Source organism: Methyloversatilis sp. NSM2 (genome assembly GCF_038066675.1).
GTDB classification, from domain to species: Bacteria; Pseudomonadota; Gammaproteobacteria; order Burkholderiales; family Rhodocyclaceae; genus Methyloversatilis; species Methyloversatilis discipulorum_A.
The window spans coordinates 975280-1032950 of record NZ_JBBUKV010000001.1; the positions used below are offsets into that span (position 1 = coordinate 975280).

Annotated in this window: 45 protein-coding genes, 1 tRNA gene and 1 riboswitch (2 of these 47 only partly in view); of the genes, 34 read left to right on the forward strand and 12 right to left on the reverse strand. The window is 64.2% G+C overall.

All coding sequences use genetic code 11. The annotated features are described in order from the left end of the window. The 3 genes in view from cysN to WJU27_RS04400 are tightly spaced (at most 53 nt apart) and all read left to right on the forward strand, a layout consistent with a single transcriptional unit that may run on beyond the window. Positions 1-1448, forward strand: partial view of a sulfate adenylyltransferase subunit CysN gene (cysN, locus tag WJU27_RS04390; RefSeq protein WP_020164830.1) — the 3' portion only. Its footprint begins 283 nt before the window's first position; 1448 of the gene's 1731 nt are visible here — the last part of the coding sequence; its start codon lies off the left edge, out of view; it ends in the stop codon at positions 1446-1448. A 53-nt stretch (positions 1449-1501) separates the two neighbouring features. After that, positions 1502-2149 (forward strand): class I SAM-dependent methyltransferase, encoded by a 648-nt coding sequence (locus WJU27_RS04395; protein WP_341421243.1) that lies wholly within the window; start codon positions 1502-1504, stop codon positions 2147-2149. Continuing rightward, on the forward strand, positions 2146-3825 hold the full coding sequence (locus WJU27_RS04400) for a sulfatase-like hydrolase/transferase (protein ID WP_341421244.1): 1680 nt from the start codon (positions 2146-2148) through the stop codon (positions 3823-3825). The genes WJU27_RS04395 and WJU27_RS04400 overlap by 4 nt, the downstream gene beginning before the upstream one ends. A 4-nt stretch (positions 3826-3829) precedes the next feature. Here the strand turns inward: WJU27_RS04400 and WJU27_RS04405 are convergent, their stop codons facing one another. Next, positions 3830-5170 (reverse strand): ATP-grasp domain-containing protein, encoded by a 1341-nt coding sequence (locus WJU27_RS04405; protein WP_341421245.1) that lies wholly within the window; start codon positions 5168-5170, stop codon positions 3830-3832. 94 nt (positions 5171-5264) lie between these two features. On the opposite strand from WJU27_RS04405, the gene egtD reads away from it, so the two are divergent. Next, positions 5265-6230: an L-histidine N(alpha)-methyltransferase gene (gene egtD, locus WJU27_RS04410; protein ID WP_341421246.1), complete on the forward strand. Its 966-nt coding sequence runs from the start codon at positions 5265-5267 to the stop codon at positions 6228-6230. 11 nt (positions 6231-6241) lie between these two features. On the opposite strand, the gene senA is transcribed toward egtD, so the two are convergent. Then, positions 6242-7465 (reverse strand): selenoneine synthase SenA, encoded by a 1224-nt coding sequence (gene senA / locus WJU27_RS04415; protein ID WP_341421247.1) that lies wholly within the window; start codon positions 7463-7465, stop codon positions 6242-6244. Between the two features lie 13 nt (positions 7466-7478). Here senA and senB point away from each other — a divergent pair, with 13 nt between their 5' ends. From senB to WJU27_RS04440, 5 genes are all read left to right on the forward strand, one after another. Further along, on the forward strand, positions 7479-8468 hold the full coding sequence (senB, locus tag WJU27_RS04420) for a selenoneine biosynthesis selenosugar synthase SenB (RefSeq protein WP_341421248.1): 990 nt from the start codon (positions 7479-7481) through the stop codon (positions 8466-8468). Positions 8469-8494: 26 nt separating this feature from the next. Then, on the forward strand, positions 8495-9577 hold the full coding sequence (selD, locus tag WJU27_RS04425; RefSeq protein WP_341421249.1) for a selenide, water dikinase SelD: 1083 nt from the start codon (positions 8495-8497) through the stop codon (positions 9575-9577). Between the two features lie 40 nt (positions 9578-9617). Beyond that, positions 9618-9702, forward strand: a tRNA-Leu gene (locus WJU27_RS04430). Between the two features lie 467 nt (positions 9703-10169). After that, entirely contained in the window at positions 10170-10397 is a 228-nt protein-coding gene (locus WJU27_RS04435) for a glycine zipper 2TM domain-containing protein (protein WP_019918139.1), read from the forward strand. Between the two features lie 124 nt (positions 10398-10521). Beyond that, positions 10522-11310: a TatD family hydrolase gene (locus WJU27_RS04440; protein WP_341421250.1), complete on the forward strand. Its 789-nt coding sequence runs from the start codon at positions 10522-10524 to the stop codon at positions 11308-11310. Here WJU27_RS04440 and WJU27_RS04445 read toward each other — a convergent pair. Both WJU27_RS04445 and WJU27_RS04450 read right to left on the reverse strand, forming a co-directional pair. Beyond that, positions 11298-13505 (reverse strand): TonB-dependent receptor family protein, encoded by a 2208-nt coding sequence (locus WJU27_RS04445; RefSeq protein WP_341421251.1) that lies wholly within the window; start codon positions 13503-13505, stop codon positions 11298-11300. The genes WJU27_RS04440 and WJU27_RS04445 overlap by 13 nt on opposite strands. A gap of 171 nt (positions 13506-13676) precedes the next feature. Further along, entirely contained in the window at positions 13677-14120 is a 444-nt protein-coding gene (locus tag WJU27_RS04450) for a putative toxin-antitoxin system toxin component, PIN family (protein WP_020164820.1), read from the reverse strand. 92 nt (positions 14121-14212) lie between these two features. Here WJU27_RS04450 and WJU27_RS04455 point away from each other — a divergent pair, with 92 nt between their 5' ends. Then, positions 14213-14692 (forward strand): DUF6647 family protein, encoded by a 480-nt coding sequence (locus WJU27_RS04455; RefSeq protein WP_020164819.1) that lies wholly within the window; start codon positions 14213-14215, stop codon positions 14690-14692. Positions 14693-14839: 147 nt separating this feature from the next. Here WJU27_RS04455 and WJU27_RS04460 read toward each other — a convergent pair whose 3' ends face one another. From WJU27_RS04460 to WJU27_RS04470, 3 genes are all read right to left on the reverse strand, one after another. Beyond that, complete coding sequence (locus WJU27_RS04460; RefSeq protein ID WP_341421252.1) at positions 14840-18004, reverse strand: efflux RND transporter permease subunit; 3165 nt, start codon at positions 18002-18004, stop codon at positions 14840-14842. 233 nt (positions 18005-18237) lie between these two features. After that, entirely contained in the window at positions 18238-19284 is a 1047-nt protein-coding gene (locus tag WJU27_RS04465) for a hypothetical protein (RefSeq protein WP_020164817.1), read from the reverse strand. After that, positions 19281-20669 (reverse strand): TolC family protein, encoded by a 1389-nt coding sequence (locus WJU27_RS04470; protein ID WP_341421253.1) that lies wholly within the window; start codon positions 20667-20669, stop codon positions 19281-19283. The genes WJU27_RS04465 and WJU27_RS04470 overlap by 4 nt, the downstream gene beginning before the upstream one ends. Positions 20670-20714: 45 nt before the next feature. Between WJU27_RS04470 and WJU27_RS04475 the strand changes: the two genes are divergently transcribed. Both WJU27_RS04475 and WJU27_RS04480 read left to right on the forward strand, forming a co-directional pair. Next, positions 20715-21677, forward strand: a complete 963-nt coding sequence (locus WJU27_RS04475; RefSeq protein ID WP_341421254.1) for a quinoprotein relay system zinc metallohydrolase 2 — start codon at positions 20715-20717, stop codon at positions 21675-21677. 283 nt (positions 21678-21960) lie between these two features. After that, complete coding sequence (locus WJU27_RS04480) at positions 21961-22785, forward strand: quinoprotein dehydrogenase-associated SoxYZ-like carrier (protein WP_341421255.1); 825 nt, start codon at positions 21961-21963, stop codon at positions 22783-22785. A 49-nt stretch (positions 22786-22834) separates the two neighbouring features. Here the strand turns inward: WJU27_RS04480 and WJU27_RS04485 are convergent, their stop codons facing one another. After that, on the reverse strand, positions 22835-23188 hold the full coding sequence (locus WJU27_RS04485) for a hypothetical protein (protein WP_304001191.1): 354 nt from the start codon (positions 23186-23188) through the stop codon (positions 22835-22837). Positions 23189-23296: 108 nt separating this feature from the next. On the opposite strand from WJU27_RS04485, the gene WJU27_RS04490 reads away from it, so the two are divergent. The 3 genes from WJU27_RS04490 (at position 23297) to fdhF (ending at position 28921) form a co-directional block, all read left to right on the forward strand. Further along, on the forward strand, positions 23297-24313 hold the full coding sequence (locus WJU27_RS04490) for an MBL fold metallo-hydrolase (protein WP_341421256.1): 1017 nt from the start codon (positions 23297-23299) through the stop codon (positions 24311-24313). Between the two features lie 98 nt (positions 24314-24411). After that, the gene (locus WJU27_RS04495) at positions 24412-26100 is read left to right on the forward strand and encodes an NAD(P)H-dependent oxidoreductase subunit E (RefSeq protein WP_341421257.1); all 1689 of its coding nucleotides are present in this window, start codon (positions 24412-24414) and stop codon (positions 26098-26100) included. A 16-nt stretch (positions 26101-26116) separates the two neighbouring features. Next, the gene (gene fdhF / locus WJU27_RS04500) at positions 26117-28921 is read left to right on the forward strand and encodes a formate dehydrogenase subunit alpha (protein ID WP_341421258.1); all 2805 of its coding nucleotides are present in this window, start codon (positions 26117-26119) and stop codon (positions 28919-28921) included. 92 nt (positions 28922-29013) lie between these two features. On the opposite strand, the gene WJU27_RS04505 is transcribed toward fdhF, so the two are convergent. Further along, entirely contained in the window at positions 29014-29982 is a 969-nt protein-coding gene (locus WJU27_RS04505; RefSeq protein ID WP_341421259.1) for a transposase, read from the reverse strand. 652 nt (positions 29983-30634) lie between these two features. Next, a riboswitch (cobalamin riboswitch) is annotated at positions 30635-30855 on the forward strand. A gap of 168 nt (positions 30856-31023) precedes the next feature. Between WJU27_RS04505 and WJU27_RS04510 the strand changes: the two genes are divergently transcribed. From WJU27_RS04510 to rfbC, 15 genes are all read left to right on the forward strand, one after another. Beyond that, positions 31024-31842, forward strand: a complete 819-nt coding sequence (locus WJU27_RS04510) for a PEP-CTERM sorting domain-containing protein (RefSeq protein WP_341421260.1) — start codon at positions 31024-31026, stop codon at positions 31840-31842. 26 nt (positions 31843-31868) lie between these two features. Beyond that, positions 31869-32654, forward strand: a complete 786-nt coding sequence (locus WJU27_RS04515; protein WP_341421261.1) for a DUF4465 domain-containing protein — start codon at positions 31869-31871, stop codon at positions 32652-32654. A gap of 76 nt (positions 32655-32730) precedes the next feature. Next, complete coding sequence (locus tag WJU27_RS04520; protein ID WP_341421262.1) at positions 32731-34779, forward strand: TonB-dependent receptor; 2049 nt, start codon at positions 32731-32733, stop codon at positions 34777-34779. Between the two features lie 400 nt (positions 34780-35179). Continuing rightward, entirely contained in the window at positions 35180-36595 is a 1416-nt protein-coding gene (locus WJU27_RS04525; RefSeq protein WP_341421263.1) for an esterase-like activity of phytase family protein, read from the forward strand. 446 nt (positions 36596-37041) lie between these two features. Beyond that, positions 37042-37728: an exosortase-associated protein EpsI, B-type gene (epsI, locus tag WJU27_RS04530; protein WP_341421264.1), complete on the forward strand. Its 687-nt coding sequence runs from the start codon at positions 37042-37044 to the stop codon at positions 37726-37728. 145 nt (positions 37729-37873) lie between these two features. Beyond that, the gene (locus WJU27_RS04535; RefSeq protein WP_341421265.1) at positions 37874-39163 is read left to right on the forward strand and encodes a lipopolysaccharide biosynthesis protein; all 1290 of its coding nucleotides are present in this window, start codon (positions 37874-37876) and stop codon (positions 39161-39163) included. Positions 39164-39185: 22 nt separating this feature from the next. Continuing rightward, positions 39186-40403 (forward strand): polysaccharide pyruvyl transferase family protein, encoded by a 1218-nt coding sequence (locus WJU27_RS04540; RefSeq protein ID WP_341421266.1) that lies wholly within the window; start codon positions 39186-39188, stop codon positions 40401-40403. 14 nt (positions 40404-40417) lie between these two features. Continuing rightward, positions 40418-41899 carry an O-antigen ligase family protein gene (locus tag WJU27_RS04545; RefSeq protein WP_341421267.1) on the forward strand — a complete coding sequence of 494 codons (1482 nt, stop codon included), beginning with the start codon at positions 40418-40420 and terminating at the stop codon, positions 41897-41899. 6 nt (positions 41900-41905) lie between these two features. Further along, positions 41906-42886: a glycosyltransferase family 2 protein gene (locus WJU27_RS04550; protein ID WP_341421268.1), complete on the forward strand. Its 981-nt coding sequence runs from the start codon at positions 41906-41908 to the stop codon at positions 42884-42886. Beyond that, on the forward strand, positions 42883-45666 hold the full coding sequence (locus tag WJU27_RS04555; RefSeq protein WP_341421269.1) for a hypothetical protein: 2784 nt from the start codon (positions 42883-42885) through the stop codon (positions 45664-45666). The genes WJU27_RS04550 and WJU27_RS04555 overlap by 4 nt, the downstream gene beginning before the upstream one ends. A gap of 24 nt (positions 45667-45690) precedes the next feature. Continuing rightward, positions 45691-46803: a glycosyltransferase family 4 protein gene (locus WJU27_RS04560; RefSeq protein WP_341421270.1), complete on the forward strand. Its 1113-nt coding sequence runs from the start codon at positions 45691-45693 to the stop codon at positions 46801-46803. Beyond that, entirely contained in the window at positions 46800-47648 is an 849-nt protein-coding gene (locus WJU27_RS04565; RefSeq protein ID WP_341421271.1) for a glycosyltransferase family 2 protein, read from the forward strand. Before WJU27_RS04560 ends, WJU27_RS04565 begins: the two co-directional genes overlap by 4 nt. 46 nt (positions 47649-47694) lie before the next feature. Beyond that, positions 47695-48768, forward strand: a complete 1074-nt coding sequence (gene rfbB, locus WJU27_RS04570) for a dTDP-glucose 4,6-dehydratase (RefSeq protein WP_341421272.1) — start codon at positions 47695-47697, stop codon at positions 48766-48768. A 32-nt stretch (positions 48769-48800) separates the two neighbouring features. Further along, positions 48801-49682, forward strand: a complete 882-nt coding sequence (rfbA, locus tag WJU27_RS04575) for a glucose-1-phosphate thymidylyltransferase RfbA (protein WP_341421273.1) — start codon at positions 48801-48803, stop codon at positions 49680-49682. After that, the gene (rfbC, locus tag WJU27_RS04580; RefSeq protein WP_341421274.1) at positions 49682-50233 is read left to right on the forward strand and encodes a dTDP-4-dehydrorhamnose 3,5-epimerase; all 552 of its coding nucleotides are present in this window, start codon (positions 49682-49684) and stop codon (positions 50231-50233) included. The genes rfbA and rfbC overlap by 1 nt, the downstream gene beginning before the upstream one ends. Before the next feature lie 293 nt (positions 50234-50526). Here the strand turns inward: rfbC and WJU27_RS04585 are convergent, their stop codons facing one another. Beyond that, the gene (locus tag WJU27_RS04585) at positions 50527-50916 is read right to left on the reverse strand and encodes a DUF779 domain-containing protein (protein ID WP_341421275.1); all 390 of its coding nucleotides are present in this window, start codon (positions 50914-50916) and stop codon (positions 50527-50529) included. Positions 50917-51168: 252 nt separating this feature from the next. Beyond that, the gene (gene adh, locus WJU27_RS04590) at positions 51169-52683 is read right to left on the reverse strand and encodes an aldehyde dehydrogenase (RefSeq protein WP_304001007.1); all 1515 of its coding nucleotides are present in this window, start codon (positions 52681-52683) and stop codon (positions 51169-51171) included. A gap of 141 nt (positions 52684-52824) precedes the next feature. Between adh and WJU27_RS04595 the strand changes: the two genes are divergently transcribed. Then, positions 52825-54012 carry a GAF domain-containing protein gene (locus tag WJU27_RS04595; RefSeq protein ID WP_341421276.1) on the forward strand — a complete coding sequence of 396 codons (1188 nt, stop codon included), beginning with the start codon at positions 52825-52827 and terminating at the stop codon, positions 54010-54012. Between the two features lie 184 nt (positions 54013-54196). Here WJU27_RS04595 and WJU27_RS04600 read toward each other — a convergent pair whose 3' ends face one another. Next, positions 54197-54643 (reverse strand): REP-associated tyrosine transposase, encoded by a 447-nt coding sequence (locus tag WJU27_RS04600; RefSeq protein ID WP_341421277.1) that lies wholly within the window; start codon positions 54641-54643, stop codon positions 54197-54199. 229 nt (positions 54644-54872) lie between these two features. On the opposite strand from WJU27_RS04600, the gene WJU27_RS04605 reads away from it, so the two are divergent. From WJU27_RS04605 to WJU27_RS04615, 3 genes are all read left to right on the forward strand, one after another. After that, on the forward strand, positions 54873-56003 hold the full coding sequence (locus tag WJU27_RS04605) for a M14 family metallopeptidase (RefSeq protein ID WP_296811608.1): 1131 nt from the start codon (positions 54873-54875) through the stop codon (positions 56001-56003). Positions 56004-56076: 73 nt separating this feature from the next. Further along, entirely contained in the window at positions 56077-57399 is a 1323-nt protein-coding gene (locus tag WJU27_RS04610) for a UDP-glucose dehydrogenase family protein (protein ID WP_341421278.1), read from the forward strand. A gap of 10 nt (positions 57400-57409) precedes the next feature. Then, a protein-coding gene (locus WJU27_RS04615; RefSeq protein WP_341421279.1) for an NAD-dependent epimerase crosses the window boundary here: on the forward strand, positions 57410-57671 show its beginning. 746 nt of this gene lie beyond the right edge of the window; only the first 262 of its 1008 coding nucleotides appear in the window; its start codon is at positions 57410-57412; the stop codon falls past the right edge of the window.

The following is a 57671-nucleotide window of genomic DNA, read 5'->3' on the forward strand; positions in this document are numbered from 1 at the left end:
CCTACCGCTTCTTCTCGACCGACCGGCGCAAGTTCATCGTCGCCGACACGCCGGGGCACGAACAGTACACGCGCAACATGGTTACCGGCGCCTCGACCGCCGATCTGGCCATCATCCTGGTCGATGCGCGCCACGGCGTGCAGACGCAGACCCGCCGTCACAGCTTCCTGGTGTCGCTGATCGGCATCAAGCGCGTCGTCGTCGCCATCAACAAGATGGATCTGGTCGGTTACTCGAAGGACGTGTACGAGCGCATCGAGAAGGACTACCGCGAGTTCGCCGCGCAGATCGGCCTCTCCGACATCCTGTGCATCCCGATGTCGGCGCTGAAGGGCGACAACATCATCGAGAAGAGCGCTGCCACGCCGTGGTACACCGGCCCGGCGCTGATGGACCACCTGGAGACCGTGCAGATCGAGGACGATTTGCAGGCGCGCCCGTTCCGTCTGCCGGTGCAGTGGGTCAATCGCCCCAATCTCGACTTCCGCGGTTTCTCCGGCCAGATCGCGTCCGGCATCGTGCGCCCGGGCGACCGCGTGCGCGTGCAGCCGTCCGGCCGCGACACCACGGTCGAACGCATCGTGCTGTCGACGCAGGACCTGAGCGAAGCGGTGGCCGGTCAGTCGGTCACCGTCACCTTCGCCGACGAGATCGACTGCTCGCGCGGCGACGTGATCGTTGCCGCCGACACGCCGGCGCTGATCGGCGACAGCTTCGACGCAACGCTGGTCTGGATGAGCGACGAGGCGATGGCCACCGGCCGCAGCTATCTGATGAAGTGCGCGACGCGCACTGTCGGTGCAACGGTCAATGCGGTCGAGCACCGGGTGAACGTCAATACGCTGGAGCGCTCGCCGGCGACCGCGCTCGGCCTGAACGAGATCGGCCGCGTGTCGCTGCTGACCGACCGTCTGCTCGCTTTCGACGCCTACGAATCGGTGCGTGACACCGGCAGCTTCATCCTGATCGACCGCCTCACCAACAACACGGTCGGCGCCGGTTTGCTGCACGCGGCCCGCAGCCGTCCGCGCGACCTCAGCTGGACCCGTCTGGAAGCCGGCCGCGCCGCGCGTGCGGCACTGAAGCAGCAGTCGCCGCTGCTGCTGTGGGCAGGCGAGGGCATCGCCGCGGACAAGCTTGAACAGAAGCTCATGTCGCTCGGCCGCCACACCATCACGCTGCCGGCTGCCACCGCAGATCTGCCGCGCATCGTCGGCATCCTGCTCGACGCCGGTCTGGTGGTGGTGATCGACGCCGACTCGGCGCAGCCGGACAGTCTGGTCACCGCACTGCCGGCCGGCGAGCACGTCGAACTGAAGATCGACGCCAGCGCCGCTCAGGCCGCGCTTGACGCCAGCGGCCAGCGCCTCGTGCTGGCTGCGGGCGCAGCGGAAGAAGTGGTCGAACAGATCGTCGAAACCCTGCGCCGCGCCGGACGTCTGAGCTGAGCGACAGGCCGGGCGCGCGCCCGGCCCTTCCTCCCACCGACGCCGGAGCCGCGATGAGCGCCCAACCTCCCGCAGACGAGGACGCGGTCCGCGCCGCGTCGATCGAGAAGTACCGCAAGCGCGCCGCCGGCTACGACGCCACCTGCGGACCGACCTGGCCGATCCGCGAACGCGCGGTTGCTTTGCTCGGCCTGCAGCCCGGGCAGTCCGTGCTCGACGTCGGCTGCGGCACCGGGCTCAGCCTGCCGCTGCTGCGGGCTGCAGTCGGCGATGCCGGACGGGTCCATGGCTTCGATCAGAGCCCGGACATGCTGACGCAGGCGCGCCGCCGCGTGGCCGAGGCCGGCTGGAACAACGTCGACCTGTTCGAAACCGCGGCGCAGGGTCTGCGGCTGCCGGGTCGGGTCGATGCGTTGCTGTTCCACTACACCCACGACATCCTGCGCTCGCACACCGCGATCGACGCCCTGCTGGCCTGCGCGCGGCCGGGTGCGGTGGTGGCGATCGCCGGCATCAAGTATTTCCCGCGCTGGCTGGTACCGCTCAACCTCTGGGTCTATCTGAAGAACCACGGCTACAACGGTGCGCCGGGCGAACTGCGCACGCCGTGGGACCGCATCGCGCCGCGTCTGGTCGACTGGTCGATCACGACCACCCAGTACGGCATGGGCTATCTCGCCCGCGGCCGCGTGCCGGAATGACCGACAGACCCGCGCCGGGCCCGAAGCAGGCCATCGTCGCGCTGGCCGCGCTGCTGCTCGGCAACGCGCTGCTCAGCGCCAACAATCTGTGGCCTACGCCCTTCATCGTGCCGGATCACCGGCTGTCGCCGGAATTCGTCGGCCTGTGGCTGGCGCTGATGGCGGCGGTTGCCCGCTGTGGCCGCCTGCCGGCCCGCGCACTTACGGTCTTCACCGCGCTGTTCCTGCTGTTCGCGATCGGCCGCTACGCCGACGTGACCGTGCCCGGTCTGTTCGGTCGGCCGGTCAATCTGTTCTGGGACGGTCAGCAGATTCCGCGCTTCCTCTGGGTGACGGCACAGGGTCTGCCCTGGTGGGTGAGCGTCGGTGCGCTGGCCGGGCTATCGCTGCTCGTCTGGGCACTGTGGCGCGGCGCGCGCGCGCTGGTCGCGCAGATCGCGCACCGGGCGGTTCCGTATGCGCTGCGTCACCGCTGGCCACGCGTCGCGACCGCGCTGGCGACGCTGCTGGTGGCCGCCAATCTGGCCGGTGTCGAGGCGACCTGGCCGCTGGTGTCGCGACCGATCACGCCGACCTACTGGCGGCAGGCCACGCTGCTCGCGACGCTGATGTCGCCGGAGGCGGTGGCGCGCGCGCTGCCGCAGGTGCCGGCGCTGGACGACGCGCTGGCGCAGCCGCCGGGCCGTGCGCTGAGCGCGCTGCGCGGCCGCGACGTCTATCTGATGCCGCTCGAGTCCTACGGCGCCGTGGTCTATGACAATGCCGAGGCGGCGCGCCTGCTGCAGCCGGCGCGCGACCGTCTGGCGCAGGACCTGGCCGCCGGCGGCTGGCAGGTGGTGTCGGCCTTCATGCGCTCGCCCACCTTTGGCGGCGCGTCCGATCTCGCCCAGCTCGGCATGCTGTCCGGCCTCGATCTGAGCGACCCGCGCCGGCACGACCTGCTGGTCACGACCGAGCGACCGACGCTGATCACGCTGTTCCGCCGCAACGGTTACCGCACCTACGGCTTCTATCCGGCGCTGTTCTGGGAGTGGCCGGAGCGCGTGTTCTACGGCTACGACGTGTTCATCGACGGCCGCGACCTGCGCTACCCGGGACCCGAAATGGGCTACTGGAAGATTCCCGACCAGTATTCGGCCGAGCGTTTCGAACAGCTGCACCCGCGCACACCTGGGGAGCCGCCGCGCTTCGTGTTCTTCCCGACCATCACCAGCCATCTGCCGTTCTCGCCAGTGCCGCCCTTCCAGCCCGACATCGACCGCCTGCTCGGCGACACGCCCTTCGATCCGGCCGACGCCGCACGTGCGCTGGCAAGGAAGCCGGACTGGCTGAACATGTTCCCCGACTACATCGGCACCATCGAGTACACCTACCGTTGGCTGGGCGACCACCTGAAACGGGCGACGGCGCGCGACACGCTTTACGTGCTGGCCGGCGACCACCAGCCGGTGGCCGGCGTCAGCGGCGAAGGCGCGTCGTGGGACGTGCCGGTGCACATCGTGTCGCGAGACCCCGAACTGCTTGCGCGCTTCGTCGCCCAGGGCTTCCAGCCGGGGCTGGCGCCACCGCGCACGCCGATCGGCGGCCTGCACGATCTGACGACCATGCTGCTGCGCGCGTCCGGCGATCTGCCGACCGCGCTGCTCGGTCCCGCGTCGCAGCCTTCGGCGCGCTGACCATTTACGCGACGTCGAGCGCGGCCGGCGTCGCCTCCACCGCCTCGTCGCGATAGGGCACGCGCCAGCCGAGCAGGTCGCTGGCCGCTTCCGCCCTTGCGCGCAGTTCGGCCGCGTCGGAGCCGTCCAGATGGACGATGCCGTAGCGGTGACTGCCGGTCCATTTCAGATCGCGTCGCAACGCCCGGCCGTGGCGGCCGAAGGCGAACAGCAGTCCGTCGGGAAAGGCCTCGGCGAAGCGCGCGCGCCGCGCAAGGTCCGGCATCGCCGGCACCTCGTCTTCATCGAAGGTGCGATAGACCAGGCTGGCGGCGACGCGGGCACGCGGCGCCTCGCGACGCAGCAGACGCGGGTCTTCGCCAAGCGCCAGCGCCAGCGACCAGGCGTGCGCGTCGATGCCGTGCACGCGCAGGTAGAGATCGGAGAACTGCGACGCCAGACGCGGATTGCACTCGATGACGGTGAGCCGGTCGCGCGCGTCGTCGTAGAAGAATTCGAGGTTGAAGAAGCCGTGCTCGTAGCCGATGGCGCCGAGAAAGCGGCGTGCGACGTCGAGCGCGCGCACCTGCACCGACGCCGGCAGCCGGCTGGGCAGTTCCCAGCGCATGAAGGCCTGGGTGCCCGGATGCATGATCGCGTCGACCACGCCCAGCGCATGCACGTGTCCGTCGAACACCCAGCCGTCGAGATTGAACTGCGGCGTGGCCGGATCGACAGGTTCCTCCAGCAGCATGCGGTGCGCGCTGCCGGCCTCCGGCAGACGCGCGCGGCAGACGCGGTCGAAAGGTTCGATCAGACGATGGATGATCCAGCGCTCGGCGATGTCGAAGCGGGTGTGCGCCTGCAGCGCCTCGCGGCTGTCGACTTCGCGTGCCAGCACGGAAAAGGCCGCCTTGATCGGCTTTGCATAGACCGGGTAGGCAAAGCCGGCTGGCAGCCGTGCCGGCACGTCGTCGCCGCACACCATGTCCAGCGCGGCGAAGCGCAGGCAGGCCTCTGGTGCGACCGACGCCAGCACGCGCCGCGCGTGCAGCTTGTGCTGTGCGGCCAGGATGGCTGCGGGCGGCGCGCAGGGCAGATCCAGCCGCTCCGCCACCAGCGCCGCCGCCAGCGCGCCGAAGGCCTCATGGTGCGACAGCACCGCCGACCAGCCACGACGGCGTGCGCGCGCCGCGGTGCGCTCGGCGAAGCGTTCGAGGTCGAAACCGATCAGCCGCAGATTGGACGGGAACGAAAACAGATCGAAGCCGGCGTGGTCGAAGGCGTGGCCCGCGCCCGAGCGGGCGAAGCCGATGCGATCCCAGTCGTAGGCGAACAGCAGGCCGGTACGCGGTCTGGAGGGCACGTATCATCCTTGGCGAGTGGCCGGTCGCGCCGGCGGGATCCACTGCGGGCAATCGGCCGCCCGCGCAGTAAACAGAATACGAGGGGAATGGACCATGGTGCGCACGCCGCGTTTCATCCAGCTGCAACCGGTCGACGACGCGCGGCAGATGCCGGCGCTGTGGTCCGGTCTGCAGGCGCCGGTGGCGCGGGTGTCGCCGAAGTATTTCTACGACGCGCTGGGTTCGCGGCTGTTCGAAGCGATCACCGAACTGGACGAGTACTATCCGACGCGTACCGAAGCGGCCATCTTCGATGCCCACTCCGCCGACATGGCGGCACGGCTGCGTGCGCACGTGGGCGCGGCGCACGACCTGATCGACCTCGGCGCCGGCAGCTGTGCCAAGGCGGCAAAGCTGTTTCCGCTGTTCGCGCCGCGCCGCTACGTCGCGGTCGACATTTCGGTCGACTTCCTGAAGCACTCGCTCGAGTGCCTGCAGCGCGCCCATCCGGACATGGACATGCTGGGTGTCGGCCTCGACTTTTCGGCCGCCCTCGCACTGCCGGCGACGCTGTATGAAGGTCCGGCGCTGGTGTTCTACCCCGGCTCCAGCATCGGCAACTTCGCGCCGGACGAGGCGCTGCGCCTGCTGCGCGAAGCGCGCACGGTGGCCCGCGGCGGTGCACTGCTGATCGGCGTCGATCTGGTCAAGGACAAGGCCGTGCTCGACGCCGCCTACGACGACGCGCTCGGCGTCACCGCCGCCTTCAACCTGAATGTGCTGCGCCATCTGAACCGCATCGCCGGCACCGATTTCCGCCTCGCCGACTGGCGCCACGTCGCCTTCTTCGACCCTGAACGTTCGCGTATCGAAATGCATCTGGAGGCGAGACAGTCGCTCACAGTGCATTGGCCGGGTGGCGAGCGCCGTTTCGCCGCCGGCGAGCGCATCCTGACCGAGCACTCATGGAAATGGACGCGCGCGCGCTTTGACGCCTTGCTGCGTGAAGCCGGTTTCGGCGACGTCGCCTGCTGGACCGACGCGCGCGACGGGTTCGCCGTCTTCCTTGCGTGCGCCTGATGAGAGGCCGATCAGTCGAGCGCGCAGCTGCGGAAACCGGCCGGCACGTCGTCGCGGTCGGGCCGGAAGAAGTTGCGGTAGCGCGGGTCGCGCATGCGCGGCTGCGTCATGAAGGAGGCGCCGCGCAGCACGCGGCGGTCGCCGAACCACGGCGCCGAATAGTCGCGGTAGGGGTGGGGCGCGAAGCCGGGGTACGGCAGGAAATCGCTGGCCGTCCATTCCCAGACGGCGCCCCAGCGGAAGCGGTCCGCAGCAGTCAGTGCCGAGCTCAGTGCCGCGTACTCCCATTCCGCTTCGGTCGGCAGCCGGCGACCGGCCCAGCGGCACCACGCTTCGGCTTCGTAGGCGCTCAGATGACAGGCCGCGGTGTCCGCGTCGAGCGCCTGCCAGCGGCCGTAAATGCAGCGCTCCCAGTCGCTGCCGGCGCGTCTCAGGTAGCGCGGCTGCGTGCGCCACTGCGCCGTGCGCCAGCGCCAGCCTTCGCTGCTCCACCAGCGCGGGTCGTCGTAGCCGCCGGCATCGACGAAGGGCAGGTAGTCACGCCAGCTGACCGCAGCGCTGTCTATGTCCAGCGCCGGCACGCTCACCGCGTGCGCGCTCAGTTCGTTGTCGAAGGCGAAGCCGTGTCCGCTGCTGCCGAGCTGATGGCGGGCCGCGGGCAGCGACAGCGTGTCGCGTGCGCCGGCCACGGCCGGCTGCCAGCGCGGGTCGTCCACCACGATGTCGAGTTGCTGCGCCATGTACAGCGCGGCTTCGTGGTGCATGTCCTCGTGCAGCAAGGACAGGCGGAAGAAGTAGAGCGCGTCGTCGCCGTCGTCCGGCACGTCGGCCAGCAGCGAAAGGACAGCGTCCAGCTGCCGGGCAAGATCGTCCAGCGTCGCGTCGGCGTCCGGCAGCGGCAGGGTGGGGCGGCTCGCGTGGGGCACGCGGCTGGAGTCGTAGAGCGCGTCGGCGTTCGCCCGCAGCGGCGGCGTGCGCGCGACGTCGGGGTCGGCACGCACGCCCTTCAGGAAGTGCGGATTACGCAGCGTCCACCACGCCTGGAACCATCCGATGTGGCCCAGCTCCCACAGCGGCGGATTCAGCGTTTCGTGAACCGGGATGCGCAGTGTCGGGCAGGCGCGCCGATAGTCGGCGAAACGGGCCAGCGTGGCGTTGCGGCTGGCGCGCAGCGCTGCCGCGAGAGCCCCGCGGTCTCCGCGTCGGGCGCTTGCCGATTGATCTGAGGCCTCCATCGAACACACGTCCATGTCCCGTCCATCCATCGTCATCGTCACGCCGGCGCTGGCCGACGCCAACAACGGCAACTGGCGTACAGCACGGCGCTGGGCCGCCATGCTGCGGCCGCGTTTTGACGTGCGGCTGGTGTCCGAATGGCAGGGCGGCGACGAGGCATTGATGATCGCACTGCACGCCCGCCGTTCCGCCGCAGCCGCCATCGCGTGGCGGAAGGCACACCCGTCGCGTCCGCTGCTGCTCGCGCTGACCGGCACCGATCTGTACCGCGACATCGACTGCGACGCCTCGGCCCGGCATTCACTGGCCATTGCCGATCGCCTGATCACGCTGAACACGCTTGGCGCACGTGCTCTGCCGCCGGCGCTGCGCGCACGCTGCAGCGTGCTGCTGCAATCGACGCCGGCGCGCGCGCGCCTTGCACCGCCGACGCGCCATCTGCGCGCGCTGATGATAGGCCACCTGCGCGCCGAGAAGGCGCCGGACACCCTGTTCGACGCGGTGCGCCGGCTGCGCACGCGTACCGACATCCGCATCGACCACATCGGTGGGGCGCTGGATCCCGCGCTGGGCGAGCAGGCGCGCACGCTGATGCAGGAATGCCCGCACTATCGTTGGCTGGGTGGGCTGACGCACGGCGACACGCTGCGTCGGCTCGCGCGCGCCAGCGTGCTGGTGCATCCGAGCCGCATGGAGGGCGGCGCGCATACGGTGATCGAGGCTGTGCGCTGCGGCGTGCCGGTGATTGCGTCGCGCATCGACGGCAACGTCGGCCTGCTCGGCGAGGACTACGACGGCTGTTTCGAGGCGGGCGACGCGGCGGCGCTGGCCGCCTGCATCGGCCGCGCGCGCGACGATGCAGGCTGGCTGGCCCGGCTCGAGCGGCAGTGCGCGGCGCGCGCACCGCTGTTCGCGCCCGAACGAGAGCGGGCGGCGCTGGTCGCGCTGGTCGACGGATGTCTGGCATCCTTCGGCCCGCGACACGGCGTCGCGACCGCATGACAACCCCGCAGGAACTGGATCGACAGATGAACGAAGCACAGGCAGCGAACTCCGAACCCCGACTGACTTCCCTCTCGCATGGCGGCGGCTGCGGCTGCAAGATCGCGCCCGGCGTGCTGTCCGACATCCTGAAGCACACGGCGGCGATGCCGGTGCCGCCGGAACTGATGGTGGGCATCGAAACGTCGGACGACGCCGCGGTCTACCGCCTCAACGACGAACAGGCGCTGATCGCGACCACCGATTTCTTCATGCCCATCGTCGACGACCCCTTCGACTTCGGCCGTATCGCCGCCACCAACGCGATCAGCGACGTCTACGCGATGGGTGGCCGGCCCATCCTCGCGCTGGCGCTGGTCGGCATGCCGATCAACGTACTGTCGACCACGACCATAGGCCGCATCCTGGAAGGCGGTGCGTCGGTCTGCCGCGACGCCGGCATCGTCGTCGCCGGTGGCCATACCATCGATTCGGTCGAGGCGATCTACGGTCTGGTAGCGCTCGGCATCGCCCATCCGGACCGCATCCGCCGCAATGCCGACGCGCAGCCGGGCGACGTGCTGGTGCTGGGCAAGCCGCTCGGCGTCGGCGTCATGTCGGCCGCGCTGAAGAAGGGGGCGCTGAAGAAGGGGGCGCTGGACGACGCCGGCTATGCGCGCATGATCGCCAGCACGACCAAGCTGAACACACCGGGGCCGGATCTGGCGGCGCTGGCGGGTGTGCATGCGCTGACCGACGTGACCGGCTTCGGCCTCGCGGGCCACGCGCTCGAGCTGGCGCGTGGCTCCGGCTGCGACGTGGCCATCGAATGGTCGGCGGTGCCACTGCACGCCGGCACGCGCGAACTCGCCGCGCAGGGCTTCGTCACCGGCGCATCGAACCGCAACTGGGCCGGCTACGGCGAGCGCGTCGTGCTCGCCGACGGGTTCGCGGCGGAAGACCGCGCGCTACTCACCGATCCGCAGACCAGCGGTGGCCTGCTCGTGTCCTGCGCGCCGGAGGCGCTCGACGCAGTGATTGCCACCTTCCGCCGTCACGGCTTCGATGCCGCGTCCGTGATCGGCCGCGTCGGTGATCGCAGCGCAGCGCCGGTCGTACGCGCCGGCTGATTCCGGTCGCATCGGTGGCATACTCGCCGCCGTTCCGTCCGCCCGGATGGTGAAACTGGTAAACACAGCGGACTTAAAATCCGCCGCCGCAAGGCTTACGGGTTCAAGTCCCGTTCCGGGCACCAACACAGGAACAACCGACTCAGGTCGTGGATCTGGCGCATTCTCCCTATGGGAGCGGCCTTGGCCGCGACTGGGCTCTTGCGGTTCGCCGGCTTCGATCAAGGCTGCTGTCGGGATCAAGACCCCTCCCACAGAACCCCCGGCCCGAGTTCAGGCCGTGGGTCGCGCGTAGCCCCAGTGGGAGCGGCCTTGGCCGCGACTGGGCCGTTGCGGTTCGCCGGCTTCGATACACGCTGCTGTCGGGGGGGCAGAAGACCCCTCCCACCGCATCGGCCGTGGAACGCCCGTCCTGCCGGCGATCGGCGGTTTGGCTTTCGCTGCGCACAAGGCCCGCCGGACGTCGGATTCCGCCGACAGCCCGCATCGTTGCCGGCCTACCGCGTGACAGCGGACCTCTCCCTAGACTTCAGATCAAGCCGCGAGCGATCGACATCGCGTGCTGACCGATCAATGACTGCGGAGAAACGCGATGAAAACGCCGATCCATACCCTCAAGACCGTATCCATCGTGGCCGTGCTGGCCGCACTGACGACTGGCTGTGCCGGTATGAGCCGCAGCGAGAGCAACGCAATGATAGGTGCCGCGGCCGGTGGCGTTGCCGGTTCGGTGCTGACCGGCGGCAGCACTGTCGGTACGGTGGGTGGCGCCATCGTCGGCGGCGCCATCGGTAACGAGATGGGCAAGAAGAAGCGCTGAACGAGCGGGGCGAACGTGATGCCCGCTCAGGGGCCGGTGGTGCACGGATGCATCACCGGCCCCTGTCGTTTCCTGGCAGGGCAGAGCAGCGCTATGCTGACCTCCCTGTTCTCCGAAACCGATCATGCTGATCGACACTCACTGCCATCTCGACGCCTTCGAATTCGATGCCGACCGCATCGCTATGATCGAGCGCGCACGCCGTGCCGGGGTCGGCTGCATGGTGCTGCCGGCGGTCGACCGCGACGGCTTTGGCCGGGTGAGGGCGCTGTGTGACGGACAGGCGGATCTGCGCTTTGCATTGGGCATCCATCCGCTCTTCGTGCCGGCAGCGCGACCCGACGATGTGGACCGGCTGGCGATGGAACTGGATGCGCACGACGTCGTCGCGGTCGGCGAGATCGGCCTCGATTTCTTCGTCAGCGACATCGATCCCGAACTGCAGGAGTGGTACTTCGTCGCCCAGCTGAAGCTTGCGCGTGAGCGCGGCCTGCCGGTGCTGCTGCACGTGCGCCGCAGTCAGGACCGGATACTCAAGCACCTGCGCGCCGTGTTCGGCCGCAACGGGCCGGGCGGAATCGCCCATGCCTTCAACGGCAGCCGTCAGCAGGCCGACGAATTCATCAAGCTGGGTTTTGCGCTCGGCTTCGGCGGAGCGGTGACCTGGCAGCGCGCATTGAATCTGCGCCGCCTGGTGACGGAACTTCCGCTGGAATCCATCGTGCTCGAAACCGACGCACCGGACATCCCGCCGGAATTCGCCGCCGGTGAACGCAACGAGCCGGCCAATCTCCCGCGCATCGCGCAGGTGATCGCCGGCATCCGGGGCATTGCGACCGACGAACTGATCGCCGCCACCGGGGCCAACGCGCTTCGCGTGCTGCCCCGGCTGGCGAGCGCTTACATCGAGTAGGACGCGGACAGGCCGATCAGCCAGGTGCGCTCGGCGGCCGGAGCGTAGTAGCGGCCGTTGGCGTCGTTGACGTAGATTGAGCCGACATATTCCTTGTCGAACAGGTTGTCGATGCGCGCGAACTGGTTGAACGTCCAGTTGCTGCTCTTCTGCGTGAAGCCGCCACGCAGACTCGCGATACCGTAACCACCTACACGCGCCTGATTCGTGTCATCGGCAAACATCCGACCGCTCGCTCGGTACTCTACGGCACCCAGGAAGCCGCTGGCGGCATGGCGATACGTGAGTTCGCCGTACAGACCCTGGTTAGGCACGCTGGCCAGCTTGTTGCCCTCCGAGACAAGGATGTTCGGCGTAGTGCAGGGCGGAGCACCGCAAGTACGGAAGCTGTCCTCGAACTTTGCATCGAGCAAAGTCAGCGATGCAAACGCTCCTATCGACTGGGTGAGGCGAGAATCGATGGCCAGTTCAATACCCTTGCGACTGGTATCGCCGGCGTTCTGATACGACACGCGTCCGCCACTGTTGGTACCGACGACGATTTCGTCTTCCGTATCGATGTAGAACACCGCGGCGTCAACGCGGGTCCGTTCGTTGAGGAAGGTCTTCACGCCGATCTCGTACTGCATGCTCGTGGACGGTTTCAGCCCGAGATTCAGACCACTTCCGCCATCCGGACGGTACGCCAGTTCCACCAGGGTTGGTGCCTCGAAACTGCGACCTACGTTTGCATAAAGGTTGGTGGTGGAGGTCACCTTCCAAAGGGCCCCAAAAGCGCTCGTCCACGCACCGTGGTGAGTCGAACCGCTGTCATCACCGTTGGCACGTGCCAGTTGCGCCGCGCCTGCCGCTCCTGAGCAATTGCTGGCGCAAATGAATTTGTCATCGGTGCTGAAGTCCACCCGCGTGTAGCGGATACCGCCAGAGAGCGAGAAGTCAGACTGTACTGCCCACTCCCCCTGGAAGAACGCGGCGGTCTGTTCGGCGACATTGCGCTCGTTGCGCTTGAGCGCACCACGGAAGCCGTAGTCACTGCTGGTGGACGCGTTGTCGTTGGCAATCGTGCTGCCGTTGCGATAGCCACGGCGGTCTTCGTTGGCACGCTCGTACTCGGCGCCCGTGGTGAGCGTCACCGTATCCAGACGGCGCGTCCAGCGGACATTGGTTCCCCAGTAGTTGCGATCGAATGTCGACAGGCCGCCCGACGCAGTCGCGTTACTCTGCGTGACCGCATTCAGGGCGAGGTACTGCGCGTTGTTGCGGTTGCCGAGGAAGAACATCGCCCGCAGGCTGTCACGTTGCGTGAGAGCTGTCTCGAGGACGAACCCCCCCTGCGTGTTTTCAAGCGTACGGCGCGCGCCGTAGAAATCGGCCGGTCGCAGACCGTTGGCACCCGACAGCGCAGCCTGACCCTGCTGTCTGCGGTCTGATTTGAGTTGATCCAGCGTCAGTCCCAGCGGGTCGTCGCCTTCCTGACGCAGATAGTTGCCGACCATGGAGAGCGTGGTGGTGTCATTCAGCTGCACGCGTGCCTTGAAGTTGGCCTGCTGCTTTTCCGACTTGCTGTAATCGCGATAGCCGTCGGTCCGGAAATCGGACACGCTCGCGTTGTAATTGAAATTGCCGACCGTGTCGCCGAACTTGAGGCCATAACGAGTGGCGCCGTAGCTGCCCGCCTGGAAGCTGGGCGTGATGGTGAAGTTCTCCGGACCGTCCTCGGTGAAGATCTGTACTACGCCACCCGAATGGTTGCCGTACAGCGCCGAGAAGGGCCCGCGCAGCACTTCGATGCGACTGGCCGAGGCGAGATCGAACAGACCGGTACCACCCTGGCCGTCCGGTGTGCTGGCCGGAATGCCGTCGGCGAACAGCTTGACACCGCGCACGCCGAACTGTGAGCGCGCGCCGAAGCCGCGGATGGTGAGCGACTGTTCCTGCGTGTAGTTCTCTTTCCCTGCCGCGGCAACACCGGGCACGCGGTTGATAACCTCGGACAGGTTCACCGTCGCGCGCTGTTCCTGGATGGTTGTCGCGTCTATCGAATCGATGGCCATCGGCAGGTCGAAGGAATTCTGTTCGACACGGGTGCCGGTGATGACCACGGTCGGGGCGAGAATGGGTTGATCGGCCATTGCAGCCTGACCCATCAGCGCAAGCGCGAGGGCGATCGGGGTGTGACGGAGCACGATTGTCATTGGAGGTCTCTCTCTGGATGTCTGCGGCCGTGCGCAACTGCGCGAGCCTGCTGTCTCGGATGCGCGGCGCGTCTGTGCGCGCCTGATCGAACGGGCGCGAGTATAGGCAGCCGCTGCTTACAAAGCCTCACGAAAAACTTGAACCGGCGCGCCGTACGGCCGACGACTTGCTCAGGAGGCCAGCAAGGCGGCGAGGGCGGGTGGTGCGACCACCTTCAGCGTCGACGGACACAGCCGGTGCCGGCCGAGACGCAGCACGGCGCGGTCGCGCGACACCAGCAGGTCAGCTTTGCTGCGTACCGCGAGGTCGAAGAACTTCTGGTCCTCGCGATCGCGGCAGCGCGGCAGCGAGGTATCGGGTTGCGCCGGCAGCGGATTCAGTTCGACCCGTGCGAGGTAGTCGGCGTACAGTCGGGCAGCGGTCTCGTCGTCGAGACCGAACTTGTCGTAGCGCAGCACGGTACGCAGTTCGCGCAGGCAGGCCTCGTCGCACGACAGCCGCGCGCGACCGTCGGCCAGCGCCTGTGCTACGCAGTCCAGTTCGGCGTTGTGCCACAGCAGCAGGTCGAGTACCGCGTTGGTGTCGAGAACGATGAGCTTCACGATGTCCTTCATGATCGGCGCGCAGTGTAGGGCTTCGGCGTCGCCGCGGCGAACGTTTCCGCCCGGCGCACGGTCTGTTGCGCATCGGCGGAAGGAGGTGCGTCATGGTGTCGCAGGAGTTGCTGGCCTTTCTGGTCGACCTGGCGTCCAAGCTGTCCGGCTATCCGCCCATTCCGGTCGACGCGCTGCCGCCGGTGCAGGTGCTGTCGGAAGCCGAACTGGCGAAGGCAGTCTGTCCTGACGCCGCGGCGGGCTGCACCAATATCGCGGCCACCTTCGAGACCGAGCACTACGTCATCTACGTGCGCGATACGCTGGACCTCGAAAACGCCGCCGACAACTCCTTCCTGCTGCATGAGCTGGTGCATGTGCTGCAGCACAAGGCCCGCGGCGACGCCATCTTCGCCGACTGTCCGACCACGCTGAAAACCGAAACCGAGGCCTATCAGGCACAGAACGCCTACCTGAAGCGCGAGGGGCAGTTCCTGCGCTTCGGCGAGGCGCTTGGTTTCATGAGCTGTGCCGGCGAGCAGAACACCTTCTTCACGCGCGACATCATGATCGATCCGCTGATCGTGAAGTAGCGCCGACGGAACAGGTTTCGATCGAGGCCGCAATCGCGAGCAAGCCCGCTCCCACCGAACCCTTGCTCACGCTCGGGTCACGGCGCTCGCGCAGTCCCCCTGTGGAAGCGGCCTTGGCCGCGACAGGGCCGTGGCGACAGGGGCGGCTTACCGGGACGCTGCCTCACCGTGGTCGTCGTCCTTGGGCTCGAAGCGCCCGTAGTGCAGCAGCAGCGTCGGCAGCACCAGCAGGTTAAGAATGGTCGAGGTGGCCAGACCGCCGACGATGATGGCGGCCATCGGGCCTTCGATCTCGCGGCCCGGCTCGCCCGAGCCGATCACCAGCGGCATCAGGCCGAGGCCGGTCACCAGCGCCGTCATCAGGATGGACGGCAGGCGCTCGGTGGCGCCGAGGATGGCGGTATCGACGTTCCAGCGGTGGCCTTCCTGCTCGACCAGATGCTGGTAGTGCGACGCCAGCATGATGGAGTTGCGCAGCGTGATGCCGAACAGCGTGACGAAGCCGACCACCGAACCAAGCGACAGCCAGCCGCCACCGGCCAGCGCGGCGAGGATGCCGCCGATCAGCGCGAACGGCAGGTTCACGAAGGTGATCATCAGGTTGCGCAGACTGGTGAAGGCCAGCATCAGCAGCACGGCGATGGCGGCGGCGGCGAGCAGCGAGTGGGTGACCAGTTCGCGCCTGGCCTGGGCCTGCGCCTCGGCCGCACCGGTCACCTTGTAGTAGCTGCCGGGATTCAGCTTCACGTCCTCGCGCAGCGCGCGCTGCACGTCGTCGCTGAAGCGGCCCAGATCGTGGCCGGCGGCGAGGTTGGCGGTGATGGTCTGCACGCGCTTGCCACCCGAGTGCAGGATCTTGTAGCGGCCGTTCTCGATCGCGATGTCGGCCACATCGCGCAGTTCGATCAGCCGGTCGTCGGGCGTGCGCAGCGGCAGGCGGCCGATTTCGGTCGGCGAGCGGCGGTGGTCCGGGTCCAATGTCACCACCAGCGGTGTCGCCAGCGTGCCGCGATAGACCTCGCTCACCCGGCGACCGGCAAAGGCAGTCTGCGCCGCCGCCAGCACATCCTCCGGCGACAGGCGCCACACCGCGAGCTTGTCCAGCCGCGGTCGCACGACGATTTCCGGCGTGCCCGGCGGCGCCAGCACCTGCACGTCGGTCGCGCCCTTTACCCGCGACAGCGCAGCGGCGACGGCGCTGGCGTCGGCGTCCAGGCGGTCGAGATTGGTGCCGAACACCTGAACCACCAGCGTCGCCGGGAAGCCGGATTCGGTCTCGCCTATTCGCTCGGTCAGGAAGGTATTCACCGAAAAGGCGAGGCCGGGGAAGCCGACGGTGTTCTGCGCCTCCTCGTCCGAGCGGTCCTCGTCGCCGTCGTCGCCGGTGACGGTGCGCCGGATGTCGGCCAGGATGCGCTCCTGTTCCTTCGCCGGCAGCGGACCGATCTCGATCTCGACCTCGCTGTAGTGCGGGCCGAAGGGGTCGGCGCCGTTCTGTGCGCGGCCCACCCACTGCGCCACCGACTTCACGCCTTCGATCTCGAGAATCTTCTCGGTCACGCGCTGACCCACGCGCAACACCTCGCCCGGCGCGGTGCCCGGGATCGTGGACAGGTGCACGATGTAGTGACCTTCGCGCAGCGGCGGTATGAATTCGCCGCCGAACAGCGGCAGCACGCCGATGCCACCGGCCAGCATGAACATGACGCCGGCGATCAGGCCATGCGGGCGGCGTTCGATGGCGCGCAGCGTGCGCTCGTAGCGCGGGCGCAGCCAGCGGATCAGCGGCGGGTCGTCGTCCGGCAGTTCGCGCCGTCCGAGCATGAGCCAGCTCATCGCCGGCGTGACCGTCAGCGCCACCACCAGCGAAGCGAGGATGGCCAGGATGTAGGCGGTGCCCAACGGCGCAAAGAGCTTGCCCGCCACGCCCGATAGCGTGAGCAGCGGCACGAATACCAGCGCCACGATGAAGGTGGCGTAGACCACCGAACTGCGCACCTCCATCGATGCGTCGAACACCACCTTCCAGGTTGGCACCGGCGAACCGTTGTGACGGTTCTCGCGCAGGCGGCGGTAGATGTTCTCGCAGTCGATGATGGCGTCGTCCACCACTTCGCCGAGCGCGATCGCCAGTCCGCCCAGCACCATGATGTTCAGGCTGGCACCGGTCTCCAGCATCACCAGCACGGCCGCCAGCAGCGACAGCGGAATCGCGACCGCCGAGATGAAGGCGGTGCGCAGGTTGTAGAGAAAGAGGAAGAGCACGACGATGACCAGCGAGGCGCCGATGATCACGTCCGCGCGCACGTTGCCGAGCGCGGTCTGGATGAAGTTGGCGGGCCGGAACAGCGCCGGGTGCAGCACCAGCTGCTCGCGTTCGAGCAGAGGCGCCAGATCGGCCAGCGCCTTTTCCAGTTCCAGCGTGACACCGAGCGTGTCGGCGCCGAGCTGACCCTGCACCATCATGAAAACGCCCGGCGTGCCATTGATCTGCGCCGCACTGATGGCCGGTCCAGGCGCCTCGCGCACGCGTCCGATGTCGCCCAGCGCAAGCGAACGGCCATCGGGCAGCGTCACGGTCAGCTGCTCGAGGCTGCGCGCGGTCGAGGGCGTGGCGTCGATGGCGATCAGCAGGCGCTGATTGTCGTTCTCGACGAAGCCGGCGCCCGCGACTGTGGCGGCGCTGCGCGCCGCCGTTTCGACGTCGGCCAGCGTGACGCCGAGCGCGCGCAGGCGGGCCGGGTCGAGCTGTATCTGCCATTGCCGCACGTCACCACCGAATACATTCACGTCGGCGACACCCTGCACCGCCAGCAGGTGAGGCCGCACGACCGAATCGACCAGATAGCGCATGTCCATCAGGCTGCGCTTGTCCGACGTGAGGCCGACGCCGAGCAGCGTCGACGCCGATGAGGTAAGCGGCGTGATGACCGGCGTGACGCCGGCCGGCAGCAGCGCGCCCAGCGTACCCAGTCGCTCGGCGACCAGCTGGCGGTTGCGGAACAGGTCGGACTTCTCGTCGAAGATGACGGTCACCACCGACAGGCCGGGGATGGACTGCGAGCGCAGCTCCTTCAGTCCTCGGGTGCCGGACACCGCTGCCTCGATTGGTGTGGTGACGCGTGTTTCGACCAGATCGGCCGGCAGTCCGGGCGCTTCGGTCTGGATCACCACCTGCGCCGGTGCGAACTCCGGGAACACATCCAGCCGCGCATCGACCATGCGGCTGACCGCGTAGATCGTCAGCACCAGCGCAAGCGCCAGCACGATGCCCGGCCGGCGGACCGAGAAGCGGACGATGGCTTCAATCATCGCGCGCCCCTGCCGCCTGTGGCGCCAGCCAGCGTGTCAGCCGGACGATCGCCGCAGGCATGTGATGCGCGGCCGCATCGCGGCGGGGGCGCCGCTCCCACGGGGTTCGGAGCGACGGACGGCGCGGGTCTTTGTGGGAGCGGCGCCTCGCCGCGATTCCGGTCGCGGCATCGCGAGAGGCGGGCGAACGGTGTGCGAGCGCGGACGAAATCCGCGATCCTGCCGGCAGGCGATCAGTCATCGTTCTCGTCCGCCAGCGTGTGCTTCAGCTCTTCCGACAGCAGCAGCTGTGCGCCACGGGTGACGACGCGGGCGTCGTCCTCAAGTGCCGGCGCGAGCCAGCCGTCCGGGCGCTGCGATTCGGCGGGCAGGGCCTGGCGGATGAATTCCTCCGGCTCGTCGTCGTCGCGCACATAGATCCACGGCAGGCCGGCGTACCAGACCACGGCGCTGTTCGGCACCAGGTGCAGCACCGCGGTGCCGGTCACGCCGCGGGCGGCAAGGCGGGTGCCGGTCGGCAGCACGCGCTCGGTCTTGTACAGCCAGGTTTCGCCGGCCGCGTGCGCCAGGCTGCGCGGTGCGAGACCGATGCGGCGCGCTTCGATCGATTCGTCGCCGTCGGGCAGACGCAGCTGCATGGTCGGCGGCGCGTCGCCGGCGCCGCGCAGCGCGATCGCCACCAGCGAGGCGCGGCGGTCGGCGAGCTTGTCCAGTTCCGGCGGCGCCTCACCGGATGCGGTGCCGCCGAGCGCGCCCCAGCCCTGCACCAGTCGCGCATGCAGACCGTCAGCGCGGGCGCGCGCCGCGGCCAGTGCGCCACGGTCCTGTTCGGCCTGGCTGCGTGCGGTCTGCAATGCGCGCTCCGACGCGTTGCGGTCGTCGCTGTACAGCGCCTGGATGCGGTCACGCTCGGCTTCAGAGCGGGCCAGTTGCGAAGCGAGCCGGGCGATGTCGGCACGTGCTTCCTGCAGCTGCGCGCGCAGTGCGAACAGCGGCTCGACGTCGAGTACGGCTGCCTGCGCCTCGCGCTCGGTGCCGGCGCGCACGGTCAGCGGCTGGCCGACCTCGATGCCGCTCGCCTTCTGCGCGGCGGCCGTCAGCTTGACGCTGCTCATGCCGCTTTCGTCGCGCTCGACCAGCGAGGGCACGGCAATGTCGTCGTCGGCGGGCGCTTCGTAGAGCTTCCATTCGTCGCGTGCGTAATAGATGAGCGCCCAGACCAGGGCGATGATGAGCAGGCCCATCAGGAACATCGCGCGATGTGGTGTCAGTGCTTTCATGGCTGTCCTTCCGTGGCGGCGCCGGCGGCAAGCGGGCGCTGCATGGCGTCTTCGAGCGCGAGGCGCGAAGCCAGCGTGCGGGTGCGCGCCTGCAGCAGCCGGATGTCGGCTTCGAGCAGGCGGGTGAGGGCGAGCACGCGGTCGAGCCGGTCGGCGTCGCCGCGGGTGAAGCGCTGTTCGGTGCGGGTCAGCTGCAGCCGCGCTTCGTCGTGTTCCGCTTCGGCGCCGTCGGTATCCAGCGTGGCGGCCTTGACCCGGGCGCGCGCGAGGTCGAGTGCGGCGAGTGCCTGCGACTGCAGCAACAGGAAGTCCTGCGCCGCGATCTCGCGACGCGCGACGGCTTCGGCGATCGGACCGGCCTGGCGTTGCGCCGCGAACAGCGGCAGCGAGGCGCCGAGTTTCCAGACGGTCGCACCCTGGTCCCACAGCAGGCCGGGCTGCAAGCGGATTTCCGGGTATTGCGCGCGCAGTTCGACCTGCAGGCCGGCTTCGGCGGCGGCGTGGCGGGCCAGCGCGCGGCGCAGATCGATTCGGTCCAGCGTCACCGCGCTGCGCAGCGCGTCGTCGGTGGGCAGCGGAGGCGGCTGTTCGAATTCATCGAAGTCGAGCGTCAAGGCATCGACAGCCGACAGCGGCAGCGCGAGTGCCTGCGCCAGTTCGCCGCGGGCGCGGATCTGCCGCTGCTCGGTCAGCACGTAGCGCGATTCGGCCTGTGCGGCCGCGGTGCGCGTCGTCGTCAGATCGAGCGCGTCGGCGGCGCCGAGGTCGTAGCGCTTCTGCATCGCCGCCTGAGCGTCCAGCCAGCTCACGACCAGGCGGTCCAGCAGTTTCAGTTCTTCACTGGCTGACCACAGTTCAAGCAGCGCGCGGCGCGCGTTGCTGCGTATCGTCCACGCAGCGTCGGCCTCGTCGAGCAGCGCGCTGTCGGCCAGCAGGCGGGCGCGTTCGATCCGCGCTTCGCGTACCGACTGACCGGTGATCGCAAGGTCCAGCGCCAGCCCGATACTCCACGCCGACTGGCCGGGGTCGCGCTCGTTGGTGCGTTCGACTTCCGGCGCCAGCACTGTGCGCGGCTTCAGGCCGGCGGTCTGCAGCTCGGCGCGGGCAAGCTGGGCGCGAGCACGCGCCTGCGCGGTGGCCGGGTGACGGTCGAGGGCGGCCAGTACCAGTTGCTCGGGCGCCCATTTCGCCGGCGGCCATTGCGCGACATCCATATTGCGCTGCGCCAGAAAGTCGCGCGTCTGCGCATCGGTCAGCTGGCGTTGGCGGAACGCCGACTGCGACGCTTCGGGCTGCAGCGGCGCTGGCTCCACGTGCTGCATGGCACAACCGGACAGGGCCAGAAGCGGCAGCAGCAGTGGAAGAAGTGAGGTGAGGCGCTGCATCCTGATTTGTTATTCTGGGCCGCGTATGGACGCCGAATGCTAACGATGCTGACAGTTGAGTGCAAATCCGCAAGCGCCGTTGCCGGGCGCCTGTGGCGGTCGATGATGGGTGCGCTGTTCGCCCTGACGGTGAGCGCTTCGATGGCGGCGGAGACGCTGCCGATGAAGGAGCTCGCGCCGGGCGTGTTCGTGTTCAACGGTGTCACCGCCGAACAGGACGCGCACAACCGGGGTGCGATTTCGAACCTCGGTTTCGTCGTCGGAAGTCGCTGCGTCGCGGTGATCGACACCGGCGGATCGCCGGCGGTCGGTGCCGCGCTGCGCGAGACCGTCCGACAGAAGACGGCGCTGCCGGTGTGCTACGTCATCAACACGCATGTGCACCCGGATCACGTGCTGGGCAACCAGGCTTTCGTCGCCGACAAGCCCGAGTTCGTCGGCCACGCCAAGCTGCCGGCGGCATTGGCGGCGCGCGGTCGCAACTACATCGCTTCGGCCGAGCGCCTGATGGGCGAAGCCGGGCGCGGGCTGGAACTGGTCGCGCCGACGCGCACCGTCAGCGGCGAGGACACGCTGGACCTCGGCGGACGCGTGCTGCGCCTGCGCGCCTGGCCGACCGCGCACACCGACAACGACCTCACCGTGCTCGACGAAACGAGCGGCACGCTGTTCGCCGGCGACCTGCTGTTCGTCGGTCACATGCCGGTGGTCGACGGCAAGCTGCTGGGCTGGATCAAGGTGAACGCGCAACTGGCTGCGCTCGACGTGAAGCGCGTCGTGTCCGGTCACGGCGACGCGGGGCCCGCCTGGCGGGAGGCGTTTGCGAAGCAGGGGAACTACCTGCAGGCCCTCGCCGATCAAACGAGAGCGGCGATCAAGGCCGGCCGCAAACTGGCGCAGGCCGCCGACGAGGTGGCGCGCGATCAGGTCGGCAACTGGGAACTCGCTGATCTGTTCCACAAGCGCAACGTCACCGCGGCGTATGCCGAGCTGGAGTGGGAAGATTGAGATTGGCGGGGCGCAGTGCGCCTGCGGTGGGAAGACGGCGATGATGCGAGGGCCCTGTCGCGGCCAAGGCCGCTCCCACAGGAGGTGTGCCGGAGCGGGTTTTTGTGGGAGGGGTCTTCTGACCCCGACATTGGCCTGTGCCGAAGCGTGCGGCATGCATCGGCGCAGTCGCGGCCAAGGCCGCTCCCACAACAGCGGCTGTCAGGCGACCTGGGTTACAGAACAATCGAGCGATCAGCGTCAGACTGATCGTCGCGGAGCAGTCCATCTGGAGGAGAAGAACATGAGTATTTCGCGCAGGCTTGCCTTTCTGCTGGCCGGCTTCCTGTGGGTCGCCGGTGTCCAGGCGGCCGACGACGGGTCCGACACGGCGATCTGGGGCAAGGTGAAAACGCTGCTGGTCGGTGATCGCCCGGTGATCGACGATACGGCCGGCAGCGTGATCGAACTGGACGCACCGGTACGGGCCGAGGACGCGGCGGTGGTGCCGCTGGCGGTGCGCACGAAGCAGCAGCCGGGCGGCGTGCATGTCAGCAAGGTGCACCTCGTGATCGACGAGAACCCGTCGCCGATCGGTGGCACCTTCACCTTCTCGCCCATTGCAGGGCGCGCCGACATCGAGACGCGGGTGCGCATCGAGGCCTACAGCTGGGTACGCGCCCTGGCCGAAACCAGCGACGGCAAGGTCTACATGGCGCGCCGCTACGTGAAGGCGTCGGGCGGCTGTTCGGCGCCGGCCGGCAAGGACCAGGAAGAGGCGATGGCACGCCTCGGCAAGATGAAGCTGAAGCTCGACGATGACGCCGTCGCCGGTCAGCCGAGCGCGGCGCAGCTGATGATCAGTCATCCGAACAGCTCCGGCCTGGCGATGGACCAGCTGACGCGACTCTACGTGCCGCCGCACTTCGTGCGCCGGGTCGAGGTGAGCTACGCCGGTGAGCCGGTGATGACCGCCGACGTCGATTTCTCGATCAGCGAGAACCCCAACTTCCGCTTCTGGTTCGTGCCCAAGGGCGAGGGCGAACTGAAGGCGGTCATCGTCGATTCGAAGGATCTGAAGTTCGAGAGCGCGGTGGCCATCCGGCCAGGCATGAAGGGCGGCAGCTGAGCGCCGCGGACAGGCAGTGTGCGGCCGGCGACGCCGGCCGCAACGGGCATTACTTGATGAAGCAGCGCTTCTTCGACTCGGACACGATGCCCATGTATTTCTTGACCGCATCCTTGGTCTGGTCGGTGCCGCGGAACATGCCGCCGCGCTCACCGCTCATGCCCGACGAGCGGCTGAAGCTCGACAGTTCGACGTATTCGTCGTAGTTCAGCTTTTCGGCGATCTCGTCGATAAGGCACGAACACTTGTAGATGTACTCGTGGTTGTTGCCATAGGTCTGCAGGCATTCGAGCGCGAATTCGACGCGCGACGACGTCGGGTAGTCGTTCGCTGCAGATGCCAGCCCCGGCGCCAGCAGGGCGGCGAGCGTGGCGACAGTGATCTGGAAACGATGGACGTTCAAACCGGTTCTCCTCAATTGTTATCGACGGACTTGTTATCTGCGAACCTCGGTGGCTCGGCCTCGTCGGGTGCAGAAAAGGCTAGCACAGCGCTGAAGACCACCGTCGGTATGCCCAAGTTTCGCGGGATTCTTTCCTTGTTGCGCGGCGCGGTCATCGCGATTTTCTGGTTCCTGCCCGCAGCGGTGCTGCAGGCGCAGACCTTGCCAGCGCAGACCTTGCCAGCGCTGACCGTGCGCACGCTGGCCGACGGCGTGCACGTGCTGCTGGCGCCGTCTTTCGAGGTGACTGCCGAAAACGCCGGCTTCGTCACCAATATCGGCGTGATCGAGGACGCGCGCGGTCTGGTGCTGATCGGCACAGGTACCAGCCACCGCTTCGCGCAGCACCTGAAGACCTTCGTCGAATCGCGTTTCGGCAAACCGGTGATCGCTGCGGTCAATCTGTACGGCGGCGGCGACCACGTGCTGGGCAACGGTTTTTTTGTGTCACGGGGTGTGCCGGTTGCGGCGCAGATTGAAACAGACCGCTTCATCCGGGCCAGTTGCCACACCTGTGTCGAGCGCCTGACCGCGGCACTGGGCGAAAATATGATGTCGAGTACCGAACCGACACCGGCGACGGTAGTGTTTGAGGGCACGGGCCATCTGCCCGGCGTTTCGCGCAGGCTGAAGCTGCTTCATTTCGGCCACACCTTCCAGCCCGGTGCGACGGCGCTGCTCGACGAGGCGACGGGAACGCTTTTTGCCGGCGAGCTGGGCGCCGCACGCTATCTGCCCGATCTGTACAACGCGCAGGAGCGCGGCTGGCGCGACGCGCTGGCGCAGCTGGGCCGGATGGACGTGAAGCAGGTGGTGCCGGCGCACGGCGCACCGGGTGGCCGCGAGGTGCTGGATGCGCCACGTCGCTACCTCGATACGCTGATCGCGCAGGTCGATACGCTGTTCGAGCAGGGCGTGTCGCTGCTTGAATCGCTGGAGAAGGTCGAGGCCGTCGGCTTCAATGACTGGTACGGGTACTCGGTGTGGCACCGGCGGAACGTGCATTTCGCCTACCTGCACCGGGAGCAGGGCGAGTTCGGCGCACTGACGGACAAGGGCGCAGGACCGGAAGAAGGACAGCACTGAACAATGCGAGGGCGTCGGTACAGGCGCCCCGAAAACTACATCGCGGACAAAAGCGAAGAAGTCACGCACAACGAACTGACTGAAGAGGATCACCGTAAATGTCGGAACCGTTTTCCATCCCGCTGGAACAGATGCGCCGCATGGTCAAGCCGACGCCCAAGGGGCGCGCGCTTGATCAGCAGGCGGTGGACGAGGTCCGTGCGCTGCTCGGCAGGATGCCGCGCCGCCGCGACCTGCTGATCGAGTGCCTGCACCTGCTGCAGGACAATATCGGTGCCGTCCACGCCCGCCATCTGGCTGCCCTGGCGGCGGAGCTGAAGATGTCGCAGGCCGAGGTGTACGAGGTCGCGACCTTTTATCATCACTTCGACGTGGTCCGCGAAGGCGAAGCCGCGCCGCCGGAACTGACGGTGCGCGTCTGCGAAACGCTGTCCTGCGCGATGGCCGGTGCCGACGAACTGCTGCACAAGCTGCCGGGCATCCTCGGCACCAAGGTGCGCGTCATTCCGGCGCCCTGTGTCGGTCGCTGCGAACAGGCACCGGTGGTCGTGGTCGGCCAGAACGCGCTCGGTGGCGCCACCGAGGCGGCGGTCAAGGCGGCGGTGAAGTCGAAGGAAACGACCGCGCCGGCACCGAAGTACATCGGCTACAAGGCCTATCTGAAGGCGGGCGGCTACCAGCTGTTCCGTGATCTGGTGGAAGGCCGTCGCGATCCGGAAACCGTGATCACCGCGATGGAGCACTCCGGCCTGCGCGGTCTCGGCGGCGCCGGTTTCCCGGCGGGCCGCAAGTGGCGCATCGTGCGCAGCGAAGCCGCGCCGCGCCTGATGGCCGTGAATATCGATGAAGGCGAGCCCGGCACCTTCAAGGACCGCTGGTACCTCGAACGCGACCCGCACCGCTTCCTCGAAGGCATGCTGATCGCCGCCTACTGCGTCGGCATCGGCGAGGTCTACATCTATCTGCGCGACGAGTACGCCCACGTGCGCGAACTGCTGCAGAAGGAACTGAAGAAGCTGCTGGCCGATCCGCCCTGTGCGCTGCCGCCCATCCACCTGCGCCGCGGCGCGGGCGCCTACATCTGCGGCGAAGAGTCGGCGATGATCGAGTCGATCGAAGGCAAGCGCGGCATGCCGCGCCTGCGCCCGCCTTACGTCGCCCAGGTCGGCCTCTTCAACTACCCGACGCTGGAACACAATATGGAAACCGTGTTCTGGGTGCGCGACATCGTCGAGAAGGGCCCGGAATGGTTCTCCAGCCAGGGTCGTAACGGCCGCAAGGGCCTGCGCTCGTTCTCGGTGTCCGGCCGGGTGAAGAAGCCGGGCGTGCATCTGGCGCCGGCCGGCATCTCGGTCAAGGAGCTGATCGCCGAGTACTGCGGCGGCATGCTCGACGGCCACACCTTCTACGGCTACCTGCCGGGTGGCGCTTCGGGCGGCATCCTGCCGGCCTCGATGGGCGACATTCCGCTCGACTTCGACACGCTGCAGCCGCACGGCTGCTTCATCGGCTCGGCCGCGGTGATCATCCTGTCCGACAAGGACACGGCGACCGACGCCGCGCGCAGCATGATGCACTTCTTCGAGCACGAGTCCTGCGGCCAGTGCACGCCCTGCCGCGTCGGCACCTCGAAGATGAACACGCTGATCGACAAGCCGGTGTGGGACACCGCGCTGGTCGAGGAACTGTCGCAGACCATGGTCGATGCGTCGATCTGCGGTCTCGGGCAGGCGGCACCGAACCCGGTGCGCTGCGTGATCAAGTATTTCCCTGACGAAATCAAGTGAAGGGACGGCAACCCATATGAACGCACCTCTTGATCCCGCGGTCGCCGCGGAAAGTATTGAATTCACGCTCGACGGGCAGACGATGAAGGCCCGTGTGGGCGAAACCATCATCCAGGCGGCTGCCCGCCAGGGCGTGGACATCCCGCACCTCTGCTACAAGGATGGCTACCGTCCGGACGGCAACTGCCGCGCCTGTGTCGTCGAGATCGAAGGCGAGCGCGTGCTCGCCCCCAGTTGCTGCCGCGCGCCGACGCCCGGCATGAAGGTGAAGGCCGAATCCGAGCGCGCCGTGAAGGCGCAGAAGATGGTGGTCGAGCTGCTGCTGTCCGACATGCCGGACAAGACCTACAAGCCTGATTCCGAACTGGCCTATTGGGCCGGCAAGCTCGGCGTGACCGACTCGCGCTTCGAAGCGCGCGAGCAGCCGCCGTGCGACGAATCGCACCCGGCGATGAGCGTGAACCTCGACGCCTGCATCCAGTGCAACCGCTGCGTGCGTGCCTGCCGCGAAGAGCAGGGCAACGACGTGATCGGCTACGCCTTCCGTGGTTCCGCGTCGAAGATCGTGTTCGACCAGGACGACCCGATGGGCGCCTCGACCTGCGTGGCCTGCGGCGAATGCGTGCAGGCCTGCCCGACTGGTGCGCTGATGCCGGCCGGCGGTGTCGGCATGGTGACGCCGGACAAGAAGGTCGATTCGGTCTGCCCGTACTGCGGCATCGGCTGCCAGCTGACCTACCACGTCAAGGACGACAAGATCCTGATGGTGACCGGCCGTGACGGCCCGGCCAACGAGGAACGCCTGTGCGTGAAGGGCCGTTTCGGCTTCGACTACGCCCGCCACCCGCAGCGCCTGACCAAGCCGCTGATCCGTCGCGCTGACGCGCCCAAGCACAAGGACTTCGTGGTCGACCCGGCCAACCCGCTGACCGCCTTCCGCGAAGCCACGTGGGAAGAGGCGCTGGCGCTGGCCTCGGGCAAGCTGCGCGAAATCCGCGACAGCAAGGGTCCGAACGCGCTGGCCGGCTTCGGCTCGGCCAAGGGCTCGAACGAAGAGGCCTATCTGTTCCAGAAGCTGGTGCGTACCGGCTTCGGCACCAACAACGTCGACCACTGCACCCGCCTGTGTCACGCCTCGTCGGTTGCCGCGCTGCTTGAAGCGGTCGGTTCCGGCGCCGTGTCCAACCCTGTGCGTGACGTGCTGCATTCGGAAGTGATCTTCCTGATCGGTTCGAACCCGCTGGTGAACCACCCGGTGGGCGCCACCTGGATGAAGAACGCCGTGAAGAACGGCGCCAAGCTCATCGTGTGCGACCCGCGTCGCAACGATCTGCAGCGCTACGCCACCCACTTCCTGCAGTTCAAGCCGGACACCGACGTGGCCATGCTGAACGCGATGATGCACACCATCATCGAGGAAGGCCTGGTCGATGAGGCTTTCGTCAAGGACCGCACCTCGGGCTTCGAGGAACTGAAGAAGAACGTCGCCGACTTCTCGCCCGAGAAGATGGCGAAGATCTGCGGCATTCCGGCGGAAACGCTGCGCGAGGTCGCGCGCATGTTCGCCACCTCCAAGGCTTCGATGATCCTCTGGGGCATGGGCGTGTCGCAGCACGTGCATGGCACCGACAACGCGCGCTGCCTGATTTCGCTGGTCATGATGACCGGCCAGATCGGTCGCCGCGGTACCGGCCTGCATCCGCTGCGCGGCCAGAACAACGTGCAGGGTGCGTCCGACGCCGGCCTGATCCCGATGGTGTTCCCGGACTACCAGGCGGTCGGCAATCAGACCATCCGCCAGAAGTTCGAGGAACTGTGGGGCACCACGCTCGACCCGAACCCGGGCCTGACCGTGGTCGAGATCATGGACGCCATCCACGCCGGCAAGCTGCACGGCTGCTACATCATGGGCGAGAACCCGGCGATGTCCGACCCGGACGTCGACCACGCCCGCGATGCGCTGGCCAAGCTCGACTGGCTGGTCGTGCAGGACATCTTCCTGACCGAAACCGCCTACTTTGCCGATGTCGTGCTGCCGGCCTCGGCCTTCCCCGAGAAGACCGCGACCTTCACCAATACGGACCGTCAGGTGCAGCTGGGCCGTGCCGCCATCAACCCGCCGGGCGACGCCCGTCAGGATCTGTGGATCATCCAGGAAATGGCGCGCGGTCTCGGTCTGGACTGGAACTATGAAGGCTCGAAGGACGTGTTCAACGAGATGCGCAAGGCGATGCACTCGATCGCCGGCATCACCTGGGAACGTCTGGAAGCCGAGCACTCGGTCACTTACCCGTGCGAGAACGTGGGCGATCCGGGTGACGAAGTCGTGTTCATCGACAAGTTCCCGACGCCCAACGGCCGCGCCAAGCTGGTACCGGCCAAGCTCATCACGGCCAACGAGAAGCCGGACGCCGAGTACCCGATGGTGCTCATCACCGGCCGTCAGCTGGAGCACTGGCACACGGGTTCGATGACGCGCCGCGCTTCGGTGCTCGACAGCATCGAGCCGATCGCCACCGTCACCGTGCATCCGGAGGACGTCGCGAAGCTGAAGGTGAAGGCGGGCGATGTGGTCACCGTCGAATCGCGCCGCGGCAAGATCGCACTGTACGTGCGCATCGACCCGCACGTGCCGGTCGGTTCAGTGTTCATTCCGTTCGCGTACTACGAAGCGGCGGCGAACATGCTCACCAATCCGGCACTCGACCCCTTCGGCAAGATTCCGGAGTTCAAGTACTGCGCCGTGCGTCTGAAGAAGGGCGGCACGCCGACCCAGCTGTCGACCTACGGCGGCGGCCAGGCGAAGCCGGTGACGGCGTAAGCGCAAGCTGCAGCAGTGAAGACCGGGGCCTTGAGCCCCGGTTTTTTTTGGTCGTGCGTCGGTGAGCGCTCCTGTAGATACTGTTATCCGAGTCAAGCACCGTGAGCGGTTGGGTCAAAAGGTTTGCCGGATCGGAGAACGCCAAAGGCGACGTGGATGAGCTTGCGCATCATTGCGCCGATGATGAGTTTGGGCGGCTTGCCAGCAGAGGACAGACGCTGTCGGAAGAGCTTCCCCCAGGCGGTGCGATAGAGCGCGACCATGGCCGGCATGTAGAGTGACTTGCGCAGGAAAGAGTGGCCGACCTTGGACATGCGTGGTTTGGCGCAGACGCTGCTGCCGGATTGGTGCTGCCGAGGGTCAAGGCCAGCGAATGCAGTGGCCTGACGAGCGTTGTCGAAGCGGGATACCCGTGCGTAGAAGGCCAGCAGAATGGCGATGGTGCGTTCGCCCAGGCCCGGGATGCTGTCGAGCAGACGACGCTTGTCGTCCAGATCGTCATCCTGGTCGAGCAGATCCCGGATCGCGCGGGCGAGCCGCTCAATCTCGGCGTCCAGCCATTCGATGTGCTGAGTGATCCCCTGCTGTACCGCGCTTTGCGCAACGAGCAGACGATTCGATTCCTGGGTGCGCATGCTTTGCACGCTGTCCAGACGCAGCACGAGCGCGCGCAAAGTGCGTTCGGCCTCGGACGGCGGCTGCCAGGGCTCGGGTGAGCGTTCATGGCAGAACAGAGCGATGAGTGCGGCATCGACCTTGTCGGTCTTGGTGCGCACCATGCGCGAGGCGGCAAAGGCCTTGATCTGCGCCGGGTTGATGACACTGACGGTGACGTGGGGCAGAGCGGCGAGGAACTCAGCCACTGGCTCCCAATAGACGCCTGTGGCTTCCATGCATACGTGCAGTGTCAAAGCGTGTTGCCGGGACAGGAAAGCCTGCAGTTGGGCGAAGCCGGCTGCGTCGTTGGTGATGACCTTGTGGCGAATCTTGCCCTCGGGTGAGCGCAGCGCACAGTCGAGCTTGGCCTTGGCTACGTCGATACCCAGATGAAACAACTCCATGCAAAACCTCGTGAGATCAACCTTGTGAATGCGGGCTGCCGGCAAAGCCGGGCCAAAGATACTGTTCGATCGGAACGTGAGGGTGAGCAGGTGCTGCAAAATCTACAGAACGGGCGATAAGCCCAAGGAGCGACGCGGCATCCACCTGCTCGTCCCGAGGTGCCCCTCGGGAGGTAAAGACAATACAAGGAGGGGTCTTCTGACCCCGACAGCGGCCGGGATCGAAGGCTGTGCGGCCGGCATCGGCCCTGTCGCGGCCAAGGCCGCTCCCACGGAAGCTGCGCTCGACCCACGGCCGGAGCTTGGCTGGGGTTCTGTGGGAGGAGTCTTCTGACCCCGACAGCGGCCGGGATCGAAGGCTGTGCGGTCAGCATCGGCCCTGTCGCGGCCAAGGCCGCTCCCACAGAAGCTGCGCCCGATTCGCGGCTGGAGCTTGGCTGGGGTTCTGTGGGAGGAGTCTTCTGACCCCGACAGCGGCCGGGATCGAAGGTTGTGCGGCCGGCATCGGCCCTGTCGCGGCCAAGGCCGCTCCCACAGGGTCTGCGCCCGATTCGCGGCCGGAGCTTGGCTGGGGTTCTGTGGGAGGGGTCTTCTGACCCCGACCGCGGCGCTGGCCTCCTCGCCTTCCTTGACCTGCCCTCCGCATTTCGCATACCCTGCGCTCGCCTCAGGTGCCCCGCGCAGCGTCCGCTGCAAGGAGTGAAACGGGAAGTCCGGTGCGCAGCCGCATTCGCGGTCTGCTATTCCGGCGCTGCCCCCGCAACGGTAAGCGAGTCGTAGCGATCCATTCAGCCACTGTGCCCTCGGCACGGGAAGGCGGATCGCACATATCCCCTCGTGAGCCCGGAGACCGGCCTGGCGCAACGGGTCTTTCGACCCGACGACCGATGGCTGCGGTGGGCGGCCGGGGGCGCATGCGTTCGCTCGGCCGTGTTGCGGCCGTCCTATCCGTTCCTGTGCGTTTCTCGCGCGGCTTGCCGTGCGCCATCGGATTTTCTGCACTTCGCCGGCGGGTGATGCCGGCACTGCACGGAGGTCTGCATGCGCACCACACTTTCCACCCTCATCGCCCTGTCCGGCTTCGCGCTGGCGGGGTCCGCACACGCCGGGCCGTTCGCGCCGGCGGCCGGCAGCGCCGGCTCCACCGCCATCCACAAGGACAGCGCTGCCTTCGTCCAGTGGGCCACGGGCTACTCGGACTACCAGCCCGGCCCGAACGTCGACGCCGCCTGGAAGAATCCTGCCGAAGGCCTGGGCAAGGCCGAAGGCACCTCGACCGACGTCGTCGTGCTGGGCGACGGCGGCCGCATCACGCTCACTTTCGACGGCTACATCACGAATGGCGCCGGCGCCGATTTCGCGGTGTTCGAGAACAGCTTCAGCAACACCTTCCTCGAACTGGCCTTCGTCGAGGTGTCGTCCAACGGCACCGATTTCTTCCGTTTCCCGAACTACTCCTTCACGCCCAGCCCGGTGTCCGGTTTCGGCACCATCGATCCGACCAATATCGATGGCCTGGCCGGCAAGTACCGCGCCGGCTATGGCACGCCCTTCGATCTCGACCTGCTGAGCGGCATCGCCGGCCTGGACGTGAACAAGGTGCAGTACCTGCGCCTGATCGACGTCGTCGGCAATGGCTCGACCTTCGACAGCTACCCGGCAGCCTACGGCGGCCCGCACCCGATCTACGACCCGTACCCGACCAGCGGTAGCAGTGGTTTCGACCTCGACGCGGTGGGCGTCATCCACTACGCAGTCTTCGACGCGCAGACGCCGCCGGTGCCCGAGCCTTCGCAGTGGGCGATGTATGCCGCCGCGCTCGGCCTGCTGTCCGTCATCGTCCGTCGCAACCGCGCCTGAACGGCGCCGCACCAGGAACACCACACATGAATATCCGCACGCTTGCACTCTCGCTCTGCGCACTCGCCCTGAGCCAACCGGCCGCCGCGGTCAGCGTATCGACCTTCGACGACCTGACGCTGGCCCCCGACAGCGTCTTCTTCCCGAGGACCAGCACCACCTTCACCAGTGGCGCCGCCACCTTCAACCACAGCTTCAACGACTGGGGTGGCGACTGCTGCCATACCGACTGGGTCTATTCCAACCAGACCGACACCACCACCGAGGGCTATCTGAACCAGCACAGCGCCATCGCCGGCGGCGGTGCCGAAGGCTCGGCCAACTACGCGGTGGCCAATATCGGTGCGCCGGTGGCGAGCTTCGCCGCACCGGTCAGCGTGCTCGGAGCCTGGTTCACCAACAGCACCTACGCCGCGCTGTCGATGCTGAATGGCGACGGCTTCGCCAAGCAGTTCGGCGGGGCGGCCGGCAGCGATGCTGACTGGTTCATGCTCACCATCACCGGCCTCGACAGCTTCGGCCAGAGCACCGGCAGCGTGGACTTCATGCTCGCCGACTACCGCTTCGCCGACAGCGCCGACGACTACATCGTCACCGACTGGCGATGGGTCGACCTGAGCGCGCTGGGCACCGTGAGCAGCCTGCAGTTCGCGCTCACATCCAGCGACAACGGCGCCTTCGGCATGAACACGCCGGCCTATTTCGCGATGGACAACCTCGCGGTCGCTGCCGTGCCGGAACCCGAACAGGCGGCGCTGCTGCTGGCCGGTCTGGCGCTGGTCGGCGCCGTCGCCCGTCGTCGGATGGCCTGAAGCACGGCCTGAGTCACGTCCTAAGGCATGCCCGGCTCCGCCCGAGTGGCGGGGCCGGCGCGAAGAGGCGATATCCATGAACATCTCTTTCTGGCGTGCGCTGGCGAGCGTGCTGTGCCTGCTCGCCTTGCGGGCCTACGCGGACGAGGCATTCCGGCTCGACGAAATCGTCATCAGCGCGCCGTCGGCCGATGACACGCTGCGCGCGGTGCCGCACGGCGTGTCGGTCATCACCGCCGACGACATCGAGCGCGCCGGTGCGCAGGGCATGGGCGAACTGCTCAGCCGTGAAGCCGGCCTCAACCTGCAGAGCTATTTCGGCCGCGACAAGGGCGCCACTGTCGACATGCGCGGCCTGGGCGCGACCGCGGTGAGCAATGTGCTGGTGCTGGTCGACGGCGTGCGCCTGAATGCCGACGATCTCTCGGGCGCGGACCTGTCTTCGGTTTCGCTGTCGCAGGTCGAGCGCATCGAAGTGCTGCGCGGCGCCGGGGCGGTGCGCCATGGCGACGGTGCGGTCGGCGGCATCGTGCACATCCAGACCCGGCGCCCGCGGCCCGGGCCGCTCACCGGTCAGCTCGATCTGCGCGCCGGCGCCTGGGGCACCCGCGAAGCGCGGCTGCGCGCAGCCGGCGGCACCGGGCCGCTGGCAGCCAGTGTCACATTGAGCCGGCAGGACAGCGACGGCTACCGTGACAACGATCGCTACGCCGCGCGCGACAGCGCGGTCGAGCTGAGTCTGCTGCCTGAGGGCGCGTGGTCCTTCATCGACCTCAGCCTGCGTGCCGCGCGCCATATCGATGAGTACGGCCTGCCGGGGCCGGTCAGCGCAGAAGCCTTCCGCGGCAGCAGTGTGCGAAGACGGGGCAGCAGCGCCTCACCGCTCGATGGCGGCAGCACCGACGACCGCACGCTGGGCGCCCGGCTGCGTGCGGATTTCGGCGATGCCGGGCTGTTCACCGTGCAGTTCGATCACCGCGACCGCGAAAACCCGTATTTCATCGGCGTGCAGGCCGGTACGGCGCTGGCTGACCAGCGTAACGTGATCGACTCCACCCGGCGCGACCTGCGCGTGACGCATGAGCTGGGCGTCGACGCCTTCGGGCAGCGGCACGACCTGGCATTCGGCTACGTCAGCCAGTCGTCCGACTACCTGCGCCGCGAGAACGGTGATTTCGTGGTCGGCAACTCGACCCGGCGCAGCGGCGAACTGAACGGCCACGCGGGCTGGGCCGAAGGTGTGTTCAGGCTGGGGCAGGGCGTCAGCGTCAACGCAGGCCTGCGCCACGACCGCGCCGAGAGCCGCACCGCGGGCAGCCGCTACACGCGCGAGTGCCAGTACATCTTCATTCCGTTTCCGGTCGAAGTGCCCGGCAGCTGCGTGAACGCATTCCGCGCCACCGACGCCACCGCATCGGACTGGCGCAACCGGGCGAGCGAATTGGGCGCAAGCTGGCAGCTGTCGCCGGCACTGACCGTGTTCGCCGCGGACAGCCGTCACTTCCGCAACCCGAACGTCGACGAACTCGCACTCGCGGCGGCCGACCTGCGCCCGCAAAGCGGCCGCACGCGCGAGGCAGGCCTGCGTGCGCGTGGGGAGACGGTCGAGTTCGGCGCCACGGTCTATCGCATGCGAATCGAGGACGAAATCTACTTCGACAGCGCCAGCGGCCTCAGCGTGAATCGCAACTACGATCTGCCGACCGTGCGCACCGGCGTCGAGATCGAGCTGCGCTGGCGCATCCGGCCCGGTGTGCTGTTTGCCGCCAACGCCGGCTACGTGCAGCCGCGCTTCGAAGGCAGCGACGCCGACGTGCCGCTGGTGCCCCGCCGCACCGCCAACGCCCGCGTCGAATGGACGCCGACCGAAGCGCAGCGCCTCACCCTGAGCGCCCGCCATGCCGGCCGCCGCTTCGACGGCAACGACCTCGACAACCGCAGCTCCGCGCCGCTGCCGTCCTACACCGTGTTCGACCTCGCATTCAGCATCCGGGCAGGCGCCGCGACCTGGTCGGCCGGCATCAACAACCTGTTCGACAAGGTGTATTCGACGCTCGCCTACAGCAACACCTACTACCCCATGCCCGAGCGAGCGGCCTGGGTGGCGGTGAGCTGGAAGATGTAGGGCCGCCTCCATTTCAACCGCTGCGGTCGGCTGCAATGGCTGCCTCTCAAAGGGAGTGGGCCCGATCCGCGGCCGGCGCCGGGACAGGGGTTTTGTGGGAGGGGTCTTCTGACCCCGACAGCGGCCTGTGCCGAGAACTGCAGATTGCATCGGCCCTGTCGCGGCCAAGGCCGCTCCCACAGGGTATGCGCCCGATCTGCCGGCGGAGCGTGGGCTGGGCTTCTGTGGGAGGGGTCTTCTGACCCCGACAGCGGCCTGCATCGAAGCCCCCGGGCAGCAGAGGCCGCGTGGCGGTCGGAAGACCGCTCCCGCAAGAACACCGTCACCCGCGTCTCATCGCTGAAACATCCGCTCGCTACCCTCGACTGTCCACCAACACACCAACAATCAGGGGGTCTTCATGAAACTTACGTCACTGGCAGCGGCTTTGCTGCTCGCGGTCGCGGCTGCTCCGGCATCCGCCGTGTCCTTCGTCAATGGCATCGCCATTCCGGGCTCCACCGGTGATCTGTTCGGCAGCAGCGTGAACGACGGCCGGCTCGGCATGTTCTCCGACATCTACTACGACCCCAACCGCAACGAATGGTGGGGTCTGTCGGACCGTGGCCCGGGCGGCGGCACGCTGCCCTACGACGTGCGCGTCCAGCGCTTCACGCTCGACGTCAATCGCAGCACCGGTGCGATCTCGAATTTCCAGGTGGTCGATACGATCAAGTTCCGTAATGGCGCCGGCACTGTGCTCGGCGGCCAGTTCCCGAGCACGCTCGGTGGTTCTGCCAGCAATCTGGGCACCGCCTTCGACCCGGAAGGCATCGTGATCAACCCGCTGAACGGCCACCTGCTGGTGTCTGACGAATACGGCCCGTCGCTGTATGAATTCGACCGCAGCGGCACTTTGATCCGCGCCTTCAATACTCCGCAGGCGCTGCGCCCGGCACTGACGGCCGGCGGCTACAACTACGACGGTGACGGCAATATCGGTCGCCGCACCAACCGTGGCTTCGAAGGCCTGGCGATTTCGCCGGACGGCCAATACACCTTCGCCATGCTGCAGAGCGCGATGGTGGACGAGGGCGGCGCCAACGGCGTGTACAACCGCATCGTCAAGTTCGACAACGCCAGCGGCGAAGCCGTCGCCCAGTACGCCTACCGGATGGAAACCGCCGCCCAGGGTCGCGGCATCTCCGCGCTGGTGGCGATCAACGAACACGAGTTCATGGTGCTGGAGCGCAACAACCGCGGCCTCGGCGCCGACGCCACCTTCGCCGGCACTGCCGGCAACAAGAACGTCTACCTGATCGACCTCGCCGGCGCGACCGACGTGACCGGCATAGACCTCGACGCACCCGGCGCCAGCTTCACCGCCGTCAGCAAGAACCCGACGTCCTTCATCGACCTCGCTGCCGACAATCTGCCCGCAACCGGCGGCGTGTCACCCGAGAAGTGGGAAGGCCTGGCCATCGGCCCGCAGCTCGACGACGGCTCGTGGCTCATCGTCGCCGGTAACGACAATGACTATTCGGTCACCCAGAACGGCAGCGCGGTGCAGTTCGACGTGCTGTTCAACCCGCTCACGCAACAGCGCATCCAGTGCCCGCTGGGCTCGACCGAAGGTTGCACGCTGCACGCCAGCAGCACGCCCTACAGCGGCAGCACCGAAGGTTTCGAACTGATCCCCGGCGTGCTGCACGCCTACCGCGCCAGCCCGGCCGAACTCGCCGGCTACACCGCCCCGGTGCCCGAGCCCACCACCTGGGCCATGCTGGGCGCCGGACTGGCGTTGATCGGCGCTGTTGCACGCCGCCGGGTCGGGTGACCCTTTCGCGCATCCGCGCAGGCTTCCGGTCGGGCGGATGCGCGAAGCATCTCGTGGGAGCGGTCTTCTGACCGCGACTCGGCCGTCAATCAGACGCCGCCGCCTGTCCAACCGCTGCACTCGCGTCCAGAGGACCGTTCCGGCTCAGGCAACCGCACTCAGCAGAGACCCAGGCCGACTCACCGCAGGACGTTATCCCGGTCCCGGAAGGTCGCACCGTATGAATATATATATTGCTGACCCGTGACTCCTCGCCGGGACAGCGCAAGCAAGCATCAGTCACTTCCCTGCAACCGTGACGTAGTACTCTGACGTCTGGTTGCACTGCAGCATGCGTTCAGGCTATTTTCGAGGCTGTCACATTTTGTGAGAAGGTCGTCGCGACGCCACGCGGGCTGTCGGTCACAATCGCAGTCCACCCTCGAAGACACCCAGGTTCAGGTTCCATGAAGAAATCCCTCGTACCGGCTTTTCTCGCCGCTGCACTGATGGTGGTCGCCGCCGGCGTCGCGTATGCGCTTACCCCCCGCACTTATATGGCGGAGCAGGGCAGTTCTGTGGATTACGAACAGATCATCCCGAAAAATTTCGGTGAGTGGGTGGAAGCCCCAGCATTCGCCAACCAGGTCATCAATCCTCAGCAGCAGGCGCAGCTTGAGCAGCTTTACTCGCAGATCGTCGCGCGCACCTTTATCCACCAGCCGAGTGGCCGCCGAATCATGCTCTCCATCGCCTACGGACGGGACCAGTCGCGCGAGAACCAGGTGCACAAGCCTGAGGTTTGCTACCCGGCGCAGGGCTTTCAGATCAAGAAGATCTACAAGGATGAGGTGAGCGGAGCCTCGAGCCACATTCCGGTCATGCGCTTGCATACCTTCCACGGGCAGCGTCAGGAGCCGGTGAGCTACTGGATCAGGGTGGGCGACAAGCTTGTTCGCGGCGCGATCGAACAGAACGTCGCGCGTGTGAGTTTCGGGCTTGAGGGGGTGATTCCTGATGGATTGCTGTTTCGGGTGTCTGAGGTCAATCCAGATGTTGAGCTCTCGTTCAAACTGCAAGATCGCTTCGTTACAGACCTTCTCAACGCGCTGCCGCCTGCGAGTCGTGAGGCGCTTATTGGACGCGAAGCTTGACCACGGTCTTCGACTCTGACGGAGCACGAAGCAAGCCTGGGGGCATCGGCGAACGAGCGATTGCCCTCAGCGCATCACGCGAGCCGTATGTCGCGATCCAAAGTGGTCGTCACCAGCCTGGTTTCCTCGAGAAGGTAAGTCGGAGGTGATTCGGGGGCTATCGCAGATTGCGCTGGCGACGGCGATACGGCTCGCTTCGTCGATCTGCGTCTTTCTTTACGCTGCAACCGTGTGGCGCCCCGAGGAATTCGGTGCCTTCATGTTTGCCTTTTCCGTCTCGGCCATGCTGGTGCTTTGCTGCGAGTTCGGGTTCTCTCAACAAGTGCTGCGAGACGTGGGAAGAGTTCCGAGTGAAATCGGGGCGGTAATGACCCGCTTTCTGGCCTCTAAGATCTGGCTATCGGTGGCCGTACTTGTTGCTGGATGCACCTACGCTTTGCTAAGTAACGCCCTGTCCAGAGATCTGAGCCTGCAGTTTCTGTCGTTGCTTGCAGCCGCTGTACTTCTCTCATTTTCCGATCTTGTTTTCAATGCATTGCGTTCGCTGGGGCGCTATGGGGACGAACTGCGTGTTTCGACCATCACGAATGGTCTGACAGTTGTCGCTCTCGTCCTGGTCATTGCATCCGGAGGTACACCGCTCGAACTCGCCGTGGCGATACTGATTACGAGGGCGCTTCAGTTCGCGCTTGTAGGGCGTCTCTTCCTCGCAGGATGGGTGAGTTTCAACGGCCTGCGGTCACACGGATCATGGTCAAACACGCGGCAGACACTGCGAAACGGTGCTGCGTATGCGTCGGATGTCTTTGTAGGGGCGGCTTTGCTTAACCTGGACATGATCATCGTTTCCCGAATGCTCGGCTATGTGGAAGCGGGCGTCTATCAGGCCGCCGCGCGCCTCTCGCAGGGGGTGGGGGTCGTATTCTCCGTCCTCGCAAGCTATTTCCTACCCAAGCTGTCTGCGGAATCCGTCTCCACGGGAGACTCTTCGCATGCCTCCAAAACGAGGTTTGCATGGACCACCGTAGCCCTCGGCATGGTTCTGATTCTTGGCTTCCTGGTTGCGTACCTTGCGTATCAACGATCGCCGACGGGGACAACACTGAATATTGCATCCGCCTTACTGCCTGGCTTCGCGGCTTTGGTCATACCCAGACTCTTGTCCGGCTATCTCGGGGTGATATTGACCGCGGACGGGAATCAAAGACTCAGGGCAATCTGCTATGCACTCTCGCTCTGCATGTTTGTTCTGCTTGCTCACTTCCTCGTCGGCAAGTTGGGAACCCCCGGTGTCCTTCTTGCGTATGCGATTTCCTACTCGACGCTCGCGTTCGCGTTCATGGTCCTCCTGTGGCAGCGCTTGCCAAAGCTTCCAGCTATTTGTGTCGCTGTATCGGTCATTGCCAGCAGCTGCATTCTCCTATTCCTAATTTAATTTGTGAGCAAGGTGCTTTTTTATGCCAAAGGGTTTTTATCTGACCGGTGGATGGGGTTATGGCAACAAGGGAGACAACGCAATTCTTGAGGGAATGAGGCAGTCACTCTCGTCGCGCTTTCCCGATGACTCTCTTACCGTCACCTCCTACTCTCAGGCAGAGATGCGCGAGCAGCACGGCATCGAGTCCATAAAGTCCGTGCATAGGCTACTGTGGAAACGTGCGCCGCTCGGCCTTCTTCGCTGGATTGGCATTTTCGTGTGGCGAGCGACGGATCTGAAGGTCCTGCTTGTGCCTTCACTCCGGAAACATCAGAGTCTCATGCGACAGGCTCGTGCGGTCATCATGGGTGGCGGAGGCTACTTCAATGATGCGTGGCCGGACATGTTGCGCAGTCGATACGTCGAGATCGATCTCGCTCGCTCGGTCGGCACGCCAGTGGTGATCTACGGGCAGACCCTCGGACCCTTCTCAAAGACGACCATCGATCGTTCTCTGGGTCGCTATCTTGGCTACGTCACCAAAATTGCGTTCCGTGATGCACAGTCGCTCAAGGTCCTCGAGGCGGCGGGGGTTCCGGAAAACAAGCGTGTACTCAGTGCGGACGAAGCGAATCTCCTCTCTGTACGCCCGCCCCTTGAACCGAAGCGCACGGGACGCAAGGTGGTTGGCGTAATGATCCAGAAGTTTCGCCCACATCTTGGCCCGTCAGGCCCCTCACCGGCTGGATCGATACCGGACGAGGGTAGTTATGTGCAGCGCGTCGTTGAAGCGTTGGGCGACGTAGCGACGAAGAATCCGGACGTCGACTATTTGTTCATCCCGAGTACGCGATGGGATGAATCAACGGTTCGTCGAGTGGCCGACGAATTGAGGACAAAATTTGATGGGCGAGTTCAGATTATTTCCGACCCAACCGCAGATCAGTTCATTCGCGCCTGTCAGAACGTCGATCTGATGGTAAGCACCAATATGCATCCGATTATCCTCGCGGCAACTGCTGGCGTTCCGAGCGTCGCAATCTCTTATCACTATAAGCTCGATGATTTCATGGCGTCGATAGGTCTTGATAAATACATACAAAGGATCGACGATTTTTCCGCACTTGATCTATCGGCAACCATCAATACTGCATCAAGAAGCCTCGAAACAGATTCCAACGAACTGAAGACCTTCCATTCATCAGTTAAAGATCTGGCGAAAAACAACGCAGAAACTCTCTTCGACGCGGTAAATTAGAGTGGAGGTTAATAATGGTTGATTCGCGCGGGCGATGGGTTGTAGTCAGCTTTTTTTCGCTTTTGGCAGTGATTTCAGCGCTCGCCATATCAATTGGGTTTTTTCAATTTGTAATTCTTCCGGCAGGGCTGATAGGCTTGGTTGTTTTTGGTGCATTTCTTCGCGGAAACGCAAGGCTAGCAGAGTTCATGCTTTTGTTTGCAGCAATCGCATACGTAATTTTAAGCTTTCTTTGGCCGCGATATGTTGCCTTCTGGGTCCCGGGTCTTCCATCCATAAATATGCAGAGAATTGCAAACATAGCGGTGCTGTTCGTAATGTTCTCATCGCTTTTCTCTGTTCCATCCTTTAGGTCAAAAATAGGTCAGTCATTTCGAGACTATCCGTTTTTTTGGATCTGTTTTCTGCTGTTCGAGGTTTTTAGGTTTATATCCATATTCTTCTCAAGCGATTTTGGTGTTAGCGTATATCAGTATATCAACGAAATATTTGTGCATGCGGTATTTGTTTTTCTCGGTGTTTTTCTTGGCTCGTCAATAAAATACTTCGAGATCTTTGTTATTGCGGTCTCCTTTTGTCTGGTCGCCTCTTTTGCGGTTGCGCTTATCGAAGTAGTAAGGGGGGGGAATTTATTTGCCGCGTTTGTTGATCCAGACAACGCTTATGTGCAGTGGGCATTAAGCAACAAAGTAAGGGGCGGCGCTTATCGAGCACAGAGTACCTTCGGCCATCCACTTACCTATGCTGAATTTGCATCTGTTGCTTTGGGAATCTCCCTCTGCGTACTCTGCTTCGGGAAGTTTGGAACAAAGAAGGTCTTGGTGGCGCTAGCTCTCGTCGGTGCAGCTATCGGAGGTGTTCTGCTCTCGCGGTCAAGAGCTGGGTATGCTGCAGCGGCTGTCGCTGGTTCTTTGATTTTTACTGCACCTTTCTTCTCTGCAATCATTCGCAAAACTCTATCTCTTCGAAGTGCGACATTCTGGGCTCTTTCGTCGAGTTTGGTTCTAACGGCCGTTGCTGCAGTTGCGTATGTGGTAGTTGATCATGCATTCGGATCGCAATCATATGATGTTAGCAATTCAGCGCGGATAACGATGTTTGTGCGTGGATGGGATCTTTTACTGCAGTCGCCTATTGTAGGTTACGGCGTTGGCCTAGCAGCTGAAGTAATTGGGGTTAGAGCCTATAGTGGCGTTTCTCGATATACTGTAGATAGCCTTATTCTTTCATACGCGGTAGATTCGGGTTTCGTTGCGCTATTGTCGTTTCTGGGTTGTGTTTTTGCGGTCTTAATTAGTGCGCTCGCGTCGCTAAGAAATTCAAGTGAAAAGTACTGGTACATTTGGTATTCGATGATCGCTTCCGTGCTTTCATTTTTCGTTTTTAAAGTTATTCTTTCTCTGTCGGACAATAACTTTTTCATGTACATAATATTTGGCCTAATTGTCTCGGCGCTATCCAGATCAACTTCGAAGATTGCGAACCCCCCTGGCTAAAGAATTATGTCGATCCCAAATGTATTGGTTGTTCTTGTTAACTGGCGCCGATCAAGCGACACTATAGAGTGCTTAAAAAGCTTGAGGCGAAATACCTATGGCAAATTCGCTGTCGCCGTGTGCGAGAATGGTTCTAACGACGGTTCGGACTTGGCTCTTCGGAATTACGTTAGAGAAGTGACTTCCGCGGTGGAAACTTGCGAGAGCGAAAGTGATGAAACTGTTCTAATCGGTAAAGAACTTGATCGGGATCGTTACTATTTGATCGAGTCAACGAAGAACCTTGGGTTTGCTGGTGGTAATAATCTGGCGTATCGAATTGCGTCTCGATTTGATTTGTTTGATTACGTCTGGTTTTTGAATAATGACACGGAAGTTGGGCCTGAGGCAATTTCAAGTTATGTAAATAAAATGACTAATGACTCGTCGGTTGGAATTTGCGGCGCGACATTGGTCTATGCGCATGATCGCGAAACCGTCCAAGCGTTCGGGGGCGCGCGTTACAACCCTTTCTTCGGTTTGGTTTGCGAGATTGGCCAAGGCAAGAAATGGCCGTGCAACGTCGATGCGGCTAAAATTGCTTCGGATATGACTTACGTGTCTGGCGCCTCGATGTTTGTCTCCAAGGAATTTTTGGATCAGGTCGGATTGATGTCCGAGGACTACTTTCTTTATTTCGAGGAGCTAGACTGGGCCCTTCGTGCAAGGAAGAGTGGTTTTAAGATGGAGTACTTGAGTGAGGTTGTGGTGTTCCACAAGGAGGGCGCTGCTCTTGGCTCGGGAAAGAGCGATAAGCGCAGCCAGTTATCTGAGTATTATGCGATTAGGAACAAGCTTAGAATTACGTTACGCTTTTACCCATATGCATTTCCAACTGTTTATTTAAGTTCTTGGCTTCAAGTTTTAAAGCGTCTCTTGCAAGGACGGAGTAGGCATGCATTGCTGATGGCTAAGGTTCTAATCGGTACGCAGAGGCCGATGCCGTGATGAGTCAAATTCGGTTACCTATCTTTCTGTTGATTTTGCTTCTCGCTTCATCGGTCTCGTACGCGTGCGACGGTTTCGAGCTATCAAAGGGCCCTTTCCAGGTCATAGATCGCTTCTCAAACGAGTTCAACATTGGAAGTTGCGAGCTAAAGGGTTCTAGAGCGATTGCACTTACCGGGACTATTTCTCGTCTTGCGAGTAAAACCTCTTATTCTCTGAGTGTTAAGTTTCTTTCTGGGACTGGGGCGCGCATCGGGATTGACTCAGGAGCAACCTATGTCGGCAATGCAGATGAGGTTGAACTTGACGAGTATTTCTTAGTTCCCGCTGGAGCAAGCAAAGCAGTTTTCTTTATCAAAGTTGAAAGTAGACGTCCTAGCGACCAAGTGGCTGAACTCATAAACGGCCGTGTTCATCGAGCGTTTCCCGTCTCGATTCACGCAAAGAATGGTTATGTTTCACGGTTCGGTGACTCGGTCGAGTGGGTAGTTGCATCGCATGATAGGGTTCTCGACGTCTCGGCCATTATAAGTGTTCGAGATATTGGTGGCGGAGTTGTGAGTAGTAGAGAGCTTCGTATCCCGGCCGGTGCTGAACGAGGTATTATAAGATTCGATGATATCCCGTTGGGTTATTATTCCATTGAGGCAAAATTCTTGTCTGATGGACATCGCGGAGTGAACCTTTCTTCATCGTTTGCAGTCTTTAAGTCGAATGCTAACGATATTCCTGACAAGAGATTCGGACTTGATGCTGCTTTAAGTTGGTATGGTGGGAGCGACGACGAGGTTAGGATGGCGTTGGATCTCATGAAAAAGGCGGGCATCGGAAGTGTCCGAGACCGACTTAGTTGGGCTCAAGTCAACCGCCGCCAGGGTCAGTTTGAGTGGGGCCGTTACTTGGACGTCGCTCGCATGACGTCACTGGCCGGTTTTGATGTTGCAACGGTGTTTCACGACTCACCGGCTTGGACGCGGCCAAATGATCAAGACCTCTTGAGGAATGATAAGAAGCCGCCGGTGCTAAATGAAGCTGCTCGCGAATTTGGCTTGCGGTTCGCTCAGGATGTTGGTCAGTATATAAATTACGTTGAGTATTGGAATGAACAGAATAGTGATTTTTTTCGTGGGCTTCCTTTTCAGTATGCGGCGGGTCTCAAAGAGTTCGCTGCGGGCGTGAAGGAAAAGCGTTCGGCCGTTTCGATTCTTCTTGGGGCGCCGACCGGATCCCCCGGAGTGTTTTTCGATGAACTCTATTCGAACAACGTCATTAGGTTTGTTGATGGCGTCTCTATTCATTATTACAAGGCTCCGGGAGAGTTTATTTCTTTCTACTCGAATGAGTTTTTAAGGAATTATCGACTTCACTCTAGAGATATTCCCGCAACTTGGGTTACTGAGACTGGGGCGCCGGTTGTTCTTGATGAATCAGGATCTTTTCTTAAATCTGAACTTGACCAATCTACGTATCTGGCAAAGACGTTTGTTGAGCTTCTTGCTAGTGGCCAAGAAAGAGTTTTTTATTTTTTTCTTCGGGATTTGGTTGAGCCCGAATTTGGTATATGGGGGGTTCTCAGACGAGATTTCTCTCCCCGGCCCTCCTACGTCACCCTGGGCTCGTTAATCCGCCATCTTGAAGGTGCGAAATTTGTCGCTAGTGTTCGGAATCAAAAATACTCCATTTTCTTTTTCAAGCGACCCGATGAATTTCGCTACCGAGCTGTTGCGTGGGGGGAGGGTAATCCTGACAAGCTGCTTGGAAAGTATCAGACAGTTCAGGATCACTTTGGTCGAAGTGTGGGTGGGAGAATGCTTTCGAGAGAGCCGCTCTTTTTTAGTGAGGTCGAATCTCTGCCGAATGCTGCCGCCGTTGCAGTTGGCGAAAGCGTCGTTTATTCACGCGATATTCCAAAGGTGCGGCTCTCGTCCAACTTGCGAGTAGATGGGGTCGAGTTCGGTGGCGTTAATGAGAACGGCACTTCTATTGCTGTTTCGGATGGAGGAGCGATATCTCTGTTCGGGGTTGTTGACGGGGTGGCGACAACAGATCAGTTGCGTGTAAGGTGCGCGGCATCAACTGGAGTGGATTTGCTCGGTCCTTCCTTTTCGGAGCTCAAAGAAGACAGTAATAAGCGCAAACGATTTGAATGTGCTTACAGGGCTGGGGCTTCGCTTGCAAATCAGTCTTTTGTTAAAGTTGAACTTTTTTTAAAGGGTCAATTGGTTGATTACTCAAAGGTCGTTCTTAAGCCCGATATTAACCTCTTCGCTAAGCGCTCCCATTACTCCTCTGATGGGTTAAGGAAGTGCTTAAGGTGGTTGGTGCGCTCATCTCCTTCGGTTAGAGTAACCTTGGGGGGCGAATCTAGGGGTGTAAGTGGATGTGTTACACCTTCGGTTGTTAGCAGGCAAACGGTGAGTGGAGATGCTTGGGTCTTTCCTTACGCGAAAATCGACCTCGGGCCAGAGTCATTTCGAGGTGTCGCTGTTGAGGTTAGAGGGGTTTCGGGTGCTCCGTTTCCACCCAAGAACTTTGTTCTTCAATTGGTTGAACGATCGGGTGGTATTTGGCTGGTTGATTTAGAAGCGCGAGACATTGGTGGTGTAAAATCTTATGTAGGTCTTTTTGGTCTTGCGAAGCGTGCCCCTTGGAAGCCTAGTTCGAGTCAAAGCCTTCAATTGTCAGAGGTGCATGAGTTGATGTTCGGATGGGGCGGGTATGCTGGGAAACAGGGGGATGTATTTGGATTCTCAATCGGAGAGGTTGAATTCGTGCGTTGATTTTTTTAATTCTCGCAGTAAGTTATGACTAAACTGGTGCTCAATTTGTCTATGCTCGGCCCACAACCGACAGGACTAGGCGTCTATTCCGAAAGGTGTGCCTACTCCCTCGCCGAGCGCTTTCAGCTCGATCTGATAGCAGGTCACGGATCGCTGCCCGATGCGCCGGTGTGTGTGCGAGCACCGGATTCAGTTGCAATCGGGTCCGGGAAGGGCGCCGCGATTCGCCGCCAGTTGTGGATGCGGCGGCTTCGCTTCAGTGCCGATACGCTCGTGTATTCGCCCACGCATCACGGCTTGCCAATGCAGGATGGGCAGATCATCACGGTGCACGACCTGATCTGTCTGCGTTTTCCGGCTCAGCACCGCCCACAGTATCTGTTCTTTCGCTTTGGCCTCCCGAGACTGCTCAGGAAGTGCAGGGCGGTATTCACGGTGTCGGAAACGACACGCCAGGATATCGCTGAGACTTATGGCTTTCCCGAAGACCGGATATTCGTGGTGCCGAACGGGGTGGACCGCTCTCTCTTTCTGGAGCAGAGGGGCTCGGCCATTGAGCGCCCATATCTATTGATGGTTGGTGCCCGTTACCCGCACAAGAATATCGATGAGGTGCTTGAACGGCACGTGCATTGGGCTGACCGTTACGAGTTGCGGATCACCTCATGCTCCGGCGATTACCGGATGTCGCTGGAGCGCAAGGTTCAGGCGCTGGGGCTCGCGGGATGCGTTCACTTTCTCGATTACGTCACGCGCGAACAGCTGATCGGGCTGTATCAGCGCAGTGCTGCGCTGCTTTATCCGTCGAAATGGGAAGGTTTCGGAATCCCGCCACTGGAAGCCTTGGCCTGCGGTGTGCCGGTGATTGCTTCCGACATTCCGGTGCATCGCGAGGTGCTGGGCGAGGCCGGCATATTCGTCCGCCTTGGTGATGATGCCAGTTGGGGGGAAGGGCTGGCGCAGCTGGATAAGCCGGAACGAATCTTGCATGTCAAGGAAGCAGCCGGTCATATGCTGGAAAGATGGTCGTGGGAACATTCTGCTGAAGCCCTGCAGGCAAGCCTTCTGGTGGTGGAACCTTCGTTGGCGAATCGTCTTAAAGAGCACACGTCTGGTGCGCAGAAGGCTTGTGCATGACCCAACGAGAGGAGTTTTCAATGCACGCCGGGCGCGTCAATCCGGTCATCGTCAATTACCGCACGCCCGACCTGGTGCTGAAGTGCGTGTCGTCCATTCTTGCTCATGGAGTGGCTGCCGCGGAGGACATCATCGTTGTGGAGAACGCGTCGCCGGATGACTCCGCCATGCGTCTGCGGGAATCGCTGCCATCGCGTGTCCAATTGGTGGTCGCCGAGCGCAACGCAGGTTTCTCGTCTGGCATCAATATCGGCCTTCAGCATGTCAGCCGTGAGTTCGTGCTGGTGTTGAACCCGGATACTTACTTCGTCGATACCAGTATCGAGCGCGCGCTTGCTCTGCTCGATGAAGCGCGTGATGTCGGTTTGGTCGGACTTGACCTCATCTACCCCGACGGCGAGCGGCAGTACTCGGCGCGTCGTTTCTACAGCGTGCTGGACATCATTGGGCGGCGGCTTCCGATCGGCAAGTACTGGCCTGTCCGTCAGCGCGTGGATCGACACATGATGAAGTCGGACTGGCGCTCGGGCGAGCCATTCCCTGCCGAGTGGGTAATGGGTACCGGCTTTGTCATCCGCAGGGAATTGTTCCAGCGTCTGGATGGAATGGATGAGGCCTATTTTCTTTACATGGAGGATGTGGATCTCTGCGCGCGGGTCTGGGAAGCTGGCTACAAAGTGATGTGTGTTCCGGGCGCTCGACTGGTGCATGACCATCAGCGATCGAGTGCTCAGAACCCTCTGGGCCGCACTGGGCGCATGCACCTCAAGAGCCTGGAGATCTTCCGCCGGAAGTATCGCCTCCCTCTCCTTGTGCCACCCGGAGTTCATGGCCTGAAACGCTGACTCGGCGGCAGCTCCTCTTTCGTATTCTTCTTTGCAGGAAGCCTCCATGACCATCCTGGTAACCGGCGGAGCCGGCTTCATCGGCAGCAACTTCGTTCTCGACTGGCTGGCAGGCAGCGACGAGCCGGTCGTCAATCTCGATGCGCTGACCTACGCGGGCAACCGCGCCAACCTGGCATCGCTCGATGGCGACGCGCGTCACATCTTTGTGCACGGCGACATCTGCGACCGCGATCTGATCGACCGCCTGCTCGCACAGCACCGTCCGCGCGCGATCGTGCATTTCGCTGCCGAATCGCACGTCGATCGCTCGATCCACGGTCCGGGCGAGTTCATGCGGACCAACGTCACCGGTACCTTCACGCTGCTGGAAGCCGCGCGTGGCTATTGGGGCGCACTCGAAGGCGACGACAAGGCCGCCTTCCGCTTCCACCACGTGAGCACCGACGAGGTCTATGGTTCGCTCAAGCCCACCGACCCGCCTTTCGCCGAAACCAATGCCTACGAACCGAACAGCCCCTACTCGGCGAGCAAGGCGGCGAGCGACCACCTGGTGCGCGCCTGGCACCACACCTACGGCCTGCCGGTGGTGACCACCAACTGCTCGAACAATTACGGGCCGTATCACTTTCCCGAGAAGCTGATCCCGCTCATCATCGTCAATGCGCTGGCCGGCAAGCCGCTGCCGGTTTATGGCGACGGGCAGCAGGTGCGTGACTGGCTGTACGTGAAGGATCACTGCGCGGCCATCCGCGAAGTGCTGGCGCGCGGCAGACTGGGCGAGACCTACAACATCGGCGGCTGGAACGAGAAGCCGAACATCGACATCGTGCGCACGGTGTGCGCGCTGCTCGACGAAATGAAGCCTGACGCCGCGGGCCCCTACGAGCGGCTGATTACCTATGTGAAGGACCGTCCCGGCCATGACCGGCGCTACGCGATCGACGCGCGCAAGATCGAGCGCGAATTGGGCTGGAAGCCGGCGGAAACCTTCGACACCGGCATCCGCAAGACGGTGCGCTGGTATCTGGACAACCAGCCCTGGGTGCAGGACGTACTCAGCGGCGGTTACCGCGACTGGGTGAGCAAGCAGTACGGCCCCGAAGCCACCGCCGCGTAAGTCCTCAGATTTCTCGTTTCAGGAGCATTCCCATGACACGCAAGGGCATCGTACTGGCCGGTGGATCCGGCACGCGCCTGCACCCGGTGACGATCGCGGTATCGAAGCAGCTGATGCCGGTCTACGACAAGCCGATGATCTACTACCCGCTGTCGACGCTGATGCTGGCGGGCATACGCGAGGTGCTGGTGATCTCGACACCGCAGGACACGCCGCGCTTCCAGTCCTTGCTGGGCGACGGTTCGGCCTGGGGCATGAAGATCGAGTACGCGGTGCAGCCCAGCCCGGACGGCCTGGCGCAGGCCTTCATCATCGGCGAGGACTTCATCGGCGGTGAGCCGTCAGCGCTGGTGCTCGGTGACAACCTCTTCTACGGCCACGAATTCGCGCACGACCTGAAGTCGGCCAGCGCACGCGAGGCAGGGGCTACGGTATTTGCCTACGGCGTGACCGATCCGGAGCGCTATGGCGTCGTCGAGTTCGACGCGAATGGTCGCGCGATCAGCCTGGAAGAGAAGCCAGCAAAGCCGCGCAGCCGCTACGCGGTGACCGGACTGTACTTCTACGACGGGCAGGCGAGCGAGATCGCCAAGGGCCTGAAGCCGTCGCCGCGCGGCGAACTGGAAATCACCGACCTGAACCGTGTGTATCTGGAACGCGGCGAACTGGAGGTGCAGGTGATGGGCCGTGGCCACGCCTGGCTGGACACCGGCACGCACGACTCGCTGATCGAAGCGGCGCAGTTCATCCAGACACTGGAAAAGCGTCAGGGCCTGAAGATTTCCTGCCCGGAAGAGATCGCCTGGCGTCAGGGCTGGATCGATTCCGACCAGCTGAAAAAGATCGCCACGCCGCTGGCCAAGAGTGGTTACGGCCAGTACCTGCTGCGCATCATCGACGAACAGGTGTTCTGATGAAGGTGATCGAAACAGGTATCCCTGGGCTGCTCGTGCTCGAACCAAAGGTGTTCGGTGACGCCCGTGGCTTCTTCATGGAGAGCTTCAACGCGCGCACCTTCGCCGAGGTGACCGGGCTGAAGCTGGACTTCGTGCAGGACAACCACTCGCGCAGCGGGCGCGGGGTGCTGCGCGGGCTGCACTACCAGGTGCAGCAGCCGCAGGGCAAACTTGTGCGGGTGTCGCAGGGACGGGTATTCGACGTCGCGGTAGACCTGCGCAGGTCATCGCCGACCTTCGGCCAGTGGTACGGGGTGGAGCTGAGCGGCGAGAACCACCGGCAGTTCTGGGTACCGGCTGGCTTCGCACATGGCTTCTACGTGCTGAGCGAGACGGCGGACTTCCTGTACAAGACCACGGACTACTACGCGCCGGAGCACGAGCGCAGCCTGGCGTGGAACGACCCGACGGTCGGAGTGCAGTGGCCGCTCGAGGGGGAGCCGCTGCTGTCGGCCAAGGACCTCGCAGGCAAGCCGCTCGGTGGGTGCGAGGTGTTCGAGGCGCTTTGAGGCGGCGGCGCCTTTCCTGCTTGAACGGCCTTGGCGGCGAGTCGGCCGCTGTTGTCTGTCGGTTTCGATCAAGGCTGCCGTCGGGGTCAGAAGACCCCTCCCACAGAAACCTGGCCTGGGCTCCAGCCGCGGATCTGGCGTGCCGGCTGTGGGAGGTGCCTTGGCTGCAACTCGGCTTATGCAATCTCCGGGCTTCGATCAAGGCTGCTTTCGAGGTCCGAAGACCCCTCCCCCAGAGGACCGCTATCTCCCATAGAACGCCGACCGCCTCTGCGGAATCCCGCTCCGTGTGCTCAGCCCACCGTATCCCCCCGCGGCGGCGGGCCGAGCCTCTCCAGTTCGGCCTCCTCATCCGGCTCATACAGCCGCGAGCGGGTGAGGAAACGGATGCCTTCCGGCGATTCGATCGAGAAGCCGCTTCCACGGCCGGGCACGACGTCGATGATGAGGTGGGTGTGCTGCCAGTATTCGAACTGCGACGCGCTCATGCAGAAGGGCATGCCGCCGATTTCGCCGAGGAGCACGTCGGAGCTGCCGAGTATGAATTCATTGCGCGGGTAGCACATCGGGGCGCTGCCGTCGCAGCAGCCGCCGGACTGATGGAAGAGCAGGGCGCCGTGTTTGGCGGCGAGCCTGGCGATCCATTCGAGCGCTTCAGGGGTGGCGCTGACGCGGGTAACCATGGGTTCTCCTCCTGCGTGGGTTCTTGTGTAATTGATGACCGTGCTGTGCCGGGTATGGTTGTCGGCGCAGGGCGGTCGAACGGATGCTGGCTGCCGATTGTTGTAGGAGCGGTCTTCTGACCGCGACAGGGCCGGCAACGATGCACCGACGCTTCCCATACCGCCGCGGTCGCGGTCAGAGGACCGCTCCTACATGGTCAGCGCTGTCGACGAAAAAAAGGGGCGCCGGAGCGCCCCTTTCTCATTGCTGCCTCAGAAGAAGCCCAGCGCCTTCGGCGAGTAGCTCACCAGCAGGTTCTTGGTCTGCTGGTAGTGGTCCAGCATCATCTTGTGCGTTTCGCGACCGATGCCCGACTGCTTGTAGCCACCGAACGCGGCGTGTGCCGGGTAGAGGTGGTAGCAGTTGGTCCATACGCGGCCGGCCTGGATGTTGCGGCCGAAGCGGTAGGTGCGATGCACCGAGCGCGACCACACGCCGGCGCCGAGGCCGTACAGCGTGTCGTTGGCGATCTGCAGCGCGTCGGCTTCGTCCTTGAAGGTGGTCAGGGCGAGCACCGGGCCGAAGATTTCTTCCTGGAACACGCGCATCTTGTTGTGGCCCTTCAGCACGGTCGGCTGGATGTAGTAGCCGCCGGTTTCCGATTCCTGACGCTTGGCGCCACCGATCAGCACTTGCGCGCCTTCCTGGCGGCCGATGTCGATGTAGGACATGATCTTTTCGGCCTGGTCGGAGCTGGCCTGGGCGCCGATCATCGTTTCGGTGTCGAGCGGGTGGCCGCCGCGCACCTTGGCAACGCGGGCGATGGCGCGCTCGATGAACTGGTCGGCGATCGATTCCTGCACCATCGCGCGGCTCGGGCAGGTGCAGACTTCACCTTGGTTCAGCGAGAACATGGCGAAGCCTTCGAGGCACTTGTCGAAGAAGTCGTCGTCCTTGTCCATCACGTCGTCGAAGAAGATGTTGGGCGACTTGCCGCCCAGTTCGACGGTCGACGGGATTATGTTCTGGGACGCATATTGCAGGATGAGACGGCCGGTCGTAGTTTCGCCGGTGAAGGCGATCTTGGCGATGCGCGGGCTGGTGGCCAGCGGCTTGCCGGCTTCGATGCCGAAACCATTGACGATGTTCAGCACGCCCGGCGGCAGGATGTCGGCGATCAGTTCGGCCAGCACCATGATGGAAACCGGGGTCTGCTCGGCCGGCTTCAGGATGATGCAGTTGCCGGCGGCCAGCGCCGGAGCGAGCTTCCACGCGGCCATCAGGATGGGGAAGTTCCACGGGATGATCTGGCCGACCACGCCCAGCGGCTCGTGGAAGTGGTAGGCGACGGTGTCGTCGTCGATTTCCGACAGGGAACCTTCCTGGGCGCGGATGCATCCAGCGTAGTAGCGGAAGTGGTCGATGGCTAGCGGGATGTCGGCAGCCAGCGTTTCGCGGATCGGCTTGCCGTTGTCCCAGGTTTCGGCGACGGCCAGCATTTCGAGGTTGGCTTCGAGGCGGTCGGCGATCTTCAGCAGTACGGCGGCACGACCGGCCGGCGAGGTGCGGCCCCATGCGTCGCGCGCCTTGTGGGCGGCGTCGAGCGCGAGTTCGATGTCGGCGGCCTGCGAGCGGGCGGCCTGGCAGAAGACCTTGCCAGTGACGGGAGAGACGTTGTCGAAGTATTGACCCTCGACAGGCGCCACCCACTTGCCGCCGATGAAGTTGTCGTAACGGGGCTTGAAGGTGATTTTCGAACCGGGTTGGCCGGGGTCGGCGTAACGCATGTACTTTCTCCTCGTGTTGTCGATTGCCCCTGCGGTCGGCCACAATGCATGACAGAACAACACAGGGTCACCGCGCACGCTAATGCGGCGCAGGTAGGTATCCGGTAGGTAGCTTGTGGGTTGAGTGGTGGAGCGAGACCAATGACAGCTTCAAGTGCAAGTCTGGCGGCACGCCGGCGGCGCATCGAATCGATCCGGCGCGGCGAGCGCACGGTCGGTGAGCGCATCGTGGTGGTCGGCATGGACATCGCCGGCTCGTGGCAGCGCTCACGCGAGGCCGTGTCGGAAACCTGCTCGGCAGCGCCGATCGACGCCGACGCGCCGGACTGGACGACGACCCCGTACGGCGAGGCGGTCAATTCATGTGTCGACGAACTGGAAACCGTGGCCCGCGAAAGCGGCATGGTGGCGGCGGTCAGCGACGCTGACGGCCGCCTGCTCTGGACCGGCTGCAGCCGCAGCATGCGCACCCGCGCCGAACGCGTGCATTTCGTGCCCGGCGGGCGCTGGGACGAGCGCTCGGTCGGCACCAATGCGCTGGCGCTGGCGCTGCGCTACCGTCGCCCGGCCAGCGTGTTCTCGGCAGAACATTTCATTCCGGCCGTGCAGGACTGGGTGTGCTACGCCGCACCGGTGCGCGACGCCGGCAGTGGCGAGGTGATGGGCGTGGTCGATCTGTCGACCACCTGGAACCGTCATTCACCGCTGGCGCTGCACGCAGTCGAGCGCTTTGCGCAGCGCGTGTCGCAGGCGCTGCAGTCGTTGAGCCACGCACCGGTGCTGCGCCTGCGCATGCTGGGCACGCCGCAGGCTTTCCTGCAGGGCAGGGCGCTGGCGCTGTCGCCGCGCCAGCTTGAAATCCTGTGCCTGCTGACACTGCACCCCGAAGGGCTGGATCTGGAAAGGCTGCACGCCGCGCTGTACGGTGATCGCCCGGTCGGCGTGGCGACGCTGAAGACCGAGGTGTCGCAGCTGCGCGACCGTCTGGGTGGGGCCATCGGCTCGCGGCCCTACCGGCTGCTTGTTAACTGGCAGGCGGATTTCCGCGATCTTGAGCAGGCACTGGACGCCGGCCGCATCGAAACCGCGCTCGCCTGCTACCGCGGCGCCTTCCTGCCGCGCACCGAAAGCCCGCTGCTGCGCGTCTGGCGCGACTGTCTCGAATCCCGCCTGTCGGACGCCATCTTCCGTGTCGACGACCCCGATGTGCTGCTGAATCACCTCGGCCAGTCGCCCGAGGCGGTCGATGCGCTGCAGCGCCTGGGCGAACTGCTGCCACCGGACCATCCCGGCCGGCAGTTGCTGGCAAGGACCTTCGGCGAAGTTTGAGGGCGTCACGCCGGATCGCCGCTGCAGCAGCTTTGAGCGGTGTGCAGGTGCCCTGTCGCGGCCAAGGCTACTCCCACAGGAGAGCGGCGCGCGAACGGTCGCCAAGGCGGGCTTCTTGTAGGAGCGGTCTTCTGACCGCGACAGCGCCCCGGATTACCCTCGTGCTTCCGCCGCTCCGCGAGTCTCAAACAAGCCAGACAGCATCCCAATGCGGATAATCACCCACCCGGGCGACGAGCCCGGCGCGCAGCGGGTTGGCCACGATATAGCGCGCGACGGCGCGCACGTCGGCTTCCGTTCTGATCGCCCGATCGTGATAGCCAGCCTGCCAAATCGGGCGACCGATCCTCAGGGCGCTGACACTCTTCACCGTACGCACCAGAGCTGACAGAGTGCTGCCGTCGCCGAGCCGGATCAGCCAGTGCAGGTGATCGGGCATCAATACGTAGCACAGACTGCAGGAACGGCTGCGCAAGGCCGTGCAATGCATGACCTGTATGACTGCTCGTGCATGGCAGAGGTCGACGAAGACAGGCAGGCGATACCGCGTGGCTATCGTCAAGTGATAGATCTGACCGGGCGTCGATACCCGGCCATGACGCAGCCGATGATGTCCATGGTCGTTTTCCATGTATTCATCATATTCAAGGGCGGGCTGTTGGTCATGGAAATCGGTTGGGGCTGCTCTCCGAACGCGGCGGTGGAATGAGAGACGTGCGGGATCGCCAGCCGTGTCGCGGTCAGAGGACCGCTCCTACGGGGGGAGAGGCGCGATCTGCCCGGTAGGTCGTGCCTGCAGGCCGCGAGCGGTCGACAGGAGCCCTATATACTTCGCCCGACTTCACGCCAGGAGCCCTGATTTGATCCGCATCAGCAGCCATTTCGACAGCGGTGCCATCGAGGTGCTGGACTGTTCGGACGCGTCGAACATCCGTCTCAATCTGCCGGCCGACAATGCGGCGGATTTCCGGCAGTGGTTCCACTTCCGCCTGCAGGGTGCGCGCGGTCAGGCTTGCGTGCTGAGCTTCGAGAACGCTGGGCAGTCGGCGTATCCAAGTGGCTGGGACGGTTACCGCGTGGTGGCGTCCTACGACCGGCGCAACTGGTTCCGGCTGTCCGCCGGCCAGTACGACGGACAGCGTTACAGCTTCCGCATCACGCCGGACTACGACAGCGTCTATTTCGCCTATTTCGAGCCCTATGGCTGGGATCGTCACCTCGATCTGCTCGGCGCGGCCGACGCGGCGCCGGTGGCTTCGGTCGACGACCTCGGGGCAACGCACGACGGACGCGACCTCAACCTGATCACCGTCGGCCGCCCGGCTCCGGGCAAGCGCAAGGTGTGGATCACCGCCCGCCAGCACCCGGGCGAGACGATGGCGGAGTTCTATGTCGAGGGGCTGCTGGAACGGCTTTACGACACGTCCGACCCGGTGTCGCGCCGGCTGCTCGAACGCGCCTGCTTCCATATCGTGCCGAACATGAATCCGGACGGCTCGGTGCGCGGCAATCTGCGCACCAATGCACGCGGTTGCAATCTGAACCGCGCATGGCGCGAGCCGGACATGGATTTCAGCCGCGAAGTGGCGCTGGTGCGCGAGCGCATGTTGGTCACGGGTGTGGATGTTTTCCTCGACATCCACGGTGACGAGACACTACCGTTCGTGTTCATCGACGGTAACGGCATGGTGCCGGGCTTCACCGAGGCGCAGGGTGTGCAGGAGAAGCGTTTCTGCGATGCGCTGCTGGCCGCCAGCCCCGATTTCCAGGTGGGCGAGGGCTATGCGCCGGACCGCTTTACCGACGAGTTGCTGACGCTGGCGTCGAAATGGGTGTTCAACCACTTCGGCTGCCTTTCACTGACGCTGGAAATGCCATTCAAGGACAACGCCCATCTGCCCGACGGACTGTTCGGCTGGAGTGCCACACGCAGCCGCCGCCTCGGCGCCGCGACGCTGCAGGCGCTGCTGGCCGTGCTCGACCGCGACTGATCCGTCTGTGTCCTGCTTGCTTTCCTCTCCGCAGCGTTCACCTCAGATTTCACTTTTCGCCGGAAACTCCTGAATGAAAATCACCGTAATCGGCACCGGGTACGTAGGCCTGGTCTCTGGGGCCTGCATGGCCGAGATGGGCAACGACGTGCTGTGTCTGGACCTTGATCCGGAGAAGATCCGCATCCTGAAGGAAGGCGGCATTCCGATCCACGAGCCGGGGCTGGACGCGGTGGTTGCGCGCAACGTCGAAGCGGGTCGGCTGCACTTTACGACCGACGTGGCCGAAGCAGTGCGCTTCGGCACCATTCAGTTCATCGCTGTCGGCACGCCGCCGGACGAAGACGGCTCGGCCGACTTGCAGTACGTGCTGTCGGCGGCGCGCAACATCGGCCGGCTGATGACCGATTACAAGGTGGTGGTCGACAAGAGCACGGTGCCGGTGGGCACGGCCGACAAGGTGAAGGCGGCGATCGCTGACGAACTGGCCAAGCGCGGCCAGGAGATGGAATTCGCCGTGGTGTCCAACCCGGAATTCCTGAAGGAAGGTGCTGCGGTCGAGGACTTCATGCGTCCGGACCGCATCGTGGTGGGTGCCGACGACGAACGCGCCATCCACCTGATGCGCGCGCTCTACGCTCCGTTCCAGCGCAACCGCGACAAGCTGGTGGTGATGGACGTGCGCAGCGCAGAGCTGACGAAGTACGCCGCTAACGCGATGCTGGCCACGCGCATCAGCTTCATGAACGAACTGGCGCTGCTGGCCGACCGCATGGGTGCGGACATCGAAATGGTGCGCCAGGGCATCGGCTCGGACCCGCGCATCGGCTACCACTTCCTGTACGCCGGCTGCGGCTACGGCGGCAGCTGTTTCCCGAAGGACGTGAAGGCGCTGATCCGCACCGCCCGCGAGAACGGTCAGGACCTGAAAGTGCTGCAGGCGGTGGAAGACGCCAACGACGTGCAGAAGATGGTGCTGGTCGACAAGATCGTCGCGAAGTTCGGCGAAGACCTGTCGGGTCGCCGTTTCGCGCTGTGGGGACTGGCGTTCAAGCCGAACACCGACGACATGCGTGAAGCGCCGAGCCGCGTGATCATCAACGAACTGTTCCATCGCGGTGCGACGGTGACGGCCTACGACCCGGTGGCGATGGCGGAAACGAAGCGCATCTACGGCGACGAGCCGCGGCTGACGCTGGCCGACAAGCCGATGGACGCGCTGGAAGGCGCGGACGCGCTGCTGATCGTGACGGAGTGGAAGGAATTCCGCAGCCCGGACTTCGAGCGGATCAAGTCGGCGCTGAAGCAGCCGGTGATCTTCGACGGACGCAATCTGTACGAACCGGAGGTGCCGCGCGCCGCCGGCATCGAGTACTCGGCCATCGGCCGTCGTTGATCCTCGCCCGATGAAAGTCCTGCTCACCGGCGCTGCCGGTTTCATCGGCATGCACGTGGCGCTGCGCCTGCTCGAACGCGGCGACGAAGTGGTCGGGCTGGACAACCTGAACGACTACTACGACGTGCGGCTGAAAGAAGCGCGGCTGGCCCGACTCAAACCGGCTGCCGGCTTCCGCTTCGTGAAGATGGCGGTCGAGGACCGCGACGGCATGGCGAAGCTGTTCGAAGCCGAGCGCTTCGACCGCGTCGTGCACCTCGCCGCCCAGGCCG

Bases quoted from the DNA above. Each gene is read 5' to 3' on its own strand.
- WJU27_RS04475 (WP_341421254.1), top strand. From the start codon at position 20,715: ATGCTGACAGTTGAGTGCAAATCCGCAAGCGCCGTTGCCGGGCGCCTG.
- rfbB (WP_341421272.1), top strand. From the start codon at position 47,695: ATGACCATCCTGGTAACCGGCGGAGCCGGCTTCATCGGCAGCAACTTC.
- WJU27_RS04585 (WP_341421275.1), bottom strand. From the start codon at position 50,916: ATGGTTACCCGCGTCAGCGCCACCCCTGAAGCGCTCGAATGGATCGCC.
- WJU27_RS04595 (WP_341421276.1), top strand. From the start codon at position 52,825: ATGACAGCTTCAAGTGCAAGTCTGGCGGCACGCCGGCGGCGCATCGAA.
- rfbA (WP_341421273.1), top strand. From the start codon at position 48,801: ATGACACGCAAGGGCATCGTACTGGCCGGTGGATCCGGCACGCGCCTG.
- epsI (WP_341421264.1), top strand. From the start codon at position 37,042: ATGAAGAAATCCCTCGTACCGGCTTTTCTCGCCGCTGCACTGATGGTG.
- WJU27_RS04480 (WP_341421255.1), top strand. From the start codon at position 21,961: ATGAGTATTTCGCGCAGGCTTGCCTTTCTGCTGGCCGGCTTCCTGTGG.
- fdhF (WP_341421258.1), top strand. From the start codon at position 26,117: ATGAACGCACCTCTTGATCCCGCGGTCGCCGCGGAAAGTATTGAATTC.
- WJU27_RS04395 (WP_341421243.1), top strand. From the start codon at position 1,502: ATGAGCGCCCAACCTCCCGCAGACGAGGACGCGGTCCGCGCCGCGTCG.
- WJU27_RS04550 (WP_341421268.1), top strand. From the start codon at position 41,906: ATGTCGATCCCAAATGTATTGGTTGTTCTTGTTAACTGGCGCCGATCA.
- WJU27_RS04510 (WP_341421260.1), top strand. From the start codon at position 31,024: ATGCGCACCACACTTTCCACCCTCATCGCCCTGTCCGGCTTCGCGCTG.
- WJU27_RS04600 (WP_341421277.1), bottom strand. From the start codon at position 54,643: ATGGAAAACGACCATGGACATCATCGGCTGCGTCATGGCCGGGTATCG.
- WJU27_RS04455 (WP_020164819.1), top strand. From the start codon at position 14,213: ATGGTGTCGCAGGAGTTGCTGGCCTTTCTGGTCGACCTGGCGTCCAAG.
- WJU27_RS04560 (WP_341421270.1), top strand. From the start codon at position 45,691: ATGACTAAACTGGTGCTCAATTTGTCTATGCTCGGCCCACAACCGACA.
- WJU27_RS04435 (WP_019918139.1), top strand. From the start codon at position 10,170: ATGAAAACGCCGATCCATACCCTCAAGACCGTATCCATCGTGGCCGTG.
- WJU27_RS04470 (WP_341421253.1), bottom strand. From the start codon at position 20,669: ATGCAGCGCCTCACCTCACTTCTTCCACTGCTGCTGCCGCTTCTGGCC.
- WJU27_RS04445 (WP_341421251.1), bottom strand. From the start codon at position 13,505: ATGACAATCGTGCTCCGTCACACCCCGATCGCCCTCGCGCTTGCGCTG.
- WJU27_RS04490 (WP_341421256.1), top strand. From the start codon at position 23,297: ATGCCCAAGTTTCGCGGGATTCTTTCCTTGTTGCGCGGCGCGGTCATC.
- WJU27_RS04400 (WP_341421244.1), top strand. From the start codon at position 2,146: ATGACCGACAGACCCGCGCCGGGCCCGAAGCAGGCCATCGTCGCGCTG.
- adh (WP_304001007.1), bottom strand. From the start codon at position 52,683: ATGCGTTACGCCGACCCCGGCCAACCCGGTTCGAAAATCACCTTCAAG.
- rfbC (WP_341421274.1), top strand. From the start codon at position 49,682: ATGAAGGTGATCGAAACAGGTATCCCTGGGCTGCTCGTGCTCGAACCA.
- WJU27_RS04565 (WP_341421271.1), top strand. From the start codon at position 46,800: ATGACCCAACGAGAGGAGTTTTCAATGCACGCCGGGCGCGTCAATCCG.
- senB (WP_341421248.1), top strand. From the start codon at position 7,479: ATGTCCCGTCCATCCATCGTCATCGTCACGCCGGCGCTGGCCGACGCC.
- WJU27_RS04545 (WP_341421267.1), top strand. From the start codon at position 40,418: ATGGTTGATTCGCGCGGGCGATGGGTTGTAGTCAGCTTTTTTTCGCTT.
- WJU27_RS04610 (WP_341421278.1), top strand. From the start codon at position 56,077: ATGAAAATCACCGTAATCGGCACCGGGTACGTAGGCCTGGTCTCTGGG.
- WJU27_RS04520 (WP_341421262.1), top strand. From the start codon at position 32,731: ATGAACATCTCTTTCTGGCGTGCGCTGGCGAGCGTGCTGTGCCTGCTC.
- WJU27_RS04450 (WP_020164820.1), bottom strand. From the start codon at position 14,120: ATGAAGGACATCGTGAAGCTCATCGTTCTCGACACCAACGCGGTACTC.
- selD (WP_341421249.1), top strand. From the start codon at position 8,495: ATGAACGAAGCACAGGCAGCGAACTCCGAACCCCGACTGACTTCCCTC.
- WJU27_RS04525 (WP_341421263.1), top strand. From the start codon at position 35,180: ATGAAACTTACGTCACTGGCAGCGGCTTTGCTGCTCGCGGTCGCGGCT.
- WJU27_RS04540 (WP_341421266.1), top strand. From the start codon at position 39,186: ATGCCAAAGGGTTTTTATCTGACCGGTGGATGGGGTTATGGCAACAAG.
- WJU27_RS04460 (WP_341421252.1), bottom strand. From the start codon at position 18,004: ATGATTGAAGCCATCGTCCGCTTCTCGGTCCGCCGGCCGGGCATCGTG.
- senA (WP_341421247.1), bottom strand. From the start codon at position 7,465: ATGGAGGCCTCAGATCAATCGGCAAGCGCCCGACGCGGAGACCGCGGG.
- WJU27_RS04495 (WP_341421257.1), top strand. From the start codon at position 24,412: ATGTCGGAACCGTTTTCCATCCCGCTGGAACAGATGCGCCGCATGGTC.
- egtD (WP_341421246.1), top strand. From the start codon at position 5,265: ATGGTGCGCACGCCGCGTTTCATCCAGCTGCAACCGGTCGACGACGCG.
- WJU27_RS04515 (WP_341421261.1), top strand. From the start codon at position 31,869: ATGAATATCCGCACGCTTGCACTCTCGCTCTGCGCACTCGCCCTGAGC.
- WJU27_RS04505 (WP_341421259.1), bottom strand. From the start codon at position 29,982: ATGGAGTTGTTTCATCTGGGTATCGACGTAGCCAAGGCCAAGCTCGAC.
- WJU27_RS04465 (WP_020164817.1), bottom strand. From the start codon at position 19,284: ATGAAAGCACTGACACCACATCGCGCGATGTTCCTGATGGGCCTGCTC.
- WJU27_RS04440 (WP_341421250.1), top strand. From the start codon at position 10,522: ATGCTGATCGACACTCACTGCCATCTCGACGCCTTCGAATTCGATGCC.